A 50,509-nucleotide genomic window follows, 5' to 3' on the forward strand; every position below is an offset into this window, starting at 1 on the left:
TCCTCCAAACAGGGTTTCGGTTTGGCATGACAATAGTCTTGCGAAAATGAGGATAAAAGGGGAAGTAACTCAAAAGCGTTTTGCAATTTTGCAAAGGTGAGTGATGCTCGATTGGGATGATCTGCGTATATTTCTGGCCGTGGCGCGCGCGGAAAGCCTGTCACGGGCGGGGCGGGCGTTAAAGCTGGATGCCGCCACAGTCGGTCGGCGCATTGCGCGGCTGGAAGAGGAGATGTCGGCCAAGCTGTTCGTGAAATCGCCCCAAGGCTATGCGCTATCCGAGGCCGGAGATCGCTTGTTGCCCCATGCCGAGGCCGCCGAGCAGGCTTTCGCGGGCGCGCAAGAGGAACTGTCGGGCGCGGCAGGTCAGTTGACGGGACAATTGCGCATCGGCGCGCCTGACGGCTGTGCGAATTACCTGCTGCCACAGGTCTGCGCGCGGATTTCCGACGCCAATCCGGGGCTGGAAGTTCAGATCGTCGCGCTGCCCCGCGTGTTCAACCTGTCCAAGCGCGAGGCCGACATGGCGATCACCGTGTCGCGCCCGACGGCAGGGCGGCTGACCGTGCAAAAGCTGACCGATTATCACCTGCATCTGGCCGCGCATCGCGAGTATCTGGCAAATTCCGCGCCGCTGACCTGCAAGGCCGATCTGCGCGGCCATCGCATGATCGGCTATATTCCCGACATGATTTTCGACAAAGAGCTTGATTACTTTGCCGAAACCGAGGCGCAGGTGGTCGGGCTTGCCTCGAATTCGGCCTCGGTGCAGACCCGGATGGTGCAAAGCGGCGCAGGGGTCGGGATCGTGCATGATTTCGCCATTCCCTTTGCGCCGGGCGTGGTGCGGGTGCTGGCCGATGAGGTCTCGCTCAAGCGCGCGTTTTGGCTGATCCGTCACGCCGATGATCGCCGATCCGAGCGACTGACCCGCTTTGCCGAGGCGTTGGGGCAGGGCTTGCGCGATGAGGTCACGCGCCTTGAACGTCTCGCGGCGGACACAACTCTGGCGGGCCTGTGATCGCCTTTCCGTTGACAAAGGCCCGCTTGCAGTGAGACGCTTGAAAAAATGGGATGTTTCAGGGAGGCCGCTATGCAAGTGATGCAGATTCTTAAGGACAAGGGCGACTTGCCCGTCATTACGGTCACGCCAGAGACCAGCTTGGCCGATGTTGCTAACCTCTTGGCATCAAAGCGTATTGGTGCAGTGGTTGTCACCTCGGACGGGCATAAAGTTGTTGGTATTCTGTCCGAGCGCGACATCGTGCGCGAAGTCGCAAGAAGCGGCAGCGCCTGTCTGACGCTCACCGCATCCGAGGTGATGACATGCGATATCAAATGCTGTGAACCGACCGATAGCACCGATGGCGTGATGGAGCGCATGACCGAAGGCCGGTTCCGCCACATGCCGGTGCGTCAAAACGGCGAAATGATCGGCGTGATCTCGATCGGGGACGTGGTCAAGGCGCGTCTGCGCGATCTTCACATGGAAAAAGAGGCCCTGACCGGCATGATCATGGGCAACTGATGACGGGTTGGCGCGACATCGCTCTTGCAATCGGTCGCGCAATATAGTTGCGTGCGCCAACCCGAACGGGGTGCAAAAGGGAGGACGCCATGCGCATTGGACTATATCCGGGAACGTTCGATCCGGTCACGCTGGGTCATCTCGACATCATTGAGCGCGCGTTGGCGCTGGTGGATCGGCTGGTGATCGGCGTGGCGATCAACCGCGACAAGGGGCCGTTGTTTTCGCTTGAAGAGCGGGTTTCGATGATCAAGGCCGAATGTGCCGCGATCACAGCGCGCTGTGGCGGTGAAATCGTTGTGCATCCGTTTGAAAACCTGCTGATTGATTGCGCCCGCGACGTAGGGGCCAATGTCATCGTCCGCGGTCTGCGCGCTGTGGCCGATTTTGAATATGAATTCCAGATGGTTGGCATGAACCGTGCGCTGGATCCGCAGATTGAAACGGTGTTTCTGATGGCAGATGCGCGCCGTCAGGCGATTGCGTCCAAGCTGGTCAAAGAGATCGCGCGGCTCGACGGGGATGTGTCGAAATTCGTCACCCCCGCCGTGCGCGAAGCGATTACCCGGGCCTATTCAAAGGGCTAGCAGTTAGCCATTCGTTTTGGGCGTCGCCGCGGAATTGTGCGACGAAGATGCATTTCCGGCCTGCTGAGGCAGGTCATTCAGACCCCATTGGTCGATCACAACGCCGTCTTCGACGCCTTTGAGCGCAAGATTGGCCTCATAGTAGTTGCCTTTCTTGATCAGGTTCGCCGCGTCCTGCAGATGCGTCAGCGACAGTTTCGCAGGCACCAAAGCGGCGCTGATCGAGACGTCGATATCGTTGGATTTCAGCGTGTCTGCCGCGCCTTTCGCATCGCCTTTGGCCATCTGGTCGTTGGCTTTTCCGACCGCTTTGGCGTTGTCAGGTGTCACGGTGAAATCTTCACCCAATGCGATCGAGCTATCAAACGGCACGTAGGTGACGCCTTTTTTGCCCGATTTCGTGCGAACGCCCCATTTCGCCTCTGCGCCCTCTGCCGCCTTCATCTTGGTGATGGCGTCATTGGTCATCTTGCCGGCCATATCGGTATTGCCGTCAAACAGCGCCAGCCGAGCCGCGCGCACTTCGCGCATCGCGGTGAACGCATCGTCCACGGTGGTCAGCAGTTGTTTGTTGGTCGAATTGGCGGTGGTCTTGGCGACCGCGTCATTGCTTTGCGTGGTGGCGGCGGGTGCCGTGTCGGCGAAAGCGGGCATTGTCGTATAAGCGATAGGCCCTGCGATCAGCGCCCCGGACATCACCAATGCGAGCATTTTATTGGTACGTTTCATGAATCAAATCCCTTATCTGAGATGACTTTTAAACCCTAAGCAGTCAGTCGCTGCCTTGGATATCGGGGTAACTCCGGGGTGGGGATCGGGTTCATTCAACCCGTTTCAAGGGACCGGTAGCGGGGGTGATTGCGCGTGTGCCTGACGTGAATTGGCTGTGAGCGCGCATAGAAAAAGGGGACCATTTCGGCCCCCTCTGTCGTCGTGTTTTAAGGCTTGGGGGCGCGTGCCCCCGCCGTTACTCAGATCAGCTTGCCCATCGCAACGGCGGTGTCGGCCATGCGGTTGGAAAAGCCCCATTCGTTGTCATACCAGCTCAGAATGCGCACCATGCGCCCCTCCATCACCTTGGTCTGATCCATGTGGAAGATCGAGGAATGGGGGTCGTGGTTGAAGTCGCTGGAGACGTTGGGCTTGTCGGTATAGCCCAGCACGCCTTTGAGCGGGCCATCAGCGGCGGCGCGGATGGCGGCGTTCACCTCATCGACACTGGTATCTTTGCCAGCTTCAAACACCAGATCGACAACCGAGACGTTGGGCGTGGGCACGCGGATCGCCACACCGTCCAGCTTGCCTGCGAGTTCGGGCAGCACCAGACCCACGGCCTTGGCAGCGCCCGTCGAGGTCGGGATCATGCTGAGCGCGGCAGCGCGCGCGCGATAGAGATCGCTGTGCATCGTGTCCAGCGTCGGTTGGTCGCCCGTGTAGCTGTGGATCGTGGTCATGAAGCCTTTGGAAATCCCGATGGCGTCATTGAGCACCTTGGCCACGGGGCTCAGGCAGTTCGTCGTGCAGCTTGCGTTGGACACAACCAGATCGTCGCCCGTCAGCACATCGTCATTCACGCCATAGACGATGGTCTTGTCGGCCCCCGCGCCGGGGGCCGAGATCAGCACGCGCTTGGAGCCGTTTTCCAGATGGAACGCTGCTTTTTCACGCGCGGTGAAAATGCCGGTGCATTCCATCGCGATATCGACATCACCCCAAGGCAATTCTTTGGGATCGCGCACCGCGGTCACTTTGATTTTGCCGCGCCCTGCATCGATCCAGCCATCTCCCGAGGTCACATTGACCGGAAAGCGGCCATGCACGCTATCAAATTGCAGCAGGTGGGCGTTGGTTTCCACCGGACCCAGATCGTTGATCGCGACGACTTCGATATCGGTGCGCCCCGATTCAATGATGGCGCGCAAAATATTGCGCCCGATGCGGCCAAAACCGTTAATGGCAACTTTGACAGTCATGTCTTTCTCCTCTGGCTGGCTGCCCGGCAGGGGTGCGTGGGCAGAGATCCCGTTGTCGCTAAGAAGCGTTTTTAGGGCAAGAGGTCAACCATTCGTACAGAAATGTTAGCGCCAGAAGGCGACATATTGCACGAGATCCGCGATTTCACGCCCCAAGAAGAGCAACGCATGCCCATGGTTGAGGAGGATATCGGCCAAGACCAGCACAATCACGACCACGGCCAGCCACAGTGCAATCTTATCGGTCATGTCTCTTCCTTTGCGCCCCGTGCCTAAGAGCGTCCCCTATAGCGCGCCCCGCCTTGCCAGCGGAGCAAGGGGCTCAGGGGCCGCTGCGCGTTTCAAGGAGACGCAGATGCGCCGAATAGTCAAGCAAATCAATCTGCTCCGATGCGGTGATAGGGCAATGTGATGACAGAGAGAAGGGGGCGTGGGCGCTTTGCCCTAGGCTTCGTCCTCGGCGACGAGGAAAATTTCGCCAGCCGCCTCCATCTCGCGGATCGCGGCAACAATTTCGCCCATCGCGTCCTCGGAATCCTTTTCTTTGACCTTGCCAAGGTTGGCCATTTCATCGCGCAAGGATTGCGCCATGCGTTGCGACATATTGGTCAGGATGAATTCACCCGAGGCTTCAAGCGGGCCGATCGCGCCTGCCAATGCGGTGACCAAACGGGCCTGATCGACATTGCGCAGGATCTTGGGCACATCGCGCGGGTCGATCCGGGCGGGGATATTGGCGAAGGTGAAGATCGCTTTGCGCACCTGATCGGCAAAAACCTGATCTTCCTCTTCCAGGCCCTTCAGCACCGCGTCGCGCGTGATCGAGGCCGAATAGTTCAGGATCGCGCCGACACGTTCCACCGGGCCGGTGTCAAAGGCTTTGGCGGGTTGCGCATCCAGTTGCGCTGCCAAGGCTTGGCCGATGCGATGCACGGTGTCGGGCGCGACATTGCCCGTCAGCGAGACCGCATAGGCCACGCGGCGCGCCTTGTCACCGGGCAGCAGGCCCAGCAACTCCGCAGCTTTCGCCACGGAGAGTTTCGACAGCATAACTGCGCCCACCTCAACGCTTTCTTCTTCAAGGACGGGATGCAACAGCTCGGCAGACAGGCCAGTAATGCGCTCCCACGGGTCGGCGCGCGATGACCCAGACGCAAGCCTGCGCAACCGGGTTGAGGCAGATGGCGATAGCTGCCCGTCCAGCAGGCTTAACGCCCCATCCAGCCCGCCGGGAAAGGCCAGGCCAACCGAATCCAGCTCGGCGCAGAATTCTTCGACGACGGCGCTAAGGGTGTCGCGATCTACAAGACGAAGTCGTCCAACCGCCTCTGTCAATTCGGTTTGATGATCGTCGCTAAGCTCGCTGAGCGGCAGTTTCAGCCCCTCAGACGCCAACAGGCGCACCACGATCGCCGCCTTTTGCTTGCGCGTCAAAACGGTGGGGGCGGCGGGGGGCGCAAGGCCCGGCACCGCATCGCCAAGCCCGGCCAACTGGCCGAGTGGCTGCATTTTTGCGACTGCGTTCACCGATAACCTCCGATTCCCTGAAACCGAGGTCACAGGATGGCATAGGCTCGGTTAAGACTTGCTTAGCGCCGCCAAGATTAGCTGGCTTGCAACACGCAGGATTTGGCGTCTTTATCCCAGACATGGCCTTGCGGGCAGGACATCGAAGCCTGATGTTCGCGCATGCAATCGGCGCTGGCAGCAAGCGGTGCAAGGACAAGCACGGCGACGGCGAGGATCGTTCTGGTCATCACGGTTCTCCATTAGCTGATGACCCAGCGTAAGCCGAATCACCCCCGTGAGACCAGTGTCAGATCACATAGCTGCGATTATTCCCCGAAAACGCGCTTGAAAACCGTGTCCACATGCTTGGTGTGATAGCCAAGATCGAATTTTTCGTTGATCTCGTCTTCACTAAGTGCAGCACGCACATCGGCATCGGCCAGCAATTCCTCGCGGAAATCGGCACCTTTTTCCCAGACTTTCATCGCGTTGCGCTGCACCAGTTTATAGCTGTCTTCGCGCGACACGCCCGCCTGCGTCAATGCAAGCAAAACCCGCTGGCTCATGACCAAGCCTTTGAACTTGTTCATGTTCGCCAGCATGTTGTCGGGGTAGATCACGAGATTCTCGATTACTCCCGCCAGACGGTTGAGCGCGAAATCAAGCGTCACGGTGGCATCGGGACCAATCGCGCGCTCGACCGAGGAATGCGAGATATCGCGTTCATGCCAAAGCGCCACGTTTTCCATCGCGGGCACGACGGCCATACGCACAAGGCGCGCGAGGCCGGTGAGGTTCTCCGTCAGCACCGGGTTACGTTTATGGGGCATCGCCGAGCTGCCCTTTTGGCCCTTGGAGAAGAACTCCTCGGCCTCAAGCACCTCGGTGCGCTGCATGTGGCGGATTTCAATCGCGACGTTTTCGATACTAGAGGCCACAACGCCCAGCGTGGCAAAGAACATCGCGTGACGGTCGCGCGGGATCACTTGGGTGCTGATCGGCTCAACACGCAGACCGAGTTTCTCGCAGACATGTTCCTCGACCGCCGGGTCGATATTGGCAAACGTGCCGACCGCGCCGGAAATCGCGCCGGTGGCCACTTCCCAACGCGCTTTTTCCAGACGGTTTTTATTGCGATCCATCTCGGCATAGAAGCGCGCGAAGGTCAGCCCCATCGTCGTCGGTTCGGCGTGAATGCCGTGGCTGCGCCCGATGCGCACGGTGTCTTTATGCTCAAACGCGCGCTTTTTCAGTGCGGCGAGCAGGCGGTCCATATCGGCCAGCAGAATATCGGCCGCGCGCACGAGTTGGACGTTAAAGGTGGTGTCCAGAACGTCCGAGCTGGTCATGCCCTGATGCACGAACCGTGCCTCGGTCGATCCGATATGCTCGGCCAGATGGGTCAGAAAGGCGATCACGTCATGCTTGGTCACGGCCTCGATCTCGTCGATGCGCGCGACGTCGAATTCCACGTCTTTCGCCTTCCACACAGCTTGCGCGGACTCGCGCGGGATCACGCCCAGATCGGCCTGAGCGTCGCAGGCATGAGCCTCGATCTCATACCAGATCTTGAACTTGCTGGCAGGTTCCCAGATATCGACCATCTCTTTGCGGGAATAACGCGGGATCATGGGCGCGGCCTTTCGATTGCAGGTGGTTTAGGCGGCTTGTTAGACTGTGCCTGCCTTTGGGGCAAGGGAGCGGTGATGATCAGGCTGTGCGATTTTGTGGGAGACTGGCGTTTGACGCGTCGGATTTCTCATAGCGATGGCAGCGTCGCGCGCTTTGAGGGCAGGGCGGTGTTTGCCCCTGATCCTGCCGGGCTTCGCTATCATGAGAGCGGCGATCTGGTTTTGCCGGGCGGGCAGCGCATGACGGGCGAGCGCAGCTATCTATGGCGCGAGGCGGGCGCGCAGATCGCGGTGGCATTCGCCGATGGCCGCCCGTTCCACGCCTTTGATCCCGCGGATCCCCGCGCGCATCACTCTTGTGCGCCCGACAGCTATGATGTGCGCTATGCATTTTGCGACTGGCCGCGTTGGCATTGCGTGTGGCGTGTGACAGGGCCGCGCAAGGACTACGTGATGGAATCGCATTATACGCGCCTGTGATCGCTGGCTTTGATCTGCGAATGAGACGGCGCAGTCAAATCTGATCACCTTCGTGCCACATTTGCGTGAAGTATTCCAACGCTTTGATTTTGCGACTTTTAATCCTTTGCAAAACGCAAAAATCAACACTTCCTTAACCATCTCTGCCGCGAAAGGAGCGCAACATCACTCCGCTTTGGACACAGATTTGAACGAATCCTTAACCATAACCGACCGTTGAAGGGTGCCATGAAAGGCCCCCGACGAAGGTAAGGGTTAGGGCACAAGCCATGAGCGAATTCACCACCAATATCGCGCTGAAACGCCAAGCGGTTGCACAGTCAAGTTTTGCAGGCGTTGCGCCTTACCGCGCTGCTGGCAAGCGGGTGTTTGATATCGTGATGGTGCTGGCGGTGATGCCGGTGCTGTTGCCGCTGGTGCTGCTGTTGGCCGTTTTGGTGTCGCTGGATGGCGGGCCTGCGTTCTTTGCCCAAAGCCGCATTGGCCGTGACGGTAAGACCTTCAAAATGTGGAAGCTGCGCACAATGGTGGTCAATGCCGAGGCCAAGTTGAGCGCGCTGTGCGCCGCCGATCCCGCAATTGCGCAGGAATGGGCCGTGAATCAAAAGCTCGCCCATGATCCGCGCATCACCCGTATCGGGGCGTTCTTGCGCCGCACCAGTCTTGATGAGCTGCCGCAGTTCTTCAACGTGCTGTTTGGTTCAATGAGCCTTGTTGGCCCGCGTCCCTTCCTTGCCTCGCAAGAAGAGACCTATCAGGATGCGATGGGCCGCGCTTATTACCGGATGCGTCCGGGCATCACCGGGCTGTGGCAAGTGGTGGGCCGCTCTTCTAGCGCGTTCGTGGATCGTGTCCGCTTTGACGAGCGCTACTATGCAAAAATGTCGCTGATGAGTGATGTGATGTTGTGCCTGATGACCGTCGCCGTGGTGTTCAAACAAACCGGCAAGTGATCGCGTGCCTCCCAAGCGATCTGCAAGCGACCCATGTTCGGGGCGTTTTGCCATTCAGCCTCGAACGGTGAGGAATTTCAGCCCGTTGCGGTCAAACCAAGCGGCACTCAAGCGCCCCGATTGGCTGGCACCGGTATCGAGCGCCACACGACCCCGATCCACAAACGGCTCGGCGACAACCCAGTGACCATGCGCAATCCACAGCCCGTCACGGCGCGGCGCGCTGCCAAACCGCGCATGCCCCCACAACAGCGCATCGGCGTTTTGACGTTCCAGCGGGTAGTAAGGATCGGCCCCGGCATGGGTCACCGCCAGATTGCTCTCGCGCCAATAGAGCGGACAGGCATCAAGCCAGGCCAGCGTCTCGGCCCCGATCGCGCGCGCCAGATCCATGCGCAGTGTGTCCAGTGCCTCCGTGTCCGGCTGGCTCGGGTTGGGCGGGGTCAGACCGTAACTGCGCAGGGTCGCAGCGCCCCCCAGCTTGAACCAGCGCACGGAATGCGCATCTGGCGAGATCAGGAAATCCAGCATCATGCGTTCATGATTGCCCATCAGGCAGATCACCCGCTCGGGCGCGGCCTGTTGTGCGGCGTGCAACATCGCCAGCACCCGCGCGCTGTCAGGGCCGCGGTCAATCATGTCGCCCACGGTGATGACACGCGCGCGCTCGGCCTCGGGCTGCTGGCCGATCTGGTCAAACATCGCGCCCAGCAAATCGGCACGCCCATGCAGATCGCCGATCACGCAGACCGGGTCTTGTGGCCGGGGCAGGCCGTGGTGTGGCGCGGCGCTTTTGGCGGGGCGCGCAAATTTATTAAGCAATGAGGTGAGCATGTTTGAAAGGGGTACTCGCGCAGGGCTGGAATCCCGTGTGTTTTGGCGACATAAGCATGTTCAGGACAAAGCGGAAGGGGGTCACACAAAGGTGGGCAACAAACCGCTGCACGCAAGGGGCGAGTGATGGCAGTTTCAAGCGCAGACAGGCGTATTTTGATCGTGGTGGAAAACCTGCCTGTGCCGCTGGATCGTCGCGTTTGGCTAGAGGCCACGACGCTGGCCGGGGCGGGCTATCAGGTGTCGGTGATCTGCCCGATGGGGCGGGGCTGGGATGCGCCTTATGAGGTGATCGAGGGCATCCATATCTATCGCCATCCTGCCCCGCCCGAGGCCCATTCCGGCGCGGTGGCCTACACCAAAGAGTATTGGCACGCGATCAAGGCATGGGGTCGTCTGGCCCGTGTGGTGCGGCGCGAGCGGGGTTTTGACGTCATTCAAGGCTGCAACCCGCCCGATCTGATCTGGCTGCTTGCGCTGCGCTATCGGCTGTCGGGCGTGCGCTATATGTTTGATCATCATGATGTCTGCCCCGAATTGTTTGAGGCCAAATTCAATAAAAAGGGCCTGCTGTGGGGTGTCATGCGAGTGTGGGAGCGTATCACCTTTGCCTGCGCGTCTGTGTCGATGGCCACCAACGAAAGCTTTCGCCAGATCGCTATCAAGCGTGGCAAGATGGCACCCGAGGATGTGTTCGTCGTGCGCTCGGCTCCGCGTGTTGAAACCTTTCTGCCCGGCCCCGGCGACGCGCGTTATCGCCACGGCGCGAAAACGGTGCTCGGCTATATCGGGGTGATCGGGCAGCAAGAAGGGATGGATCTGCTGATCGAGGCGCTGCACATCCTGATCCGCGATCTGGGTCATGACGATGTGCATCTGGTGATCGTGGGCTTTGGTCCCGAAGTGCCGATGGTGCAGGCCGATGTCGCCGCGCGTGGGTTGGCTGATCACGTCACCTTCACCGGCCCGCTGTATGGTGATGAGATGCTGGCGGCGATGAACGCGATTGATATCGGCGTCGCGCCCGATCCGAAAAACGCGATGAATGACATTTCGACGATGAACAAGGTCATGGAATATATGACGTTGGAAAAACCCTTGGTGCAGTTTGATCTGACCGAGGGTCGGGCCTCGGCGGGGGAGGCTGCGCGCTATGCCAAGGCCAATGATCCGCGCGATTTCGCCGCCCAGATCGCGGCGCTGATCGACGCACCCGAAGCCGCGCGCGCCATGGGGCAGGCGGGGCGTAAACGGGTGCTGGACTCGCTGGCCTGGGATTTCTCGGCCAAGCAGCTTCTGGCGGCCTATGATCGGTTATTCTTCAAGATCGGGAAATAATGTGCGTTGGTGTGGGGTAACTGTTTCGCCCTGCGCATGAAATTAGCCAAATGTTGACGCATTCGTGCTTGATTAGCGCCGCAATCTCGACACAAATACCCCCGACGCGCCCCGAATTAGCGGGGCAGATATCCGCTGGGGGGCTGATATGACGCGACATTCGAAAACCGGTTTCGGGGCTGCCGCCCTGATCTTGGGACTGATGCTGGCAGGCACAGCCGGGGCGGGCGATTTGCGCCAGATTGCCCCTGTTGAGGTCGTAGATACGGCCACGAAGCAAGGTGAATATGATCCGGTGGCCCATGCGCTGGCGACTGGCCTGACGCCCGAACGCGCCGATGCGATGCTTGATAGCGCGATGCAGACCGCACAAAGCTGCCCGATGGTGTTTGATACCCGCAAGCCGATTGCGCATTGCTGGGAAGGGCTTGAGCAGACCGGATCGTGATCTAGTCGGGAACGTAGGCGCGCATCTGGGGCAGGCTGCGCGCGATGAACTTCACCAAGCGCGCATCGGCCACCGAGATATCCTCATTCGCGCCAATCGGCGTGACATAGCGGATCAACGCGCCATCGGTGCGCCCGCGCGTGACGCCATCGACAATCACCGACAGCTTGGCGCGCCAGTCATTGATCATCGCCACGCCGCGCTCGTCAAACCAATAGTAAACCAACTGACGGTTCAGCCCCTTGGTGATCACCGCGCGGTTGACCTCGAACGGCGCGCGTCCCGGCAGCGTCAGGGTGTGGGGGGCAAAATCGCTGACCTCCCAGCCGCCCACGGGTAGACAGACCTCGGGGGAATGGATGCCCGCGCCGCCGGTCTGATCGCCATACCACGCCACGAACAGATTGACCGCCGCGCTGCGATCGGGGCTGGCGTAGATGGCGTTCAGATAATCACTCGCGCCCAGCACTTTCACGGTTTCGGGTTCCAGCGCGCGTGTCTCGCCGCGCCAGCCGTCAATGGTGCGCGGGAAGGTGGCAAAATCGCTGCGCTGGGGCGTGATTGCCTCGGGGCGGGGCAGGGCGATAAGGGCGGTGGTTGCCAATGCGGCCAACCCCAGTGCCACCATCAACGCGCGAGAGGGGGCGATATTGGCAAGCCTGCGCATTTCCGGCGCAAAGCGGCGATAATCCAGATCGAGCGCCTCTGACAGCGGGCGCGGATGGGGCGTCAGGCGTTGCAAGCCAACCGCTGTCAGGCTGAGGATCGCAATCGCTGCGCCGAAAATCACCCAGCCCTCAAAGACGTGCAAAAACCCTTCGGCCTGCCCGATCCCGTAGCTGTTGACCAAAATTGCCACAACGCCGATGCGCAAGCTGTTGAGCGCAATGGTCAGCGGTGCCGCCATCAGGAACAACACCGCCTTATGCCAGAACGGGCCGCGATAGAGGATGCCGAACAGGTAGGAAAAACTGAGGATCGGGAACAGGTAGCGCAGCCCCGAACAGGCCTCGGCGACTTGCAGCTTGTAGACGCCCAGATCAATCACATTGCCCGACAGAAACACCGGAATGTCAAACGCGCGCACCAACATCACGCCCAGCTGCGACGAGATCAGTTGCAGCACAATTGTCAGCTTCCAATAGAGGATCTGGGGCAGGGGCAGCATGAAAATCAGATGCAAGACGGGCTTCCAATGGCGGCGCCCCGCCTGCCAGCCCATGACCAACAGCACGACGCCCATCAGCCAGCCAATCAGCGCGTAGGTGACGATATCGGGGATCTGCGCAAGGGTGCCAAACGTCGCCACGCCAAGCGCAGCCATGATCGCGACAATGCCTTGCCAGCGGCTTTGATGCGCCAACGCAGGCGGGGCATGACGCAGCTCGCGCGCAAAAAGATAAAGCGAAATCAGCGGGATCAGCGGGCCGTGGCTGTATTCCGGCGTGGACCAGGCCGCGCCCAGACTGTGCAGGCCCAGCGTAAAAAACGGAGCGCAGGCCAAAGCGAGAGCGGCCGCCCCAAGGGCGCCCCACGGCAGGCTGCGCGCGGCGCGCAGATTGGTGCTGGCAATGCTCATGTCTGCTCTCGTTGGCGAGGCGTCTGATGCGCCCCTTTCGCCAAAGCTTACGGTGCAAATAGGCCCCGCCAAAGGCAAAACCGTGATCAAGCTGTGCGAAATGCAAGGGTCTGTGTCTTAATTCCCGCTTTTTGCACCCGCTTGCAGCGCCTTTAGCTTGGCGGGCGCATCTTTCATCTGCGCAGGCAAGTTAGCCCCGGCCAGATCCAGCGCTTTTTGCATCTGCTCGGCGGCCTTGGCATCCTGGCCATTGGCCGCCAGCACCATCGCATAATGATACTGCGCCAGCGCACTCTCGGGCAGACCAGCAGCGGCGGCGGCCAGCAACGGCTCGGCCTGCGCGAAGTTGCCAAGGCGGTATTCGGCCCAGCCATAGGTGTCTTTGAACGCAGGCTCGGGGCTTTCACGAAAACGCTGCGCGATGCGGGCGGCGCGGGTAAGACTGGGCTTGTCGTCGCGATGCTGGCTCAGCAGGCTGGCAAGGTTGTTGGCCAGCACCGCATTGTCGGAACTGCGCTGATAAAGCGCGTCATAGGTGGCGATTGCGGCCTCATACTGGCCCGCTTTTTGCTGTGAGCGAGCGCGATAGAGCAACAACAGCGGATCGGGCGAGGCGCCTTGCGCGGCCAGCGTCGTGTCGATGATCTGTGCGGCATCCCCGTCGCGCCCGGCGGCAGCCAGCAAGCGATACAACTGGCGCGCGGGCTGGCTGTCGGCGGGGCGTTCAGACAGCAGTGCACGCAAGCCCGCCTCGGCCGCTTTGCCCTGACCTGTCAGCGCGTCAAGATTGGCGCTGAGCAGGCGCAAGCCGCGATCGTCGGGGTTGGCGGCAAGCTGATCGGCCAAGTAGCTATGGGCGGCATCGGCGCGCCCGGCGGCAAGCTGGGCCTGAATTACGGCGGCAATCGCGCCGTTGTTGCTGGTGCTGTCGGCCAGCGATTTCAGCGTATCAATCGCCGCATCGCTTTGCCCGCGCCCCAGCAAAATCGCCGCGCGGATGGATTGCGCCAGCGCCGCACCCTCGGGACGTTTGAGCGCATCAAGATGCTCGGCGATGCGCTGAGCCTGCGCCCAATCAGTCTGGCTAAGCGCCAGATCGGCTTGGCGATGCAGCAGGCCCGGATCATCGGGATTGCGCTGGATCGCCTCGGATAGCAGAGCGGCTGCGGCGGTGATGCGTTTCTGATCAAGCAGAAAATCGGTGTAGTTGCGCGCCTCGGTGGCGCCGTGATCGGTGGCCTCATAGGCTTGCGCCAGACGTGCGCCCGCCAGATCGGGCGCGCCCTCGCGCAAGTTCGCCTGCGCCATCAGTGTCAGGGTCGGGGCGTTTTGCGGGGCCTGTTGCAGCGCGCGACGCAGCGCGACCAGCGCGTCTTCGGGATTGTCATCCTCAATCAGCCACTGCGCGCGCAGCCGCAGCGCCGCCACCAGATCGGGCGCGGCTTTGAGCGCTGCATCAAGTTCCGCCTGCGCTGCCTCGCGCTGTCCGGCACGGTCCAGCATCTGCGCATAGCTCACACGCAGCCGGTCGGTTTGCTCGCCCTCGGGCGCGTCCTGCAACAGGGTTTTCATCCGCGCGAGGGCTGAGTCCTGTCGCCCTGCGGTGAAATCGAGATCGGCCCGCATCGCGCCAAACAGCCGCGCATTGGGCGTGCCTTTGGATTGGGCGATCAGGCTGTCGAGTTCCTTCGCCGCCGCATCAACCCCCCGGCTTTGCGCCAGAAACTGCACAAGCTGCACATAGCCTTCGGTTTCCGAGGCCGGATCGCCCGCCAGTTTGCGCAGGAAATCGGCCGCGCCATCGGGATTATCGCGCAGCACATACCACGCAATCAGCGCGGTGCGGGTCTTGGGATCATCGGGAAACAGCTTTTGCATCTGCTTGAGCTGCGGGCCGATCTGATCATTGCGCTTGAGCTTTGCCAGCAGTTCCAGCCGCATCACTTGCAAGCGGTATTGTGCAGGTTTTTGCGCCAGCGCCGAGTCAACCGCCGCAAGCGTGCCTGCCTGATCGCCTTGCGCATTCAGCGTGTCGATCAGCACATGCCACGCGGTCGCAACATCGGGGGCGCGTTGGGCCAGCGCGCGCGCCTGCGTCGCTATGCCAGCATAGGCCGAGGTCTCATTGCGCGCCATCGCCGCGCGCAGTTGCAGCGCCAGCCCCACCGCCAGCGCACCCGGATCATCGGGGGCCAGATCAAGCGTGGCGTTCATCTGGCGGCGCGCCTCGTCAGGGTTGCCCGAGCGCAGCGATAGCTCGGCCAGAACACGATGCGCGTCGGCCAGATCGGGATATTGCTCGGCGAGACGCAGATATTGCCCATAGGCTTCTTGCACGCGACCGCTTGCCAATAGCAAATCGCCATATTCGCGCCGCGCCGCCTGATGCGAATTGTCGTATTCAAAGACGTTGCGCAGCTCGATCATGGCGCGGGGGATGTCGCCTTTTGCAACAAGTGCCATCGCGGAGTCGTAATAGTCGTCCGCTTTTTCCTGTTTGCTTTTGCAGCCCGCCAACGCGAGTGCCGCGCATAGCAAAATCAAGGCGGGTTTTGCCCCGTTCTGTCGCACCATCTGCCCTTGCCCCGATCATTGTTTCTGCGCTCTGAGTGGCGCTTTGCGACAGATTAGCCACAAATGCGTAATCAATAAAGACTTTCTCGCGGCGCAGTGCTGTCAGCTTCGCGTTCAAACGCCCCTTTGGAACAAAAACTGCGACCAATGCGCCGCAAATCGCACGCCTCACGCAGGGATTTGTTGCGAATTGCACAGATTTACGTTTCATTGAACGCGAACGAAAACGAGGCCAAAGGCCCGGATACAGGCATGGATGAGATTTACACCGATTTCTTCGGGCTGAAGGAGCGTCCCTTTTCGCTGCTGCCAGATCCCGAGTTCCTCTACTGGTCGCCCGAGCATAAGCACGCGGCGACGATGCTCGAATACGGGCTGTTTTCGCGCGCGCCGATCACGCTGATCACGGGCGAAGTGGGGGCGGGCAAGACCACCTTGCTGCGCCATCTGATGGCGACGATCACCGAGAACGTCACGATTGCGCTGGTGTCCAATGCGCGTGGCTCTCGTGAGGATCTGATCCGCTGGATCATGCTGGCCTTGGGCGAGCGGGTCGCTGCGGGCGAAGATTACGTGCTGATCTATGACCGTTTTCAGCAATTCCTGATCTCGGAATACGCGGCAGGCCGCCGCGTGGTGGTGGTGATCGACGAGGCGCAAAACCTTGATGCGGGGGTTTTGGAAGAGCTGCGCATGATCACCAATATCAACGCCGATAAGGACGAGCTGGTGCAGTTGATTTTGATGGGCCAGCCCGAGTTGCGCGATCTGATCGCGCAGCCGCAGTTGCGCCAGTTTGCGCAGCGCGTCGGGGCGGGGTTCCATCTGGGACCGATCGGGGCCGATTGCGCCCAACCTTATGTCACGCATCGCCTTGAGGTGGCCGGGGCCAAGCACGCGATTTTCACCCCCGAGGCCGCGCAAAAGGTGCATGCCTATACCGGGGGCATCCCGCGGCTGATGAACCAGCTTTGCGATCTGGGGATGGTCTATGCCTATTCGGCGCGCTCCGATCAGGTCACGGGCGAGATCATCGACAAGGTGATTGAGGATAACGTCTTTTATCTGCCCGTCGAGGTACAGGGCAAACCCCGCGTTGTCGCGCCTGCCAGCGGGTTTCGCTCGGGGCGCGCTGCTGCTGCTGCGGCTGTGCAAGGGGGCGCGTGATGCAAAGCGCGCGGTTCTATGCCAGCCTGTTGTTGCGCCGTATTCACTGGGTCATCCTGCTCACGCTTTTGGGCACGGCGGCGGGGCTGCTGGTCGCGCGCTCGATCACCCCGATCTATGAGGCCGACGCGCTATTGGTGGTTGAGGGCGACAGCATCCCCGACAAGCTGGCCACCAGCACGGTGCAGACCGACACCAACGCCAAGCTGCAGGTGATCCGCAAACGCGTGTTGTCGCGTGAAAGCCTGCTGGATATCGCCAAGCGGATGAACCTGTATCCCGCTCTGCGGCTAGACTCTGGCGCGCGCGATGCGGATGGCGTGTTTGCGGCAATGTCCAATTCGATCAAGATCGAGATCACCGGCGAGACCAATAACCGCCGCGTCCCCGAGCAGGCTACCTTTTTGACGGTTTCTTACGTGGCGGGCCGGCCCGCGCAGGCGGCGCAAGTTGCCAACGAGTTGGTGACGCGTATCCTGAAGGAAGACAGCGACATACGCACCAAATCGGCGCGCGACACGCTGGATTTCTTTACGCGCGAGGCAGATCGTCTTTCGGGGGAATTGTCGAAATCTTCTGCCGCAATCTTGAAGTTCAAGCAAGAAAACGGCGCGGCTTTGCCCGAGCGGCTGAATATCCTGCGCGATCAGGCCACCGAATTGCAAAGCGCACAAGGTAAACTTGCAGCGCAAAAAGCCGTGCTTGAGGATCAGTATGACAAGCTGGTGCGGCGTCATGAACTCTCGGGCGATAAGGTGGATCTGGATGCGATCTACCCGCCCCAATTGCGTGAGATGGCGCAGTTAAGCGCGCAGCAATCGGCCTTGCAGGCAGTCTTGCGCGAAGACGACCCGAAACTGGCGGCGCTGGGCGCGCAAATCGCCAGCCTGCGCGCCAAAGGCCTGCCCGCAATGCCCCAAGGTGATGCGTTTGATGAACGCTTGCGCCAGTTGGAAGACGAAATATTTGCCGCCGATGCGCAGGTGCAGGCCAATCGCGCAAGCTATGACCGCGTGCAGACCGATATCGCGCGCGTGCCGGCCAATGCGGCGACCCTTGATGCGCTGCAACTCGATCATGCCAATCTGCGCGATCAATATGACAAAGCGATCAGCGCGCGGGCGATGGCCACGACGGGCGACACGATTGAATCGCTATCCAAGGGCGAGCGGCTGACGGTGATTGACCAGGCGGTCGCGCCAAACTCTCCGATCAAGCCCAATCGCAAGACGATTGCGTTGGCGGGTTTTGGTGGGGGCTTGATGGTGGGGCTGTTGCTGGTTGCGGCATTGGCGCTGCTCAGCCCCGGTATTCGTCGCCCCGAAGATCTGACGACAAAGCTGGGGATCACCGCCTTTGCCACGCTGCCCTATGTCAGCACGGCGGCGGATCACGCGCAAACGCGGCGGCGTTTGGTGATCTCGTCGGGGGCGGTTGCGGTGGCGCTGATCGCGGTGGTGGTGCTGGTGGGTGTGCTCTACAAGCCGCTCGATCTGGTGTTTTGAGACAGGAGGGCTGAGCCATGGTTGAACGTCTGCGCGATGCGATCGCCCAAGCCCGCGCGAGCCGCGAGAACCGCGCGCTTGACGATGTGCGCCCGCGCGCGGGAGATCGCGCCACGATGACCTTGCGCCCCGGTATCGCGGGGGCGGCGTGGCAGGCGCTGGACCCGTGGTCGCCCGCGCCGCGTCTGTTGGAGGCCGCGCGTGTCGTCACGACCGAACCGCGCGCCGAGGCGGCCCCGTTCGATCTGATGCGCACCAAGATTTTGCAGCAGATGCGCGCCAAGGGCTGGAAACGGCTTGCGATCACCTCGCCCACGGCAGGGTGCGGAAAATCGACGATTGCGCTTAATCTGGCGTTCTCGCTGGCGCGTCAGGACGAGCTGTTCAGCATGCTGATCGAGGCTGATCTGCGCCGCCCCTCGCTGGCGCGGATGTTGCAGATTGAAAGCGGCGCGCAGGTGTCGCAGGTGCTGGACGGGCGCGCCGAGCTGCGCGAACACGCCTGTCGTTATGGCAGCAATCTGGCGATTGCCACCAATGCGCGCGCGGCTGAAAACCCTTCTGAGTTGATCCAGTCGCAGACCTGCGCGCAGGGGCTCGACCGGATCGAGGCGCTGTATCAGCCCGATCTGATGGTGTTTGACACGGCTCCTGTGCTGGTCAGCGATGATACGCTGGCGCTGGCGGCGCATGTGGATTGCGTGCTCATCATTGCGGCCACCGAAGAGACGACGATCAAAGAGATCGACATTTGCGAACGCGAGCTGGCCGAGCGCACCAATGTGATGGGCGTTGTGGTCAACAAATTCCGCTACTCGGGGCCGGAATATGGCTATGGCTACGGGGCCGAGGTCAGCCAGTAAGATTGGCTGGACCTTAGCCGTCCGCGCCGCAACGCTGCGCTTGGTTCAAAAATCCCATTTCTGTCAGGGCTTTGGACATATCTTCAGCGGTATAAGGTTTGCGCAGCATCGCCCCGCGGGGGAAATCGGCAATCGCGCCCTCGACCTCATCATAGCCAGTGGAATAGAGGATCGGAACTTGCAGCCTGGCCAGCGCCAGCGCCGCATCCAACGATGTCTCACCGCCCAAATTGACATCCAACAGCGCCAGCGTGGGCACAAGACCGCCCTCAATCAGGCTTAACGCCTCGCGCAATGTGCCGCAGGTCTGCACCTGAGACACACCCAGCTCATCGAGCATCGCCGCAGTGTCATAGGCCACGATCAACGCATCTTCCAGCACCAGTGCAGTGCCATCCAGACGTAGCGCAGCCTCGTGAATTTTATCGGGTTTGCAGTCGATCATGTCAGCCTCCACACCGGGCGAATGGCCCTGCTGTCGGCTGACCGGAGGAACCCTGCCCCCCGGCATATGAATACATCATAGTACTTCCCCAAGCAGCAGAGCGCGCCCATGATGAGCACCGCTTTGGCGAGAATGGCCGTGTTCGCGCTTCATGTCGTTAAACTATGACATAGCGCGGCGCGAAATACGATTATCTGGCGCGGGCGGCGCGATTTGCGCGCCTTTCCGCCGAACGCGCCGATCTGCCGCCGGTTTCTTGCGCAAAACTTTAGGAAAACGCGCCGCCAGAGCGGGGACGGGAACCGTTATTAACGATGTGGCGTTTAGCTTTTGACATAGGAAAGGACGAAACATGACCAAGAATTGTGAAATTTGTCCGTTCTCGAATAACCCCGCATTTGTGGCGCCAAGCAAGCAGGAGTGCGAGACCGTCAATCTGCATCGCATCGGCGAGATGCAGGTTGAGGCGGGGTGCGAAATTCTTGCAGAGGGCAGCGATCCGCGTCGCTTCTTTACCCTGCTTGAAGGTCAGGCGATGCGCTATCACACGTTGGAAGATGGCCGCCGTCAGGTGCTCAATTTCCTGTTTCCGGGCGATTTGATCGGGCTGGAGCCGATCATGCTGGGTGAGACGAGCCACGCGGTAGAGGCGCTTAGCCCGGTTTCGCTATGCGTGTTTGATCGCACGCAGATCTGGCAGATGTTTGCCAAAATGCCCGAGCGCGCCTTTATGCTGACATGGCAGGTCGCGCGCGAAGAGCATTTTCTGGGGCAGGCGCTGATCTCGGTCGGGCAGCGCTCGGCGCGGGAATCCTTGGCTTGGGCGTTCGTGTCGCTTTGGGATCGCGGTCAGCAATCGGGCATGGTCGAGGATGGCAAGATGCCGTTCCCGGTGCGCCAACAGGATCTGGCAGATGCGCTGGGGCTGTCGCTGGTGCATACGAACAAAACGCTGTCGCGGCTGCGCAGCGAAGACTTGGTCGTTTGGCGCGATGGGGTGTTGCAACTGCCCGATCGCGACGCTTTGGCGCGTGTGGGGCTAGTGGATTCCACGGTTATCAAAAAGCGCTTCTACCTGTGATCGCAACAGCACGACTCAGCGCACCGCGCTGAGGGTCGGGGCAGGGCGCGCCCCGCCCCACGCCCCCATTTCAAACCCTGAAATGTTCACGCGATGATCACGGCGCGATCACATCACAGAGAGATCACGCCGCGCGGCCTGTATTCGGGCCCAAAATTACAACCCTCGCACCCTGAATTTATTGAGTAAAAATAAGGTGTCGCAGGCGTGAGTTGTAAATTGTTTAATAAATCCAATTGGTTCCTCTTGGGGGGTGCGACATTTTGTCAAGTTGGATTGATCTGCGACATCCTGCCCTAGGTGACAAATCAGCGCGCATCAGAGGCCGGATTCCGGCGTGTCTCAAGCGCGAAAGAATAGGGAATAGAAAGGTATTCCAGGGTGTTTCAAAACTTGTACCAGCGCTCGCGCCACCTGACCCTTCCCGCCCTGTTGGCGGGTTCGGCTGTGTGGCTGTCAGGGTGCGCAGATAACGGGGTCATGTCACCGCTTGGCCCTGTCGCCGCGGCCGAAAAAACGCATATGATCGTGTTCTTCCTGTGGATGCTTCCGGTCTGTTTGCCGATCCTGATCGGCCTGCCGTGGATCTTGATCAAATACCGCCGTCAGGGTGGCTCGGGCACCTATCGCCCGAACTGGTCGCACTCGACCTTGGCCGAGTCGGTGATCTGGGGCGGCTCGACCATCTCGGTCATCATTTTGGGTGTTCTGGTCTGGATGAACACGATCAACGAAGATCCCTACAAACATACGGGCGTGAACCCGATCCATGTTCAGGTCGTGGGATCCGAGTGGAAATGGATGTTCATCTATCCCGGCAAGATGGCGAGCGTGAACAAGGTCGTTCTGCCGCAAAACACGCCGGTCGAGTTTGACATCACCGCCACGGGCGCGATGCAAAGCTTCTGGATTCCGCGTCTGGCGGGGCAGATCTATGCGATGCCGGGCATGCAGACCAAGATGAACATGACCACGGGCGACCTTGCGCAGCTTGAGGGCTTTAACAGCCAGTTCAACGGTGCGGCCTTCCCGCTGGATAAGTTCGACGTCGATGTCGTGACCAAGGCGCAATATGACGCCTTCCTGCAGCAGCCGCGCAAGCCGTGGAACGAACTGCTGACCCAGTTCAAAAAGGTCGCGACCTGGAACGGCCCGCAGATCTTTGACGCACCGCCCAAAGGCTGGTGGGACAAGGCCTCGATGAACCCGGATATGGCGACCGAAGGCGGGGCTGCGATCCTGCCCGACAACGCCCCCGAGCAGAAAAAGATCGATGAAGCGATCCATAACGAGCTTCATCTGACGCAAAATCAATCCCAAGGGGGCGCGCAATGAGTATTCTTGGTAGCCTGAACTGGGACGATATTTTTATCGTTCCCTTCTTCAAAGAGCCGTCCACCTCGACGGCGATCGCGGCTGCGGCCGGAGGGATCGTCGTTCTGGGCGCGCTCGCCGTGCTGGTGTTGCTGACCGTCAAGGGCTGGTGGAAACCGCTTTGGACGAACTGGATCACCACGCTCGATCACAAGAAAATCGGTGTGATCTATATCGTTTTGGCCGCGATCATGCTGATCCGGGGCGTGCTGGAGGCGGTCGTGATGCGCGCCCAGCAGGTGTCTCCGGCGCCGGGGTTCCTCTCGGTCGAGCACCATGCCGAGCTGTTCTCGACCCATGGCACGATCATGATCTTCTTTGTCGCGATGCCGCTGTTGATCGGCTTGATCAACGTGGTGATGCCGCTGCAAATCGGCGCGCGCGACATGGAGTTCCCGTTCATGAACGCGGTCTCGCTGTGGCTGTCGGTGGGTGGCGCGGCGCTGGTGATGGCTTCGCTGGTGATCGGTCGCTTTGAGACCGGTGGCTGGACGGCCTATCCGCCCTATACCGGCATCAAGCTGTCGCCCGATGAGGGTGTGGATTACTGGATCTGGTCGCTGATGCTGACCGGTATCGGCACGACGCTGTCGGGCATCAACTTTGCCGTCACGATCTACAAGCAACGTGCGCCGGGCATGACGCTGATGAAGATGCCGATCTTTGCCTGGACCACGCTTTGCACCGCGATCCTGATGATCTATGCAATGGTGCCGCTTGCGGTGGCCTCGGCCATGCTGGCGCTGGATCGCCATGCGGGGTTCCACTTCTTTACCGCTGATGCGGGTGGCAACATGATGAACTTTGCCAACCTGTTCTGGCTGTTCGGTCACCCCGAAGTGTACATCCTGATCCTGCCGGCCTTTGGCGTGTTCTCGCATGTGATCCCGACCTTCTCGGGCAAGAAGCTGTATGGCTACACCTCGCTGGTTTGGGCGACGGTCGCGATTGCGGTGCTGTCCTTTACCGTTTGGGTGCACCACTTCTTCACGATGGGGCAAACCGCGCACCTGAACGCGATCTTCGGCATCGCGACGATGACGATTGGCGTGCCCACGGGCGTGAAAGTCTATAACTGGATGCTCACGATGTGGCGCGGCAAGCTGCGTTTCTCCACCGCGATGCTGTTCTCGGCGGGCTTCATGTTCACCTTCGTGATCGGCGGGATTACCGGCGTTATGCTGGCCAACCCGGTGATCTCGTTTGCCGCGCATAACTCGCTGTTCCTGGTGGCACACTTCCACAACATGCTTATTCCGGGCCTGCTGTTTGGGATGTTTGCAGGTATCAACTACTGGTTCCCGCTCGCCTTCGGCTTCCGTCTGGATGAGAAATGGGGCCGTCGCAGCTTCTGGCTGTGGATGGTTGGCTTCTACCTCACCTTCATGCCGCTTTACGCAATCGGCCTGATGGGTGCGCCGCGCCGCATGGCCTTCTTGACCGATCCGGCCTATCTGCCGTGGCTGATGATTTCGATGGTTGGTGCACTTGCGGTGCTGGCCGGTCTGACCTCTCAGGTCATTCAGGTCTGGGTGTCGGTGAAAAACCGCGAAAGCCTGATGGTGCCCGCAGGCGATCCGTGGGATGGCCGGGGTCTGGAATGGTCGCTGGGTTGCCCGGTGCCCGAACATGACTTCACCACGATCCCCAACATCACCTCGCGTGAGCCCTGGGTCGAGGCGAAAGAGCGCGGTCTGCGCGTGATGGAGCCGACCGAGTTCGTCGACATCCACCTGCCCAAAAACACCTCCATGGGGTTCGTGGTCGCGATGGTGGCAACCGTCGGCGCGTTTGGCCTGATCTTTCAGATGTGGTGGCTTGGGGCGCTGTGCTGGATCGCGATGTTCGTGCTGGTGCTGATCCGCTCTTATGACACGGATTGGGAAAAGACCGTCACCGCCGAGGAGCTGCGCGCCGATTACGAGCGTCACAAGCATGTCGTCGAGACGACCCCCAAGGTCAGCCTTGATGACGAGTTTACCTCGAAAAACCGTGGCTTGGTTATCGATATGGAGACAGCGCAATGAGTGCGACAACAACCAATCTGGGGGCACATGCCCCCAGCGACCACGGGCACGCCCATGGTCACGACAAATCGGGGACGGTGATCTTCGGCTTCTGGATTTTCCTGATGTCCGACCTCATCGCGTTCTCGCTGTTCATCGCAACCTATGCCGATGCGGAATGGCACGGCGTCGCCAACGGCCCCAGCCCGCATGAGCTGTTCAGCCTTGGCCTGCCGTCGCTGGAAACGCTGGCGCTGTTGATCTCGACCTTCACCTTCGGGATCTGCACGCTGGGCATGAAATACAACGCCACCATGCGCCGCACGATCGGCTGGCTTGTGGTGACGCTGGCGTTTGGTGCGATCTTCCTTGGGATCGAGCTGTATGAATTCCACGAATTCTGGACCGAGGGCAACACGCCGCAAGTCTCGGGCTTCTTGAGCGCCTATTACGCGCTGGTCGGGATGCACGGGCTGCACGTTACTTCAGGCATCATCTGGGGTCTGCTGCTGATCGTTCAGATGAAAACGATGGGCATGACCGAGCTGGTCAAAACCCGCCTGATGCGTTTGGGCCTGTTCTGGCACATGCTCGATATCGTGTGGATCGCACTGTTCACGAAAATCTATCTGATGGGGGTGCTGTCATGAGTGCGGTTTCTTCTGATCTCGGCATGGATAGCGCCGAGTACAAACACGATATCGCGCGCTACGGCTGGGGCTTTGGCCTGTCGGTTGTGCTGACGGCGGCCTCTCTGGTCATCGTCGCGGGCGGGCTGTTTCCGGGCATCGCTTGGGGCACAGTTGGCATTTTGGGCATCGCCCAGCTTGTCATTCAGTTCTGGGCGTTCATGCACCTCGACTTCTCGATGGAATCGCGCCGCGATCTGTATCTGGTGCTGTTCTCGTTCTTGATCGTGATCATTTTGGCGGGGGGCACGGTCTGGGTGCTGGCCGATCTGGCAAGCCGGATGGGCATGGGCTCGGGCAATATGGCCAAGATGAGCGCGCCGATGACCGATGATATGGGCGATGCCATGGGCGGTATGACCGGCATGAAAGGCACGTCCGATACGAAGGGCATGAGCGACATGAAGGGGATGTCGGGGTCCAACTAAGGGCCTGCATCCGCAAAGCTTTAAGGGGCGGCCTTCGGGTCGCCCTTTTTCATGCGCGCTGCGTGATGTCTTACGATGCCAGCGACACCGCCTTGATCATCGCGTGACATTCCAGCCCCGCGCGCAAGCCAAGGGCGGCGACCGAGCGCGTGGTCAATCGCGCCAGCAGCCGTTCCTCCCCCAAAGCCAGTTTCACGAAAACCGAGGGGCCATCGGGTGCGCCGACCTCTAACACCGTGACGCGCAGGATATTGAGCGCCGAGACCTGCTCGGGCTGCACCAGCGCCAGCGTCACATCCGCGCCGTGAATTTGCAGTCGCAGATCGGTGCCCATGGCCATGCCGGGCGCTTCAAGATAAATCGCGCCGCCCGCCGTTTCGATCCGCGCCAGCCCGTCGTGTTCTTGCGCCGCGACCCGCCCCGAGATCAGCGCCCCCGCCGCGCGCCCGCCAAAGCCCCCCGCAGCGCCGGGATCGGCCAGCACATCGCGCGCCGGACCAAAGGCGCGCAGATGCCCGTCCTCAAGCAGCGCGACAGAGCTGGCCAGCCGCGCGACCTCGGCCGGCGCATGGCTGACATAAAGGATCGGCAGCTTGACCTCATCGCGCAGGGTTTCGAAATAGGGCAGGATCTCGGCCTTGCGCGCCCCGTCGAGCGCCGCCAGCGGTTCGTCCATCAACAACATGCGCGGCTTGGACAGCAGCGCGCGCCCCAAAGCCACCCGCGCGGCCTCACCCCCCGATAGGGCGCCAGGACGCCGGTCCAGCAGCGCGCCAAGGCCCAGCATCTCGACCGCGCGATCAAACCCGATCACGCCGGGGCCGGGCGGGGCAAAGCGCGCGCCGTAAGTCAGGTTCGCGCGCATGTCGAGATGGGGAAACAGCCGCGCCTCTTGAAACACATAGCCGATGCGGCGGCGATGGGGGGGCAGGGCGATGCCCGCTTGCGTGTCCAGTAAAACCTCGCCGTCCACCGCGATGCGCCCGTGATCGGGGCGCAGCAGGCCCGAAACCGCGTTGACGACCGTGCTTTTGCCCGCGCCCGAATGACCAAACAGCGCGGTGATCCCGCCCGGCGCATTCAGCGCAAGATCCAGCGCAAAGCCCGCGAACTGGTGTTTCAGCGCAATCTCAAGCATCGCGCCCCGCAATCCGCGCAGCAATGCGTTTCGCCAAAGCTTCGGATACCAACAGCGCACCAAGGGCCAGCGTAATCGAGATCACCACCAGCTTGGCCGCCGAACCCTCGCCACCAGGCACCTGCAACTGCGAATAGATCGCAAGGGGTAGGGTCTGGGTCTGGCCGGGAATGTTGGACACAAAGGTAATCGTGGCGCCAAATTCGCCCATCGCCTTGGCGAATGCGGTGATTGCGCCTGCGATGATGCCAGGCACGATCAGGGGTAGGGTGACGGTTGCAAACACCCACACGCGCGAAGCCCCGAGTGTCGAGGCCGCCGCCTCAAGCCTCGGGTCCACCGCCTCGATCGCCAACCGGATCGCGCGCACCATCAGCGGAAAGGCCATCACCCCCGCCGCGAGTGCCGCCCCCTTCCAGTTGAACGCCAGCGCAATGCCGATCCGCGCCAGCGCTGCCCCCAGCGGACCATTGGGCGCAAAGCCCAGCAGCAGCAAATACCCCGTTACAACCGGGGGCAGGATCAGCGGCAGATGCACCAACCCGTTCAGCAACCCATGCCCCACGAACCGCCCCCGCGCGAGCAAATAGGCAACGCCAATCCCCGGCGGCAGCGCGCAAGCCGTGGCGAGCCCCGCCACCTTGAGCGACAGCACGACTGCCTGCCATTCCGGGGGCGAGAGCCAACTCATTTCAGAACCTGAAACCCTTGAGCGGTGAAGACCCGTGCGGCCTCGGGGCTGCGCAGCGCGGCGTAAAAACTGCGCGCGGCGTCGCTGTCACTTAGGCGTGCGGCAGGGTAGCGGATCGGCGGGTGGCTGTCATCGGGGAAGGTCGCAACCACATGCACGCGCGGCTCGGCCACCGCATCGCTGTCATAGGTGATGCCATAAGGCGCAGCCCCCAGCGCCACCATCATCAGCGTCGCGCGCACGTTATCGGCCTGCGCCACATCACCTTTGATGCCGTCCCAAAGCCCGAAATGCTCCAGCGCCGCCTTGCCATATTGCCCCGCAGGCACGGCATCCACCAGTGCCATCGCCAGCTTGCCGCCCTTCAAAAGCGCTTTCAAATCAAGCCCTTCCGAAAGGGTGACAGGTGCCGCCTCGGGGTCATGCGCAATCAACACCAGATGATTGGCCAGCAGATCCTCGCGCGCTTTGACCTTGCCCGTCTTGGTCACGCTCTCCATCCAGCCGGGATTGGCAGAGATAAAGATATCGACCGGTGCGCCCGCAGTGATCTGGCGCGCCAAAGCCCCCGATCCGGCATAGGAAATATGCGCGAGATTGCCGGTCTGCGCCTCCCAGCCTCGCGCCACCTCATCCAGCGCGGTCTTCATCGACGCGGCGGCAAATACCGTCACCTCGCCCGCGCGCGCGGGCAAAGCGAAACCGAGGGAGAGCAATATCAGGGCAAAAATCCGGATCATGGGCGTAAACCTTTTGCGGGGTCGATATGTCCGGTTGAACATATTGCAAGCCAAGCACCGCTGACAAGCCGCTTTTCGCGCGCTTCCAAGTGTTGGAAATATCCCGGGGGAATTGGCCGCAGGCCAAGGGGGCAGCGCCCCCTCATTAGTCGTTACGTGTCGCCATCCGGCGACGGAGGGGCAGCGCCCCCTCCTTAGCCGTTACGTGTCGCCATCCGGCGACGGAGGGGCCGCGCCCCGTCGCCCAGTCTTACGACTCGCCGGTCAATCCTGCCGCCGCGATCCCGGCCAACGCCGCCTCGGCGTCATTCTCTGACGTGTCGCCCGTCACGCCCATTGCCCCGATCACCAAGCCATCGTTATCGCGGATCAGCACGCCGCCGGGCACCGGGCAGGTCTGCCCGCCATAAATCCCGTTCACGGCGGCCATGAAATAACCCTGCGCCTCGGCGCGTGCCATCTGCGCCTTGCCGCCCATGCCGAGCATCACCGCGCCATAAGCTTTGGCGCGCGCGATCTCGAACCGCCCCGGTGCCGCGCCATCGGCGCGCGCAAAGGCCAGCACATGTCCGCCGCCATCCAAGACCACCGCCGAAAGCGGCTTCCAGCCAGCGCTTGCGCCAGTTTCCAAGGCCACATCAATCATCTTTTGAGCCTGCTCAAGGGCAATCATGCCTGTTCTTCCTTCTTCTGCGCGCGGCGCTGATGCAGCACCGGCTCGGTATAGCCCGAAGGCTGCACGGTACCCAGAAAACACAAATCGCACGCCGCCTGAAACGCGAACCCGTCATAGCCCGGGGCCATCGGCGTATAGCTTGGATCGCCTGCATTCTGGCCATCCACAATCGCGGCCATCTTGCGCAACGCCTCCATCACCTGAGGCTGATCGACCACGCCATGTTCCAGCCAGTTCGCAATCGCCTGACTGGAAATCCGGCAGGTCGCGCGGTCTTCCATGAGGCCGACATCGTGAATGTCGGGCACTTTGGAGCAGCCCACGCCCTGATCGACCCAGCGCACGACATAGCCCAGAATGCCTTGGGCGTTGTTCTCGATCTCGGCGGTAATTTCGGCCTCGGAATAGTTCTTGCCAGCCGCCAGCGGGATCGTCAGCAGATCGTCAAGACGGGCGGGGCGGTTCATCGCCACGATCTCGGCCTGACGCTTGGGCACGTCTACCTTGTGGTAATGCGTGGCGTGCAGCGTAGCGGCGGTGGGGCTTGGCACCCAAGCGCAATTTGCGCCCGCCAGCGGATGGGCGATCTTTTGCGCCAGCATATCGGCCATCCGGTCGGGCATCGCCCACATGCCCTTGCCGATCTGCGCACGCCCCGCAAGCCCGCAGGCCAGACCGATATCGACGTTGCGATCCTCGTAAGCCTCGATCCACGGCTGGTTTTTCATCTCGCCCTTGCGCAGCATCGGGCCGGCCTGCATCGAGGTGTGAATTTCATCTCCCGTGCGGTCCAGAAAACCGGTGTTGATAAAGGCCACCCGATGGCGCGCCGCGCGGATACATTCCTTGAGGTTGACCGAGGTGCGACGCTCTTCGTCCATGATGCCAAGTTTGACAGTATGGGCGGGCAGCCCTAGCACTTTTTCAACATTGTCGAAAATTTCGCAGGCGAATTCGACTTCTTTTGGTCCGTGCATTTTTGGTTTTACAACATAAACCGAATTTGTCACCGAATTGCGCGGGCCTTCGGTTTTCTTGAGATCATGCATCGCGCAAAGCGTGGTGATCATCGCATCCATCATCCCTTCGGGGGCCTCCGCGCCGTCGCGGGTCAGGATGGCCGGCGTGGTCATCAGATGCCCGACATTGCGCACCAACATCAGCGCACGCCCCTTAAGCGTGACCGGCTCTCCGCCTGCGCCCGTAAAGTGCAAATCGCCCTCAAGGCGGCGGGTAAAGACCTCGTCGCCCTTACGGACCTGCTCGCGCAGATCGCCCTTCATCAGGCCTAGCCAGTTGGAATAAGCCAACACCTTATCCTCGGCGTCGACACAGGCCACCGAGTCTTCGCAATCCATGATTGAACTGATCGCCGCCTCAAGGATCACATCGGCAATATCGGCCGGATCGGACTGCCCAACATCGGTGTCAGGGTCCAGCACGATGCAGATGTGCAAGCCGTTATGGGCCAGCAAAACCTGCGACAGCGCGCCCTCGGCATCGGAGTTGAAGCCGGCGAACTGGCCCGGATCGGCCAGCCCGGTCTCACCCACAGCGTTCTCGACGAAAAACACGCCGTTCTCGACGCGCAGCGCCGTCACATCCGCCCAAGAGCCGCCCGCAAGTGGCGCAGCCTCGTTCAAAAACGCCTTTGCGCGCTCTACCACGCGGGCGCCGCGCTTGGGGTCATAGCCCGGACCTACGGGCAGATCGCCCAACGCATCCGTGCCATAAAGCGCATCATAAAGGCTGCCCCAACGCGCGTTGGCAGCGTTAAGCGCATAGCGTGCATTGGTGATCGGCACGACAAGCTGGGGGCCGCAAACGCTGGCAAACTCGGGGTCCGTCACCGGGGTTTCGATAGTGAAATCAGGGCCTTCGGGAAGAAGATAGCCGATTTCGGTCAGAAAGGTCTTATAGGTCTCGAAATCAAATCCGGCGGCGCGGTGATGGGCGTGCCAATCATCCAGACTGGCCTGAATTTCATCGCGCGTTTTCAAAAGAGCTTGGTTTTTCGGGGCCAGATCGTGCAACAGCGCCCCAAACCCGTCCCAAAACGCCTTTGGCTCAATACCGGTGCCCGGCAGCGCCTGATCCTCAATAAAGGACGCCAATTCGACCGCGACTTTCAGTCCGGCACGTTCTACTCGTTGCGCCATGCGCTCCTCCTGATGTGTCTGAGCCATAAATGTGGCGGGATCGGGCGAGAGTCCAGAAATTTTCCACGACATAGGCGAAAATTGGTAACTAAAAATAACCAATTTTGCGTGATCGGTGGCGTAGAGGCGGTCTGCCCGCGAGATTTCGCCCTACTTTGCGGGCTGGATGGCGATTGCATGCCAGCGCGCGAGGGCTATAACCTTTTCTTGTTCTAAGCACTGGTTGCGTAACTTAAAATGGCCTTCTACCTGAGGCTCTATGCTGACGAATATCGGTTTCAATCCAGAGGAAATCATGACCCAGAACACCCTCACAAAGCGGCTGTCGGATTATCAACCCTATCCGTTCGAACTCGAGATGGTGCGGCTTGATTTCCGCCTTGATCCTGATGCGACGCAGGTGCGCGCGCGCATGGCGATGCGCCCGCTGCGTGCGGCTTCGGCACTGGAACTGGATGGCGAGGGGCTGGTGCTGCGCAAGATCGCGGTGGATGGCCGAGTGCTGGCGGCCAGTGAGTATACCCAAAGCGATACGGGGCTTGTGATCCACGCTGCGGCCTTGCCTGCGCAGACCTTTACGCTGGAAACCGAGGTCGAGATTGCGCCTGCCGCCAATACCGCGCTTGAGGGGCTGTATATGTCAAACGGCATGTATTGCACGCAATGCGAGGCGGAGGGCTTTCGCAAGATCACTTATTATCCCGACCGCCCCGATGTGATGGCGCGCTTTCATGTGACGGTTGCGGGAGATGCGCCGGTATTGTTGTCCAACGGCAATCCGGTCGCGCAGGAAACCGGCCGCGCCGAATGGGTCGATCCCTGGCCCAAGCCCGCCTATCTGTTCGCGTTGGTGGCGGGCGATCTGGTGGCCCATTCGGGATCGTTCACCACGATGTCGGGGCGCGAGGTTGCGCTCAATATCTGGGTGCGCAAGGGCGATGAGACCCGCTGCGCCTTTGCGCTAGAGGCGTTGAAACGCTCGATGACATGGGACGAGCAGGTTTACGGTCGCGAATACGACTTGGACATTTTCAACATTGTGGCCGTCGATGACTTCAATATGGGCGCGATGGAGAACAAAGGGTTGAACATTTTCAACTCTAAATGGGTTCTGGCCTCGCCCGAGACGGCGACCGATAGCGATTACGAGCGTATTGAGGGCATCATCGCGCATGAGTATTTTCACAACTGGACGGGCAACCGCATTACCTGTCGCGACTGGTTCCAGCTTTGCCTGAAAGAGGGGCTTACGGTTTATCGCGACCAAAGCTTTACCGCCGATATGCGGCTGGGACCGGTCAAGCGGATCGAGGATGTGAGCGCCCTGCGCGCGCGCCAGTTCCGTGAGGATCGTGGCCCGCTGTCGCATCCGCCGCGCCCCGATCACTATAAGGAAATCAACAACTTCTACACCGCGACCGTCTACGAAAAAGGTGCCGAGATCGTGGGCATGTTGCGCCAGCTTGTCGGGCCGCAGGGCTATCGCGATGCGCTGGATCTGTATTTTGAACGCCATGACGGGCAGGCTTGCACAATCGAGGATTGGCTGAAGGTGTTCGAGGACAGTTCCGGGCGTGACTTGCGCCAGTTCAAGCATTGGTACACGGATGCCGGAACGCCACGCCTGCAGGTGTCGGACGACTTTAAGGACGGCACATACACGCTTGAATTCACGCAAAAGACTGACCAAACGCCGGGGCAGGGCGACAAACCCGCACGCCATATCCCGATTGCGGTGGGGCTGTTGTCAGATACGGGCGCGGACCTGATCGAAACCAAGATCTTGGAGATGACCGAGCCGCGCCAAAGCTTTGTCTTTGAAGGGCTATCCCAGCGCCCCGTGCCCTCGATCCTGCGCGGGTTTTCCGCACCTGTCGTACTGGAGTTTGACACAGGCCATCCGCCCGATTCCGCGTTTTTGCTGGCCCATGACAGCGACCCGTTCAACCGCTGGGAAGCAGGGCGGCGTTTGGCGCTGCAAACCGTGGTGGCAATGGCGCAGGGCGGCGCGGCTGATCCGTCCTATGTTGCAGCGATTGGCGCGCTGATAAAGGATGGCGCGGCTGATCCGGCGTTTTGCGCGCTGTGTCTGGCTTTGCCCTCCGAAGATCAGATCGCGCAGGCGCTGCATGAGGCGGGAAAATCGCCCGATCCGGTCGCGATTCATCGTGCGCGTGAGGCGCTCGCGACGGCTTTGGCAAATGCACATGAAGACGCGTTGAGCGCGCTGTATGACGCGATGGCCGTATCTGGCCCTTATCGCCCTGATCCCGAACCGGCGGGGCAGCGCAGTTTGCGTCTGGCGGCGCTGGCGCTGCTGCGTCGCATTGATGGCGGTGCACGCGCGCAGGCGCTGTTTGATGCGGCCGACAATATGACAGAAAGCCTTGCAGCTTTGGGGCAGGTCGTGGCCGCGGGCGTGGGCGAGGCGGCCTTGGCGACGTTCCGGGATCGCTGGCAAGGCGACCGCTTGGTGATGGACAAATGGTTCGCGATCCAGTTGACCGCCAGCGCGCCCGATCAGGCGCTGTCACGCGCTGAAAAGCTTGTGCAAGATCCGCTGTTTGATTGGAAAAATCCCAACCGGTTCCGCTCTTTGATGTCAGGCTTTGCGGCCAATCATGCGGGTTTCCATCGCGTTGACGGGGCGGGCTATCGGTTTTACGCTGACTGGCTGCTGCGCCTTGATCCGCTGAACCCGCAGGTGGCGGCACGGATGTCGACCGCGTTTGAAACCTGGGCGCGCTATGATCTGACGCGGCAATCGCTGATGCGCGCCGAGTTGGCCCGGATCGCGCAGACCGAAGGGCTGAGCCGCGATCTTTCGGAAATGAGTGCGCGAATGCTGGGCTAGGCCTGCGACCTCCGAGACATTAAAAAACGCGCCCGAGGGATTCCACGGGCGCGTTTTTTATATCTTTCGCAATGCGTTAGTTGCTTTGCGAGGCCCCGGCATCTTTCGGGTAGCCGGTGCCCAGAACCACGCCGTCCACCGTCTCTCCGTAGAAATCTGCACTGCTTTTGTGCCATTTCTTATCGGCCTCTTGCAGCGAGATCCCGTCGGTCTGACGCGGGTCTTTCGGGCGGGGTTTGCTGTCGATAAAGGCGGCCACATCCCATGCGTCCTGCACGCTCAGCTTGCCGGGTTGCGAGAGCGGCATGTTGTGCTGAATAAACGCGGCGGCAGAGCTGACCTTGTGCATCCCGGCCCCCCAGTTGAAGCTGTGCGGCCCCCAAAGCGGCGGGAAGATCTGCTTGCCGTTCGCATCGGTCTGCCCCATGCCGTCATCGCCATGACAGACCGCGCAATTGGCGGCAAAGACCTCTGCGCCCCGCTCGCGCGAGGGGTCTTTGGCGGGCTTGTCGATCTTGCCAAAGCCTGCGCCTTCGGGTTGAACTCCGATTGGCAAGCCTTTGGACATCCAGAAGAAATACGCTTGCAAATCGCGATACACGTCCGAGCCATAGGGCGGCGGACCACCCGAGGGCGAGCCTTGCGCGTTCATCGAATAGGTGAAGCAGCCGTGGATGCGATCCTCCATGGTGTTCACCATTTTATTCTTGCCGCGATACTTCGGATAGACCGGATAGGCCGCCCACATCGGCGCGGAATAGGCCTGCCGCCCGGCATCAAGGTGGCAGTTCGAGCAGCTCAGATCATTGCCGACAAACTCATGCGCATTGGTGCCGGTTTGATTGAAAATCGCCATGCCGCGCCGCACCGAGGCACCGAAGTCATCATTGGGAATGGTGCGTTCATCGGGCGGGGTGAACAGGTCGGTTTTCTCGCCTTTCACCTGCGCCACGGGGGCGGATTTTTGCCCCGTTAACCAGCTTGGGGCCCAGCCGAAATCTACCACGAGCGAGCCCAGAACCACCAGCGCCAGCCCGCCGCTGATCGCATAGATGGCGCGCAGCGCGGTTTGGCCGCGCTCGGCATTATCGGGGCCGGGGGGCGGAATGTCAGAGGGGTGCTTATTGGCCATTCGAGGTCTCCTTGGTGGTGGCGCTCACGGCCAGCGCGAGTTTGGCATTTGCCGCCGCCGGGGGCAGCGAGGCGAGGTAGTCTGCGACCGCGCGCCGGTCGGCATCGCTTAGTGATTTGCCGATCCCCGCCATCAGGCCAAGCGGCGAGTTGTGGCGCGAGCCGCCCTGCCACATCGCCAGTTGATGCGCGATATAGGCGGGTTGCTGGGCGGCCAGACCGGGGAACTTGTCGCCCACGCCAATGCCCGAGGGGCCGTGGCAGGTAAAGCAGGCGGGGACATTTTTGGTCCAGTCTCCTTCAAGCGCGATTTTCTCGCCGCGCGCCAGATCGCCTTCCAGGGAGGGGCGGGCGCCTGAAGGGCTGCTCATTGCGCCGTAGTAGTTCGCCAACTCGATGATTTGTTTGTCGCTCAGGGATTTGACGACGTAATCCATCGAGTCGTTGATGCGCGTGCCTTCTTTGAAGTCATGCAACTGCTTGGCAAGATAGGCGGGGGCCAGCCCGGCCAGACGCGGAATGGTTTGCGTGCCTTCGCCCTTGTCGCCGTGACAGCTTGCGCAGGACCAGATTTCGTTCGTGCCGTGCATTGCCAGCGCGGCTGTCGCAGCGGCATCGGGGCTTGGTGCGGGGGCGGTTTCGCTAGCGGGTTGCGCGGGCAGGCCATTGATCAGACCCGCCAGACCCGAGCCGCCATCCCACGGGTTTAGATCCGCGCTGGCGGTGCGAATTTCAGCCACCTGAGCGGGGGTAACCGTGCTTTTGAGACCGTTCAGATCGCTTGCGACGAAATTGGCAATCGAGGCGATATCCTTGTCATCAAGCACCGAAGCGAAGCTGGGCATCTCGCCGTCGTAATTCGCCTTGTCCACGATCAGCGGCCCGCCAATGCCGCGCATCACGATATGGGTGATGGCACTGGCTCCGCCTGCTTTGACCACGTCCGAGGCATGCAGCGGCGGGATCGCATCGGCCACCCCTTCGCCCGCATCGCCATGACAGCTTGCGCAATTATCGGCAAACAGCGCCTTGCCGGCATCGGGTTTCGGCTCGGCTTTAACCGGAGTGGTGGCGGCGACCTCTTGATCGCTCATCGACGCGCGTTCCTTGTCGCCGATCTTGGTGGAATAGCTCATTTGCACCAGCATCACGACGCCCCAGATCGCCAGAGCAATCGCGATCCAGTAGACCGGCATCGGAATGCGGCGGGGTTCTTCGTAAGGCTCGAATGTTTCATCCGGGAGCCTTGGGTCTTGCTTGTTTTTATCGGTCATCACTCGTCTCCCTTGGCTCACTTACTGGCCTTGGCGGCGTCGTTATTGTGCTGCTGCGCGGCCATCAGCTCATAGCCGTCATCGCGCAAACCATCTGTTGGCGGGGCGTAGTCATGCTTCATGCCTTGCAGATAGCTCACCAGATCCAGCGCATCCTGCTTGGCCACGATCACACCCGTTTTCGGGGCATAAGCCGGGGGCAGTTTGACCACGACATCGCCGGGATCGGCCTTGGCTTTATGGGCGAACAGGTAGGGGTAGGCGGGCATGATCGACCAGCTTGCGATGGCGCGCGGCTGATAGAGATGGGTCAACTGCCAGCCCTGCGAGGGCAGGCGGTCGCCGATATTCATCAGGTCCGGCCCGGTGCGCATCGTGCCCAGTTGGTGGGGCGTGTCATAGGCGTAATCGCCCGAAACCGAGGCCCGACCCCAGCCGCGTTCGCCGTCCGGTGCTTGCGCCTCGTCACGAGGTTGCTGGCTGTGGCAGTAAAGACAGCCCATCGACACATAAACCGCCCGCCCGCGCGCCTCGGCTACGGTGTAGGGTTTGAGGCCGGGAGATGCCCCGCTCTTGGCAATCTGCATACCCGGGATGATCACCAGCAACAGCGTGGCGAAAGACAGGATGGCCAGCGATACGATGACTAATGGAAGATAGCGGTTCATTGGGCAGCCACCATTTTTTCGGTTTCAAGGTCACGCGTGCGCTTGGAGAAAGCGAGCGCGATCAGGTTCACAGCCAGCAGGATATGGCCCAGCGTCATCAACCCGCCGCCCAGCGAGCGCCCCTCAAGATAGGGTTTCAAAAGCGTCACGCTATCGGCAAAGGGTTTGGACGCATCCAGCATCGCCAGCCCTTGCAGCACGCCGCCAATGGTGAGCGAGAAGAAGTAGACCGCAAAGCCCACCACCACGAGCCAGAAATGCCACGCAATCAAACGCGGGAAGGGGAAATACTTGCCCGTCGCGCGCGGCACGATCTGATAGATTGCGCCAAACAGCACGAGGCTGACAAAGGCGTAGGCCCCCAGATGCGCGTGCCCGATCGTGTATTGCGTGAAGTGGGTGATCGTGTTGACCGAGCGCAGCGCCTCGATCGAACCTTGGAACGAGGCCAGCGTATACATCACCGCGCCAAAGCTGATGAAGCGCAGCGGCATCGACGCCTTGAGCGCCCACAGGTTGCGCGCCACCGTGACGTGCTGGTTGATCGCCACCGCGATCACGGGCACGAACATCATGATCGAATGCACCACCGACAGCGTCACCAACCATGTCGGGATCGGCCCGCCGATCAGGTGGTGGATGCCGACTTGGGAATAAAACAGCGCCAGGGCCCAGAACCCCACCAGCGAAACCGCGTAGGAATAGATCGGTTTGCCGATAATCTTCGGGATGAAGTAGTAAGCCGTGCCCACGCCCAGCGGCGTCAGCCACAGGCCCAGCACGTTATGGGCAAACCACCAGTTCATCGTGGCTTGCTCGACGCCCCAGTGCAGGCCGGGGATATTGGCGATGATGAACAGCATCGGGAACCACAGCACGGCGGCGAGGAAATACCAGCCCGAGACGTAGATGTGATGCACTTCGCGCGCGCGTGTCGTCGCGATGAGCGGGGCGACGAAACAGGCGGCCCCAATGGCCAGCGCAATGTCGATCTGCCACGGGATTTCCAGCCATTCCAGCCCGTCCGTCCAGCCATTTGCGATCGCCAGCACACCGGCAGCTACGCCGATATTCCAGATCAGCGTTCCTAGATTGACCAGCCAGCCCAGCCGCAGCGGCGTGTGAAAGATGCGCGGAATGATCCAGAAGATCGCCGCCAGCCCCGCTTGGCTTGACCAGCCATAGATGACCGAGTTCAGGTGCACCGTGCGCATCCGCCCAAAGGTCATATGCGCCGAGCCGCTCATCAGGTCGGGCAGGTGCAGTTCCAGCGAGGCCGCAAGCCCGTGAATCGAGCCATAGATCAGCCAGAACACCCCCATCCCGATCAGCCACATGACCGGACCCGAGGACGATTTGTCGATACCGCTGCGCGCCGTGTCGAAATGGTGCGGGCGCGCGGGACTGTCGATCTCGGCACCCTCACCGGGTTCAAAAATCGAACGGGCGTCGTCCTGATCGGGGGTGTGGACCTGCTTGTTGGCGATGGCCCAGATCAATGCCGTCAGCGCCAGAAGCGAGACGATAAAGCTGAGCGCAAGCAACAGGCCGAGCGTGGGGGTTATTTGCATGGGCTGGCTCCGGTGTCAGACGTGGCTCGGGCGCGGTCGGCTGGAAAATATTTTCGCGTCATTGTCCTGCTCTCCTTGGCCCGGTTGGCGGTTCAAATTTTTCCGAGCTGCACAAGCAATCATGATCCTCGTCCCTATGGTAACATTCAGATATTTGCAGATGTCGGGGAGTTTCCCACCCTGCGATGGGCTTGGATCAAGATATTGCGGCGGCTGAGCGCAACTCAATAACAGGTATTGTGACGCGTTCACGGTGATGCGACTACTCCCCCTCACGCATTGATGATCGTTGTTGATCGGCGCCTTTGTTGAAATTGACTGTGCGAATATGAACGGCGAGCGCAGCGCGTTGTTTTACGAACTGAAACCATGGCTTGGCGGCTTGGCGCAGGCATGCCACTTCTAACGAAAACGCAACATTCACGTGAGAATGCGCTCACTTTACGCGTGAGGAAACTTGATGCCATGTCATATGACATGCGCCGAAGCGGCGTTTGTTGTGTAGGCGCGCCTTGGCATTGCGAACGCCGCGCAGTGAACGCCCCGATTTCGGAAATGATTCGGCGATTTCACCAATAGCGGAGCTTGCACCTTGGCCCTTGCCAAGCGGAACGCAAAGCGCCATCGCAATGCCGCGACCCCTGCGAAAAAATGCGGTTATATTATAGATACGCGATGTGCGAGTGAGGATTTTATGACGCAAGAGATCGAGAACGCTCCGCTTGAGACGCCTGCCACCGTGGCGCCTCCCTTTGCCCGGCTGCAACGCTGGGCCGAGCATCCGGTCATCAAGCTGGGTCTGCCCTTGCTGGTGCTGGGCGTAGCGATTTTCGTGCTGCATAAGCTGGCGGGCGATGTCAGCCCGAAAAGGGTCGTGGCCGATATTTCCGCGGCCAGTCCCAAGGCGCTGCTGCTGGCACTGGGCGCGACCACGCTGAGTTATCTGGCGATTGCGTTTTACGATGTGATCTCGCTGGGCGCGGTTGCGCCGGGGATCGTGGCCCCGCGCGTGGCCTATCTGGTGGGCGGCGCGGGCTATGCGATCTCGAACCTGCTGGGCGTGTCTTATCTGACGGGGGGCGCGGTGCGCCTGCGCACCTATGTGGCTGCGGGCGTACCGTTTCATCGCGCCGCCCTCGCGCTTGGCACCTCGTGGAGCGGGTTCTGGACCGGGCTTGTCGCGCTGCTTGGCCTGTTGATGATGTTTCACCCCAAGGGCCTGTCGGCGGTGCTGCCGATTGCGCCGGGGCTTGAGACGGCCACGGGCGTTGCGCTGATCGTGGGGCTGGGCGCGGTGATGGCGTTCTTGGGGCGGCGCGCGCGTCATGTGCGTTGGCGCGGGATCGAGGCCGATCTGCCGCGCGCCTCCACCGCCAGCTTGTTGATGCTGGCGGGCATGGCCGATCTGCTGTTTGCCTCGCTCACGCTTTGGGTGCTGCTACCGCCCGATCTGGGGGGCAATTACGCCTATTTCTTTGTGATCTTCATGGCCGCAATCGGGCTTGGTATTGCCAGCCATTCCCCCGGCGGCCTTGGCGTGTTCGAGGCCACGGTGATCGCGGGGCTTGGGACGGGCGCACGCCCTGACCTGCTGGCCGCACTGGTGCTGTATCGCGTGGTTTACACGCTTTATCCCTTTGCAATTGCCACGCTGGGCTTGGCGGCGGGCTGGCTTTGGGCGCAGCGTCACCGTCTTGATCACGCCGCCGATCTGGCGCTGGCGATCATGGGGCCGCTGGTCCCGCCCTTGGCGGCGGGTGTGGCGTTGGTGTCGGGCGTTTTGCTGATGCTGTCGGGCTCGGTCCCGGCCGAAGGCTCGCGGCTTGATCTGCTGCGTGATGTGTTGCCGCTGCCGGTGGTCGAGTTCTCGCATCTCACCGCCAGCGTGACGGGGGTGATGCTGATCGTGCTGGCGCGGGGGCTGTATCAACGTCTGACGCGGGCTTGGGTGATGGCGCTGATCTTGCTGAGCGTCGGGATCGTGGCCTCGCTCGTGAAGGGGCTGGAATGGGAGCAGGCGCTGACCATCGCGATCTCGGGTGGGCTGCTGATCCTGTTTCGCCAAGCCTTCTACCGGGTGCAGGATGCCTCGGTGTTTCGCCTTGATCTGCGCTGGTTCGTGTCGGTCACAGCCCTTGTCGCAGCGATCACATGGATCGGGTTTTTCGCCTATAAACATGTCGAATATCGCGACACACTGTGGTGGCAATTTGCGTGGAAAGGCGATGCTTCGCGGTTCTTGCGTGCCACGGTGGGCGCGTCGGTCGTGCTGGCGATCATCGCGCTCGGCTCAATCCTGAGCGCGCGCAAACGCCTGCGTCCGCGTCAGGAAATCCCCCAAGCCGTCCGCGATATTCTGGCGCAATCGGATGACGCCGAGGCGCAACTGACCCTGATGGGCGACAAAGAGGTGCTGCTGGATCCTGAAAACCGCGCCTTTATCGCCTATGCCGATACGGGGCGGGCGCTGATTGCGCGCGCTGATCCGGTGGGCGAGGAGGAGGCCGCGATCTCGTTGATCTGGGCCTTGCGTGAAAAGGCTGATCGCAGCGGGCGGCTCTGTGCGTTTTACGGGGTTTCGCCACGCTTTTTGCCCACCTTCCTTGATATGGGCCTGTCGATTGTGAAAATCGGAGAGACCGCGCGCATTGACCTTGAGACGTTCTCGCTTGACGGCCCGAAAAAGAAAAATTTCCGCTATGCGTTAAGCAAAGGCCCGCGTGACGGGTTCAAGTTTGAGGTCATCCCCGCCGCGCAGGTGCCCGCGCATCTGCCCGAGCTGCGCGCAATTTCCGATGCGTGGCTCGCGCAAAAACAAGGCGAGGAGAAAAGCTTTGCGCTGGGCGCGTTCACCGATGATTACATCGTCAATTTCGACTGCGCGGTGCTGCGCGATCCGGACGGAAAAATCGTGGCCTTTGCCAACCTCTTAAAGGGCAACGGGCGTGAGTTATGCGTCGATTTGATGCGCTATGATGCGGGCTGTCCGGGCTATGGCATGAACCAGCTTTTCAGCGAGATGATCCTTTGGGCGCAGGCGGGCGGCTTCAAATGGTTCCGCCTTGGCAATGCGCCGTTTTCGGGGATTGAACGTCACCGCCTGGCCTCGGTCTGGAACCGGCTGGGCGGGTTCTTGTATGAACATGGCGAGCGGCTTTACAGCTTTGAGGGGCTGCGCAGTTTCAAGGAAAGATGGGACCCGGTCTGGTCGCCTCATTACCTTGCCAGCCCCGGCGGCTTGGCCGTTCCGCGTGTCCTTTACGAGGTAAACGTGCTGATCTCGGGCGGGGTGCGCGGGTTGGTGCGCCGCGAAGGCAAGGAGAAGGGCTGATGATCCCCAATTTCAAAGACCACGCCGCCAATGAGCGCACCTTTCTGGCGTGGCTGCGCACGGCCATTGCGATTGTGGGCGTCGGGCTGACGGCGGCCAAGCTGACGGGAACAAGCGTGCCGCTCTGGTCTGATCTGGCGATGATCGGGACGGGCGGCGTGGTTGTGGTGCTGGCCTTCATCCGCATGCATCTTTTGCGCCGCCGCATTGACGCTGATGAAGAGCTGGATCAGCTCAGTCGCAACTGGCCCGATGTGGTGTTGGTGGCGCTGGTCATTTCGATGATCGTGCTCACGGGAATATTCGTGATCCATGTTCTGTGAGGTCTTGAACTTGTGTGCCCGCGCTGCCTTGATGGCGCCAAATCACGGAGGATAGGCGATGAAACTGCTACGTTTTGGCCCTAAGGGTGACGAGAAACCGGGACTGCTGGATGATCAGGGCGTGATGCGCGACCTGTCGGGGCAGGTGGCGGATATCGGCGGCGCGGTGCTAAGCGATGACGGGCTGGCAGCGATTGGCTCGCTTGATCCGGTTGAGCTGCCAGTCGTGCCCGCAGGCACACGTCTGGGCACCCCGATTGCAGGCACGGGCAAGATGATTTGCATCGGCCTGAACTACGCCGATCACGCCGCCGAGTCGGGGTCAAAAGTGCCAGACGAGCCGCTGATTTTCATGAAAGCCACCTCGGCGATCCAAGGCCCGAACGACCCTATCGTGCTTCCGCGCGGGGCGGAAAAGCTGGATTGGGAAATCGAGCTGGGCATCGTCATCGGCACGGCGGCGAAATATGTCAGCGAGGCGGACGCGCTGAAGCACGTTGCAGGCTTTGTGCTGGCCAATGATGTCTCTGAGCGCAGCTATCAAAAAGACCGTACCGGTCAATGGACCAAGGGCAAAAGCTGTGACAGCTTTGGCCCGCTTGGACCGTGGCTTGTGACGCGCGATCAGGTGGCTGATCCGCAAAACCTGTCGATGAAACTCAGCGTTAATGGCGAGGTGATGCAGGACGGCTCCACTGCGACAATGGTGTTTGGCGTGGCCAAGCTGGTGAGCTATCTGTCGCAGTTCATGACGCTGCATCCGGGCGATGTGATCTCAACAGGCACCCCGCCAGGCGTCGCAATGGGCATGCCTACCCCGCGCTTCCTGCGCCCCGGTGATGTGGTCGAGTTGGAGATTGAGGGTTTGGGCCAGCAACGCGCCGAGGTTGTGGCTGATACCTGAGAAAGCGGGGGGCGCTGCCCCCAACGGTCAAAGCCCGACGGCTTTGACCGTCTCCCCCGGGATATTTTGATCAAGAGGAAGGGCAGGGCGTGCAACTTGCGGCCCTGCCCACACCAATTCCTATCACTTCCGCGTAACGCTCCCTTGTGGCGCGCAGCCCAACACGATAGCTTCAAGGTAACTTGAAATCGGAGGGCGTTACTATGGCGCCCAGGCGTCCCCGGTCGGCGGGCGCGCTCCCGAAAACGGCACGCTCCGGTAAATCCGGAAAGCCGCCATTGGTCGAGCAGTCCGCGGCCCAGACCGCCGAGGCGGGGGAGCTTTATGCTGCCCTTGATCTTGGCACCAACAGTTGCCGGATGCTGATCGCCCGACCCATGGGCGCGCAGTTTCAGGTCGTGGACAGCTTTTCAAAGGCGGTCCAGCTAGGCCAAGGTCTTGAAACTTATGGCCGTTTGTCGCGCAACTCGATGGCGCGCACGGTGCAAGCTTTGCAAATTTGTCGCCGCAAGATCGACTCGCATGGTGTCAAACGGATGCGGCTTGTCGCGACCGAGGCCTGTCGGCGTGCCAAGAATGCGCGCGATTTCATGCGCTATGTGCGCCGCGAAACCGGTCTGCCGCTGGAAATCATCGCCGCCGAGGAAGAGGCGCAACTGGCCGTCATTTCCTGCGCCTCGCTGGTCAGTCCGAAATCCGAACAGGTGCTGGTCGTCGATATTGGCGGTGGCTCGACCGAGCTGGTCTGGATCGACCTTGAAGATGTGCCGCCGGGCGATCGCGCGCGCGCGATTATGCGGTTGGGGCAGGGGTTTAACCAACCTGACGGACCCATTCCGGCCGCGCGCGTGGTCGATTGGATCTCGGTGCCGCTGGGGGTGGCGACGTTGAAAGATCAGTTCGCGGACGTTGAAGATGACGCCGCGCGCTTTGCGCTAATGAGCTGGTTCTTTGAAGAAAAGCTGGCCGATTTCACGCCTTACGCCTCAGGCAGTCCGCAAGAGGGCTTTCAGATCATCGGCACAAGCGGCACGGTGACGACGGTTGCGGCCTGTCATCTTGGGCTCAAGCGCTATGATCGCAATCGCGTTGATGGTTTGATGATGAACTCGGCGCAGATTGATGCGGTGATCCGCTCGTTCCTGACGCTGGGACCGGCGGGGCGGCGCGCTGATCCGCGAATCGGGCGTGACCGTCATACGCTGATCATGTCGGGGGCGGCTATCTTGCAGGCCTTGATGCGGGTCTGGCCGACCGATCAGTTGAGTGTTGCGGATCGCGGTCTGCGTGAAGGTCTGTTATACGCGCAGATGGCCGGGGACGGCGTGTTGGAAGAGATGGAATAATGGCAAAGACTCCGAGTGGCAAAAATACCTCCGGGCGCGGCGAGCGCGATCTGCGCGTGCGCGTGAAAACCGCCAAGGGGCGCAAGCTGTCCTCGACGCTGTGGCTGGAACGCCAGCTAAACGACCCTTATGTCGTGCGTGCCAAGAAAGAGGGCTATCGCGGTCGCGCCGCCTATAAGATCTTGGAACTGGACGAGAAATATCGCTTCCTCGTGCCCGGCGCGCGGGTGGTCGATCTGGGCTGTGCGCCCGGTGGCTGGCTGCAGGTCGCGGTCAAGCGGGTCAATGCGTTGGGCGAGAAATCGGGCAAGCGCGTGGGCACGGTGCTGGGCGTCGATCTGCAAGAGGTCGATCATGTGCCGGGCGCGGAATTCCACCAGCTTGATTTCCTCGACGAGGGTGCGGATGACAAGGTCAAGGGCTGGCTTGGTGGCAAGGCCGATGTGGTGATGTCGGATATGGCGGCCTCCAGTTCGGGCCATCAAAACACCGACCACTTGCGCATTATCATCCTGTGTGAGGCGGCGGCCGAGTTTGCCTTTGACGTTTTGGAACCGGGCGGCACTTTTGTTGCAAAAGTGCTAGCCGGAGGGGCCGAACAGGGGCTTTTGACCACGCTAAAGAAGAATTTTGACAAGGTTGCAAATGTGAAGCCGCCTGCGTCGCGCTCTAACAGTTCCGAGAAATTTGTCGTCGCTCAAGGCTTTCGCGGGCGTCGTCATGAGGGTGCGCAAGCAGGGGACGCTGACGAATAAACCCGTCAGCGAAGATCCGCGCGCAATCCCGTCTGTCTCGGTTCTGAGACAGGTGCGCCCCTTAATCAAGCTGAATTCGCATTGTGAAAGGTCCGAATCGGGCTAACCTTACCGCTTGTACTTGCGCAAGAGGGGAGGCTTTCGCATGTCGCGACATCATGTATCGCAACGTCATCACGCCGACATCGTGCGTGAAGTCGTCTCCTCGCCCAAATCGGCGGGGCGCGCGGGCTTTGCCGCCAGTTGGCGCCGCTCGCTGATCCATCACAAAATCGACCCGGCGGCGATGCCCCATGACGCGCGCCTGACCGACGCCGAGATGCGTGCGCGCCGCGAAGCCTCGGGGCTGTTGCTGCAAATCGCGGCTCCGGTGTTGGACCGTCTGGCGCGCGCGGCCTGCGATGCGGGTTGCACGGTTTTGCTGTCGGACGCGGGTGGTCTGATCTTGGATGAGCGCGTGCATGCCGGTGATGTGGGTGCGTTTCATTCCTCGAACCTTGCGCCCGGTCTGGATTGGTCCGAGGGCGCGCAGGGCACCAATGGGATCGGCACCTGTCTGGCCGAGGGGCGCGCGGTCACGGTCTGGCGTGATCAGCATTTTCTGTCGGGTAATACCGGGCTGACCTGCATGGGCGCGCCGGTTTTTGGCGCGCAGGGCGATCTGGCTGGGGTGATTGACGTCAGCTCCGCGCGTGAGGATATGACCGAGGGCTATGCGAGCCTTGTCGCGCTGACCGCCCAAGACGCCGCGCAACGCATCGAGGGCGATCTGTTCCGCGCCGCTTTCCAAGGCGCGCGGATCCTGTCGGCGGGGCCGGGCGAGAACGCGGCGCAAGGGGTGATGCTGCTGGCGCTGGATCGCGATGATCTGGTGGTGGGTGCCACGCGGGCTGCGCGCAAATATCTGGGCATTTCGCCCGAGCAGATCGGCGCGACGCCTGCCAATGACCTGATCGGGCAGGGCGTGCGCGGTGGTCTGCAAGAGGCCCAGCGTGCCGCGATGGCGCGGGCTTTGGCGCGCAACGGTGGCAACGTATCAGCAGCGGCGCGCGATCTGGGGATTGGACGGGCGACATTTTATCGCAAGGCCAAGGCGCTGGAACTGGGCGTGTAGCGCCGCCCGGGGTTTCCCGGACGGCATTGGGCGTCAGCCAAGGCTGACCAGCGCGTGGCGTTTCTTGCCCGCAGACAGTTTCACCGGGCTTGCCAGATCGGCGGCGGTGAACATCCGGCCCGCGTCATTGCAGCTCTCGTCATTCACCTTCAACGCGCCTTCTGCGATCAGCCGCTTGCCATCCTTGCCCGTTTTCGCAAGGCCCGAGCGCACCACCAGTTGCGCCAGCGAAATGCCTTCGCCCAACTCGTCCGCGCTGAGCGTCAGGGTGGGCAGGTCATCGCCCACGCCGCCCTTTTCAAACACTTCACGCGCGGTGGCCTCGGCAGCCGTGGCAGCAGCGCGGCCGTGGCACAGGGCAGTGACCTCATTGGCGAGGATAATCTTGGCGTCGTTGATTTCAGACCCTTCCAGCGCGCCAAGGCGATCGCATTCCGCAACAGGCAATTCAGTATACAGTTTCAGGAATCGCCCGACATCGGCATCGGTCGTGTTGCGCCAGAATTGCCAGAATTCGTAAGGGCTTAGCATGTCCTCATTGAGCCAGATCGCACCCGACTGGCTTTTGCCCATTTTCTTGCCATCCGAGGTGGTCAGCAGCGGCGAGGTCAGGCCGAAAATCTCATGGTCCAGCACCCGACGCGTCAGGTCGATCCCGTTGACGATATTGCCCCATTGATCGGACCCGCCCATCTGCAACAGACAGCCGTAGCGGCGGTTGAGTTCAAGAAAATCATAGGCTTGCAGGATCATGTAGTTGAATTCAAGGAAGCTGAGCGATTGCTCGCGATCCAGCCGCGATTTCACCGACTCAAAAGATAGCATCCGGTTGACCGAGAAATGCCGCCCGATATCGCGCAGGAAATCGAGGTAGTTCAGCCCGTCCAGCCATTCCGCATTATTCAGCATCAGCGCGTCGCTCGGCCCGTCGCCATAGCTGAGATATTTCGCGAAAACCTGCTTCATCCCCGCGATATTGGCGTCAATCTGCGCAGGCGTCAGCAGCGGGCGCTCATCGGCACGGAAAGAGGGATCGCCCACCTTGGTGGTGCCCCCGCCCATCAGCGTGATCGGCTTGTGTCCGGATTTTTGCAACCAGCGCAGCATCATGACGTTGAGCAGATGCCCGACATGCAGCGAGCTCGCCGTTGCGTCATAGCCGATATAGGTCGGCACGACCCCTTTGACCATAGCCTCGTCAAGCCCCTGATAATCGGTGCAATCGGCGAGAAAGCCGCGCTCCATCATCACACGCATGAAGTCTGATTTGGGATGGTAGGTCATCGTGCTTGTTCCTTTCCTGACAGCGTGCGTATATCGGGGAGGGCGGCGAGAGGGAAGCCATGTTGAAACCGGGTCCGGTCTGGGCGGCAGGTACGATGTCGGGAACGTCACTGGACGGCGTGGATGCCGCGCTGGTGTTAAGTGATGGCGAGCAGATTTTTGACTTTGGCCGATCCGAGTATCGCCCATATTCCGACAGCGAACGTCACGTTTTGCATGCCGCTTTGGGGTGTTGGCCGGATGATGAGGGCGTTGATGCGGCCGCAGAAGTGGTCGAAACCGCCCATGCCGAAATTCTGTCAGGCTTCAGCGAAGCAAGCCTGATCGGCTTTCACGGCCAGACCTTGGCGCATGACCCCGATGGTCGCCACGGCCTGCGCCGCACGCATCAGGCGGGCGATGGCTCGGTTCTGGCCGAGGTGCTGGGGCGTCCGGTGGTTTGGGATTTCCGCTCAACCGATGTCGAGATGGGCGGGCAGGGCGCGCCGCTTGCGCCATTCTTCCATTTCGCCTGCGCGAAATATGCGGGTCTGACGGGGCCTGTGGTGTTTCTCAATCTGGGCGGGGTGGGCAATGTGACGTGGGTCGATCCGCGCCAACCGGGGCCGGAAGTGCCCGGCGCGGTGCTGGCCTTTGACACCGGCCCCGCTAATGCACCGATCAATGATCTGATGCGGATGCGGCGCAAGCTGGATCAGGATGAGGGCGGCGCGCTGGCGCTGGAAGGGCGCGTGGATGAGGCGGTCTTGCAAGGCTTTCTCAACCACCCCTATTTCCTGCGCATGCCGCCCAAGTCACTGGATCGCAATGATTTTCACGACATGCTTTCGCGCGTTTCCGAGTTGAGTGATGCAGATGCCGCCGCCACCCTGACCGCCTGCGCCGCTGCCTCAGTTGTGCGGGGCGGTGAGCATTATCCGGTCCCGCCCGAGGCGATCTATGTCACCGGCGGCGGGCGGCTGAACGCGGCGCTGATGGTGGCGTTGCAATCGCGCATGAATATCCCCGTGCAGCCGATTGAGGATATCGGCTTGGATGGCGATATGCTGGAAGCGCAGGCGTTTGCCTATCTGGCGGTGCGCGTGGCGCGGGGCTTGCCGACCTCGGGGCCATCGACCACCGGGGTCGGGGCGTTGATCGGGGGCGGCAAGATTTCCCGACCGGGGTAAAAAAGAAACCCGCCAGAGGCGGGTGCCTCCGGCGGGAGTATTTTCGGGCTAGATGAAATCCTTATTTCAGGATCGAACGGCCCGCGTATTCTGCGGTCTCGCCCAGCATTTCCTCGATGCGGATCAGCTGGTTGTATTTCGCCAACCGGTCCGAGCGCGCCAGCGAGCCGGTCTTGATCTGCCCGCAATTGGTGGCCACGGCCAGATCGGCGATGGTGCTATCTTCGGTCTCGCCCGAGCGATGGCTCATGACGTTGGTGAAGCCCGCGCGGTGGGCCATATCGACGGCTTGCAGCGTTTCGGTCAGAGTGCCGATCTGGTTCACTTTGACCAGCAGCGAGTTGGCGATGCCGTCCTCGATGCCGCGTGCAAGGCGCGCCGGGTTGGTCACGAAAATATCGTCGCCTACCAGTTGCACCTTGTCGCCCAGACGCTCGGTCAGCAACTTCCAACCTTCCCAGTCATCCTCTGCCATTCCGTCTTCGATCGAGATGATCGGATAAGCGTTCAGAAGTTTTTCGAGATAGTCGACATTCTCGGCGGCGCTGAGGCTCAGGCCTTCGCCCTTCATCTCGTATTTGCCGTTCTTGTAATACTCGGTCGAGGCACAATCCATCGCAAGATAGATATCCTCGCCCGGTTTATAGCCCGCTTTCTCGATGGATTTCAGGATCAGATCGAGCGCCGCCGTGGTCGAGCTAAGCTCGGGCGCAAAGCCGCCCTCATCGCCAAGCCCGGTGTTCAGGCCAGCCGCGCTGAGTTCTTTTTTAAGCGTGTGGAACACTTCCGAGCCCATGCGCACTGCGTCGCGGATATTGCCCGCGCCGACCGGCATAATCATGAATTCCTGCACGTCGATCGGGTTGTCGGCATGTTCGCCGCCATTGATGATGTTCATCATCGGAACCGGCAAGACGCGCGCCGAGGTGCCGCCCACATAGCGGTAAAGCGGCAGGGTCGAATAATCTGCCGCAGCCTTGGCAACCGCCAGCGAGACGCCGAGGATCGCGTTTGCACCCAGACGGCCCTTGTTGTCGGTGCCGTCAAGTTCGATCATCGCACGGTCGATTTCGACCTGCTCGGTGGCATCTTCGCCCACCAGCGCCTCGGCGATCTCGCCATTGACGGCCATCACCGCCTCAAGAACGCCCTTGCCGAAATAGCGGTCCTTGTCGCCGTCGCGGCGCTCATGCGCCTCATGCGCGCCCGTCGAGGCCCCCGAGGGCACAGCGGCGCGCCCCATTGTGCCATCTTCGAGGATCACATCGACCTCGATCGTGGGATTGCCCCGGCTGTCCAGAATTTCGCGGGCGTGAATGTCGATGATGGTGCTCATATCGCTCCCCTTATGGGTAAATTAAGGCTGAGAAACCTATAGACCGCTGCGGGGCGGGCGAAAAGGGCAGGCGGTATGAAATTTGCGTGGCGCCTATCTGCGGCGCAACCGGGCTTGGCGCCACAGCGTATAAAGCCCCGATCCCACGATCACCGCTCCGCCGATCAGGGTCCAGCGATCTGGCGGCTCGGAGAACACGCTCCAGCCGATGATCACCGCGAAAATCAGGCGCGAATAGCGAAACGGGGTGATCACCGAGACCTCACCGATCCGCATCGCGAGGATCAGCGCGTAATAGCCAAGCGGCCCGACGATCAGCGCGCCTGCGATCATCGCCCATTCGGCCGTGCTTGGCATCAGCATCGGCGCGGGGCTGAACATCTGAATCACCGCGCCTGCGGGCACCACCACGCCAAAACCATAGGTCGCAAGCTGCATCGAGGTGATCGCGCGGGGCACTTTGCGCGTCGCCAGATCGCGCGCGGCCAATCCCACCACCGCCACAACGGGCAACAGGGAAAGCAGCGAGAACCCCTCGGTGCCGGGGCGGATCACGATCATCACGCCTAGAAAGCCAACCCAGATCGCCGACCAGCGTCGCCAGCCTACCGCCTCGCCAAAGAACAGCGCAGCCCCCAAGGTGACGGCCAGCGGCGTGGCCTGCAAAATCGCCGACGCCTGCGCGAGGGGGGTGAAAATCACCGCCGCGACGAAACACACCGTGCCAAGGATCTCGCCGCCATTGCGCAGTAGGACCGACCCCGCCAGCAGATCGCGCGATATCAGTCGGTCGCGCCGCGACAGCGCGATCGCGCCAAACAGGGACGCGCCGCCAAAGCCGAGCAGCATGAGCACCTCGCCCACAGGCAGACGCTCGCCCATTGCCTTGACGAACATGTCTTCCAGCGCAAAGCCCGCCATTGCGGCGACCATCAGCAAACTGCCTTGGAAATTTTCGCGGCTCAGGTCCATGCGGCTCTCGGAAAACGGGAATGTATCGCAGCCTTATCGGGGCGCGCGATGCGGGGCAAGGGGCGGCTAGATTGGCTGGGC

45 protein-coding genes are annotated in these 50,509 nt (G+C 61.2%); 23 read left to right on the top strand and 22 right to left on the bottom strand.

Annotated elements, in window-relative coordinates:
- Window positions 1-103 precede the first annotated feature (103 nt).
- From DT23_RS07185 to coaD, 3 genes are all read left to right on the top strand, one after another.
- Entirely contained in the window at window positions 104-1,021 is a 918-nt protein-coding gene (locus tag DT23_RS07185) for a LysR family transcriptional regulator (RefSeq protein ID WP_081846976.1), read from the top strand.
- Window positions 1,022-1,093: 72 nt separating this feature from the next.
- A complete protein-coding gene (locus DT23_RS07190; RefSeq protein WP_038129847.1) occupies window positions 1,094-1,528 on the top strand; it encodes a CBS domain-containing protein in 435 nt (144 codons plus the stop codon).
- An 89-nt stretch (window positions 1,529-1,617) separates the two neighbouring features.
- Window positions 1,618-2,115 carry a pantetheine-phosphate adenylyltransferase gene (gene coaD / locus DT23_RS07195; protein ID WP_038129849.1) on the top strand — a complete coding sequence of 166 codons (498 nt, stop codon included), beginning with the start codon at window positions 1,618-1,620 and terminating at the stop codon, window positions 2,113-2,115.
- A gap of 3 nt (window positions 2,116-2,118) precedes the next feature.
- On the opposite strand, the gene DT23_RS18465 is transcribed toward coaD, so the two are convergent.
- From DT23_RS18465 to purB, 6 genes are all read right to left on the bottom strand, one after another.
- Complete coding sequence (locus DT23_RS18465) at window positions 2,119-2,844, bottom strand: YfdX family protein (RefSeq protein ID WP_081846977.1); 726 nt, start codon at window positions 2,842-2,844, stop codon at window positions 2,119-2,121.
- A gap of 242 nt (window positions 2,845-3,086) precedes the next feature.
- Window positions 3,087-4,088, bottom strand: a complete 1,002-nt coding sequence (gene gap / locus DT23_RS07205) for a type I glyceraldehyde-3-phosphate dehydrogenase (RefSeq protein WP_038129852.1) — start codon at window positions 4,086-4,088, stop codon at window positions 3,087-3,089.
- Between the two features lie 105 nt (window positions 4,089-4,193).
- Window positions 4,194-4,337: a hypothetical protein gene (locus DT23_RS19800; protein WP_038129853.1), complete on the bottom strand. Its 144-nt coding sequence runs from the start codon at window positions 4,335-4,337 to the stop codon at window positions 4,194-4,196.
- A 195-nt stretch (window positions 4,338-4,532) separates the two neighbouring features.
- Entirely contained in the window at window positions 4,533-5,597 is a 1,065-nt protein-coding gene (locus tag DT23_RS07215) for a flagellar motor switch protein FliG (protein WP_081846979.1), read from the bottom strand.
- A 95-nt stretch (window positions 5,598-5,692) separates the two neighbouring features.
- Window positions 5,693-5,845, bottom strand: coding sequence for a hypothetical protein (locus tag DT23_RS19400; protein ID WP_156023878.1), 153 nt, complete (start codon window positions 5,843-5,845; stop codon window positions 5,693-5,695).
- 78 nt (window positions 5,846-5,923) lie between these two features.
- Window positions 5,924-7,228 carry an adenylosuccinate lyase gene (purB, locus tag DT23_RS07220; RefSeq protein ID WP_038129858.1) on the bottom strand — a complete coding sequence of 435 codons (1,305 nt, stop codon included), beginning with the start codon at window positions 7,226-7,228 and terminating at the stop codon, window positions 5,924-5,926.
- A gap of 75 nt (window positions 7,229-7,303) precedes the next feature.
- On the opposite strand from purB, the gene DT23_RS07225 reads away from it, so the two are divergent.
- Window positions 7,304-7,708, top strand: a complete 405-nt coding sequence (locus DT23_RS07225) for a DUF6314 family protein (protein ID WP_038129860.1) — start codon at window positions 7,304-7,306, stop codon at window positions 7,706-7,708.
- Window positions 7,709-7,977: 269 nt separating this feature from the next.
- Window positions 7,978-8,661: a sugar transferase gene (locus DT23_RS07230; RefSeq protein ID WP_038129862.1), complete on the top strand. Its 684-nt coding sequence runs from the start codon at window positions 7,978-7,980 to the stop codon at window positions 8,659-8,661.
- Between the two features lie 54 nt (window positions 8,662-8,715).
- On the opposite strand, the gene DT23_RS07235 is transcribed toward DT23_RS07230, so the two are convergent.
- A complete protein-coding gene (locus DT23_RS07235) occupies window positions 8,716-9,483 on the bottom strand; it encodes a metallophosphoesterase family protein (protein WP_240473561.1) in 768 nt (255 codons plus the stop codon).
- A 138-nt stretch (window positions 9,484-9,621) separates the two neighbouring features.
- Here DT23_RS07235 and DT23_RS07240 point away from each other — a divergent pair, with 138 nt between their 5' ends.
- Together DT23_RS07240 and DT23_RS07245 are read left to right on the top strand one after the other, a co-directional pair.
- Window positions 9,622-10,833 (top strand): glycosyltransferase family 4 protein, encoded by a 1,212-nt coding sequence (locus DT23_RS07240; RefSeq protein ID WP_038129864.1) that lies wholly within the window; start codon window positions 9,622-9,624, stop codon window positions 10,831-10,833.
- 148 nt (window positions 10,834-10,981) lie between these two features.
- A complete protein-coding gene (locus tag DT23_RS07245; RefSeq protein ID WP_038129867.1) occupies window positions 10,982-11,281 on the top strand; it encodes a hypothetical protein in 300 nt (99 codons plus the stop codon).
- 1 nt (window position 11,282) lies between these two features.
- Here the strand turns inward: DT23_RS07245 and xrtD are convergent, their stop codons facing one another.
- Together xrtD and DT23_RS07255 are read right to left on the bottom strand one after the other, a co-directional pair.
- Window positions 11,283-12,860, bottom strand: coding sequence for a VPLPA-CTERM-specific exosortase XrtD (gene xrtD, locus DT23_RS07250; RefSeq protein WP_038129869.1), 1,578 nt, complete (start codon window positions 12,858-12,860; stop codon window positions 11,283-11,285).
- A 117-nt stretch (window positions 12,861-12,977) separates the two neighbouring features.
- Window positions 12,978-15,434, bottom strand: a complete 2,457-nt coding sequence (locus DT23_RS07255; RefSeq protein WP_038129872.1) for a tetratricopeptide repeat protein — start codon at window positions 15,432-15,434, stop codon at window positions 12,978-12,980.
- Window positions 15,435-15,686: 252 nt separating this feature from the next.
- Between DT23_RS07255 and DT23_RS07260 the strand changes: the two genes are divergently transcribed.
- Genes DT23_RS07260 through DT23_RS07270 form a run of 3 tightly spaced genes read left to right on the top strand, consistent with a single transcriptional unit; the run spans window position 15,687 to window position 18,969 of the window.
- Entirely contained in the window at window positions 15,687-16,601 is a 915-nt protein-coding gene (locus DT23_RS07260; RefSeq protein WP_051697113.1) for an ExeA family protein, read from the top strand.
- Window positions 16,601-18,106, top strand: coding sequence for a GumC family protein (locus DT23_RS07265; protein ID WP_038129876.1), 1,506 nt, complete (start codon window positions 16,601-16,603; stop codon window positions 18,104-18,106). The genes DT23_RS07260 and DT23_RS07265 overlap by 1 nt, the downstream gene beginning before the upstream one ends.
- Before the next feature lie 17 nt (window positions 18,107-18,123).
- On the top strand, window positions 18,124-18,969 hold the full coding sequence (locus DT23_RS07270) for a CpsD/CapB family tyrosine-protein kinase (protein WP_051697104.1): 846 nt from the start codon (window positions 18,124-18,126) through the stop codon (window positions 18,967-18,969).
- Between the two features lie 13 nt (window positions 18,970-18,982).
- On the opposite strand, the gene DT23_RS07275 is transcribed toward DT23_RS07270, so the two are convergent.
- Entirely contained in the window at window positions 18,983-19,414 is a 432-nt protein-coding gene (locus DT23_RS07275; protein ID WP_038129879.1) for a response regulator, read from the bottom strand.
- Window positions 19,415-19,766: 352 nt separating this feature from the next.
- Between DT23_RS07275 and DT23_RS07280 the strand changes: the two genes are divergently transcribed.
- The 5 genes from DT23_RS07280 (at window position 19,767) to DT23_RS18470 (ending at window position 24,992) form a co-directional block, all read left to right on the top strand.
- Window positions 19,767-20,495 carry a Crp/Fnr family transcriptional regulator gene (locus DT23_RS07280; RefSeq protein WP_038129881.1) on the top strand — a complete coding sequence of 243 codons (729 nt, stop codon included), beginning with the start codon at window positions 19,767-19,769 and terminating at the stop codon, window positions 20,493-20,495.
- 480 nt (window positions 20,496-20,975) lie between these two features.
- Entirely contained in the window at window positions 20,976-21,830 is an 855-nt protein-coding gene (locus DT23_RS07285) for a cytochrome ubiquinol oxidase subunit II family protein (protein ID WP_051697105.1), read from the top strand.
- The gene (locus DT23_RS07290; protein ID WP_081846980.1) at window positions 21,827-23,896 is read left to right on the top strand and encodes a cbb3-type cytochrome c oxidase subunit I; all 2,070 of its coding nucleotides are present in this window, start codon (window positions 21,827-21,829) and stop codon (window positions 23,894-23,896) included. The genes DT23_RS07285 and DT23_RS07290 overlap by 4 nt, the downstream gene beginning before the upstream one ends.
- Window positions 23,893-24,525, top strand: coding sequence for a cytochrome c oxidase subunit 3 (locus DT23_RS07295; RefSeq protein WP_038129884.1), 633 nt, complete (start codon window positions 23,893-23,895; stop codon window positions 24,523-24,525). Before DT23_RS07290 ends, DT23_RS07295 begins: the two co-directional genes overlap by 4 nt.
- Entirely contained in the window at window positions 24,522-24,992 is a 471-nt protein-coding gene (locus DT23_RS18470; RefSeq protein ID WP_051697106.1) for a cytochrome o ubiquinol oxidase subunit IV, read from the top strand. Before DT23_RS07295 ends, DT23_RS18470 begins: the two co-directional genes overlap by 4 nt.
- Window positions 24,993-25,062: 70 nt before the next feature.
- On the opposite strand, the gene modC is transcribed toward DT23_RS18470, so the two are convergent.
- The 5 genes from modC to DT23_RS07325 form a co-directional block, all read right to left on the bottom strand.
- The gene (gene modC, locus DT23_RS07305; protein WP_038130015.1) at window positions 25,063-26,130 is read right to left on the bottom strand and encodes a molybdenum ABC transporter ATP-binding protein; all 1,068 of its coding nucleotides are present in this window, start codon (window positions 26,128-26,130) and stop codon (window positions 25,063-25,065) included.
- Window positions 26,123-26,821: a molybdate ABC transporter permease subunit gene (gene modB, locus DT23_RS07310; RefSeq protein ID WP_038129886.1), complete on the bottom strand. Its 699-nt coding sequence runs from the start codon at window positions 26,819-26,821 to the stop codon at window positions 26,123-26,125. The genes modC and modB overlap by 8 nt, the downstream gene beginning before the upstream one ends.
- Window positions 26,818-27,561: a molybdate ABC transporter substrate-binding protein gene (modA, locus tag DT23_RS07315; RefSeq protein ID WP_038129889.1), complete on the bottom strand. Its 744-nt coding sequence runs from the start codon at window positions 27,559-27,561 to the stop codon at window positions 26,818-26,820. Before modA ends, modB begins: the two co-directional genes overlap by 4 nt.
- Window positions 27,562-27,811: 250 nt before the next feature.
- Window positions 27,812-28,234 (bottom strand): GlcG/HbpS family heme-binding protein, encoded by a 423-nt coding sequence (locus DT23_RS07320; RefSeq protein ID WP_038129891.1) that lies wholly within the window; start codon window positions 28,232-28,234, stop codon window positions 27,812-27,814.
- Window positions 28,231-30,396, bottom strand: a complete 2,166-nt coding sequence (locus DT23_RS07325) for a malate synthase G (RefSeq protein WP_038129895.1) — start codon at window positions 30,394-30,396, stop codon at window positions 28,231-28,233. Before DT23_RS07325 ends, DT23_RS07320 begins: the two co-directional genes overlap by 4 nt.
- 295 nt (window positions 30,397-30,691) lie before the next feature.
- Between DT23_RS07325 and pepN the strand changes: the two genes are divergently transcribed.
- The gene (gene pepN / locus DT23_RS07330; protein WP_038130018.1) at window positions 30,692-33,250 is read left to right on the top strand and encodes an aminopeptidase N; all 2,559 of its coding nucleotides are present in this window, start codon (window positions 30,692-30,694) and stop codon (window positions 33,248-33,250) included.
- A gap of 76 nt (window positions 33,251-33,326) precedes the next feature.
- On the opposite strand, the gene DT23_RS07335 is transcribed toward pepN, so the two are convergent.
- The 4 genes from DT23_RS07335 to DT23_RS07350 are packed head-to-tail and all read right to left on the bottom strand — an operon-like array spanning window position 33,327 to window position 37,894.
- Window positions 33,327-34,382 carry a c-type cytochrome gene (locus tag DT23_RS07335; protein ID WP_051697107.1) on the bottom strand — a complete coding sequence of 352 codons (1,056 nt, stop codon included), beginning with the start codon at window positions 34,380-34,382 and terminating at the stop codon, window positions 33,327-33,329.
- Window positions 34,372-35,655: a c-type cytochrome gene (locus tag DT23_RS18475; RefSeq protein ID WP_051697108.1), complete on the bottom strand. Its 1,284-nt coding sequence runs from the start codon at window positions 35,653-35,655 to the stop codon at window positions 34,372-34,374. Before DT23_RS18475 ends, DT23_RS07335 begins: the two co-directional genes overlap by 11 nt.
- 17 nt (window positions 35,656-35,672) lie before the next feature.
- On the bottom strand, window positions 35,673-36,323 hold the full coding sequence (locus DT23_RS07345) for a cbb3-type cytochrome c oxidase subunit II (RefSeq protein ID WP_051697109.1): 651 nt from the start codon (window positions 36,321-36,323) through the stop codon (window positions 35,673-35,675).
- Entirely contained in the window at window positions 36,320-37,894 is a 1,575-nt protein-coding gene (locus DT23_RS07350) for a cbb3-type cytochrome c oxidase subunit I (protein WP_051697110.1), read from the bottom strand. The genes DT23_RS07345 and DT23_RS07350 overlap by 4 nt, the downstream gene beginning before the upstream one ends.
- Before the next feature lie 694 nt (window positions 37,895-38,588).
- Between DT23_RS07350 and mprF the strand changes: the two genes are divergently transcribed.
- From mprF to DT23_RS07385, 6 genes are all read left to right on the top strand, one after another.
- Window positions 38,589-41,225: a bifunctional lysylphosphatidylglycerol flippase/synthetase MprF gene (gene mprF, locus DT23_RS07360; RefSeq protein ID WP_081846982.1), complete on the top strand. Its 2,637-nt coding sequence runs from the start codon at window positions 38,589-38,591 to the stop codon at window positions 41,223-41,225.
- Entirely contained in the window at window positions 41,225-41,548 is a 324-nt protein-coding gene (locus tag DT23_RS07365; protein WP_038129902.1) for a YidH family protein, read from the top strand. Before mprF ends, DT23_RS07365 begins: the two co-directional genes overlap by 1 nt.
- 58 nt (window positions 41,549-41,606) lie before the next feature.
- A complete protein-coding gene (locus tag DT23_RS07370) occupies window positions 41,607-42,452 on the top strand; it encodes a fumarylacetoacetate hydrolase family protein (RefSeq protein WP_038129905.1) in 846 nt (281 codons plus the stop codon).
- 203 nt (window positions 42,453-42,655) lie between these two features.
- On the top strand, window positions 42,656-43,798 hold the full coding sequence (locus tag DT23_RS07375) for a Ppx/GppA phosphatase family protein (RefSeq protein WP_038129906.1): 1,143 nt from the start codon (window positions 42,656-42,658) through the stop codon (window positions 43,796-43,798).
- The gene (locus tag DT23_RS07380; RefSeq protein ID WP_038129910.1) at window positions 43,798-44,553 is read left to right on the top strand and encodes an RlmE family RNA methyltransferase; all 756 of its coding nucleotides are present in this window, start codon (window positions 43,798-43,800) and stop codon (window positions 44,551-44,553) included. The genes DT23_RS07375 and DT23_RS07380 overlap by 1 nt, the downstream gene beginning before the upstream one ends.
- Window positions 44,554-44,698: 145 nt before the next feature.
- Window positions 44,699-45,667 carry a GAF domain-containing protein gene (locus tag DT23_RS07385; RefSeq protein WP_038129912.1) on the top strand — a complete coding sequence of 323 codons (969 nt, stop codon included), beginning with the start codon at window positions 44,699-44,701 and terminating at the stop codon, window positions 45,665-45,667.
- Window positions 45,668-45,700: 33 nt separating this feature from the next.
- Here the strand turns inward: DT23_RS07385 and tyrS are convergent, their stop codons facing one another.
- Window positions 45,701-46,951: a tyrosine--tRNA ligase gene (gene tyrS / locus DT23_RS07390; RefSeq protein WP_038129914.1), complete on the bottom strand. Its 1,251-nt coding sequence runs from the start codon at window positions 46,949-46,951 to the stop codon at window positions 45,701-45,703.
- Window positions 46,952-47,010: 59 nt separating this feature from the next.
- Here tyrS and DT23_RS07395 point away from each other — a divergent pair, with 59 nt between their 5' ends.
- Window positions 47,011-48,120, top strand: coding sequence for an anhydro-N-acetylmuramic acid kinase (locus DT23_RS07395; RefSeq protein WP_038129917.1), 1,110 nt, complete (start codon window positions 47,011-47,013; stop codon window positions 48,118-48,120).
- 61 nt (window positions 48,121-48,181) lie between these two features.
- On the opposite strand, the gene eno is transcribed toward DT23_RS07395, so the two are convergent.
- Both eno and DT23_RS07405 read right to left on the bottom strand, forming a co-directional pair.
- Window positions 48,182-49,456 carry a phosphopyruvate hydratase gene (gene eno, locus DT23_RS07400; RefSeq protein WP_038129921.1) on the bottom strand — a complete coding sequence of 425 codons (1,275 nt, stop codon included), beginning with the start codon at window positions 49,454-49,456 and terminating at the stop codon, window positions 48,182-48,184.
- Window positions 49,457-49,549: 93 nt separating this feature from the next.
- On the bottom strand, window positions 49,550-50,428 hold the full coding sequence (locus DT23_RS07405; RefSeq protein WP_038129923.1) for a DMT family transporter: 879 nt from the start codon (window positions 50,426-50,428) through the stop codon (window positions 49,550-49,552).
- Window positions 50,429-50,509: the final 81 nt, after the last annotated feature.

Origin of the sequence: Thioclava indica (assembly GCF_000714545.1) — a bacterium.
In the GTDB taxonomy this organism is placed as follows: Bacteria; Pseudomonadota; Alphaproteobacteria; order Rhodobacterales; family Rhodobacteraceae; genus Thioclava; species Thioclava indica.

Excerpts from the sequence above, each read along its gene's own strand:
- pepN (WP_038130018.1), top strand. The coding sequence starts at position 30,692 with ATGACCCAGAACACCCTCACAAAGCGGCTGTCGGATTATCAACCCTAT.
- DT23_RS07325 (WP_038129895.1), bottom strand. The coding sequence starts at position 30,396 with ATGGCGCAACGAGTAGAACGTGCCGGACTGAAAGTCGCGGTCGAATTG.
- DT23_RS07320 (WP_038129891.1), bottom strand. The coding sequence starts at position 28,234 with ATGATTGCCCTTGAGCAGGCTCAAAAGATGATTGATGTGGCCTTGGAA.
- DT23_RS07375 (WP_038129906.1), top strand. The coding sequence starts at position 42,656 with ATGGCGCCCAGGCGTCCCCGGTCGGCGGGCGCGCTCCCGAAAACGGCA.
- DT23_RS07260 (WP_051697113.1), top strand. The coding sequence starts at position 15,687 with ATGGATGAGATTTACACCGATTTCTTCGGGCTGAAGGAGCGTCCCTTT.
- coaD (WP_038129849.1), top strand. The coding sequence starts at position 1,618 with ATGCGCATTGGACTATATCCGGGAACGTTCGATCCGGTCACGCTGGGT.
- DT23_RS07365 (WP_038129902.1), top strand. The coding sequence starts at position 41,225 with ATGATCCCCAATTTCAAAGACCACGCCGCCAATGAGCGCACCTTTCTG.
- DT23_RS18470 (WP_051697106.1), top strand. The coding sequence starts at position 24,522 with ATGAGTGCGGTTTCTTCTGATCTCGGCATGGATAGCGCCGAGTACAAA.
- DT23_RS19800 (WP_038129853.1), bottom strand. The coding sequence starts at position 4,337 with ATGACCGATAAGATTGCACTGTGGCTGGCCGTGGTCGTGATTGTGCTG.
- DT23_RS19400 (WP_156023878.1), bottom strand. The coding sequence starts at position 5,845 with ATGACCAGAACGATCCTCGCCGTCGCCGTGCTTGTCCTTGCACCGCTT.
- DT23_RS07285 (WP_051697105.1), top strand. The coding sequence starts at position 20,976 with ATGTCACCGCTTGGCCCTGTCGCCGCGGCCGAAAAAACGCATATGATC.
- DT23_RS07370 (WP_038129905.1), top strand. The coding sequence starts at position 41,607 with ATGAAACTGCTACGTTTTGGCCCTAAGGGTGACGAGAAACCGGGACTG.
- mprF (WP_081846982.1), top strand. The coding sequence starts at position 38,589 with ATGACGCAAGAGATCGAGAACGCTCCGCTTGAGACGCCTGCCACCGTG.
- DT23_RS07385 (WP_038129912.1), top strand. The coding sequence starts at position 44,699 with ATGTCGCGACATCATGTATCGCAACGTCATCACGCCGACATCGTGCGT.
- tyrS (WP_038129914.1), bottom strand. The coding sequence starts at position 46,951 with ATGACCTACCATCCCAAATCAGACTTCATGCGTGTGATGATGGAGCGC.
- DT23_RS07270 (WP_051697104.1), top strand. The coding sequence starts at position 18,124 with ATGGTTGAACGTCTGCGCGATGCGATCGCCCAAGCCCGCGCGAGCCGC.
- modC (WP_038130015.1), bottom strand. The coding sequence starts at position 26,130 with ATGCTTGAGATTGCGCTGAAACACCAGTTCGCGGGCTTTGCGCTGGAT.
- gap (WP_038129852.1), bottom strand. The coding sequence starts at position 4,088 with ATGACTGTCAAAGTTGCCATTAACGGTTTTGGCCGCATCGGGCGCAAT.
- DT23_RS07230 (WP_038129862.1), top strand. The coding sequence starts at position 7,978 with ATGAGCGAATTCACCACCAATATCGCGCTGAAACGCCAAGCGGTTGCA.
- DT23_RS07255 (WP_038129872.1), bottom strand. The coding sequence starts at position 15,434 with ATGGTGCGACAGAACGGGGCAAAACCCGCCTTGATTTTGCTATGCGCG.
- DT23_RS07335 (WP_051697107.1), bottom strand. The coding sequence starts at position 34,382 with ATGGCCAATAAGCACCCCTCTGACATTCCGCCCCCCGGCCCCGATAAT.
- DT23_RS07275 (WP_038129879.1), bottom strand. The coding sequence starts at position 19,414 with ATGATCGACTGCAAACCCGATAAAATTCACGAGGCTGCGCTACGTCTG.
- modB (WP_038129886.1), bottom strand. The coding sequence starts at position 26,821 with ATGAGTTGGCTCTCGCCCCCGGAATGGCAGGCAGTCGTGCTGTCGCTC.
- purB (WP_038129858.1), bottom strand. The coding sequence starts at position 7,228 with ATGATCCCGCGTTATTCCCGCAAAGAGATGGTCGATATCTGGGAACCT.
- DT23_RS07190 (WP_038129847.1), top strand. The coding sequence starts at position 1,094 with ATGCAAGTGATGCAGATTCTTAAGGACAAGGGCGACTTGCCCGTCATT.
- DT23_RS07225 (WP_038129860.1), top strand. The coding sequence starts at position 7,304 with ATGATCAGGCTGTGCGATTTTGTGGGAGACTGGCGTTTGACGCGTCGG.
- modA (WP_038129889.1), bottom strand. The coding sequence starts at position 27,561 with ATGATCCGGATTTTTGCCCTGATATTGCTCTCCCTCGGTTTCGCTTTG.
- xrtD (WP_038129869.1), bottom strand. The coding sequence starts at position 12,860 with ATGAGCATTGCCAGCACCAATCTGCGCGCCGCGCGCAGCCTGCCGTGG.
- DT23_RS07345 (WP_051697109.1), bottom strand. The coding sequence starts at position 36,323 with ATGAACCGCTATCTTCCATTAGTCATCGTATCGCTGGCCATCCTGTCT.
- DT23_RS07350 (WP_051697110.1), bottom strand. The coding sequence starts at position 37,894 with ATGCAAATAACCCCCACGCTCGGCCTGTTGCTTGCGCTCAGCTTTATC.
- DT23_RS07245 (WP_038129867.1), top strand. The coding sequence starts at position 10,982 with ATGACGCGACATTCGAAAACCGGTTTCGGGGCTGCCGCCCTGATCTTG.
- DT23_RS07380 (WP_038129910.1), top strand. The coding sequence starts at position 43,798 with ATGGCAAAGACTCCGAGTGGCAAAAATACCTCCGGGCGCGGCGAGCGC.
- DT23_RS07265 (WP_038129876.1), top strand. The coding sequence starts at position 16,601 with ATGCAAAGCGCGCGGTTCTATGCCAGCCTGTTGTTGCGCCGTATTCAC.
- DT23_RS07240 (WP_038129864.1), top strand. The coding sequence starts at position 9,622 with ATGGCAGTTTCAAGCGCAGACAGGCGTATTTTGATCGTGGTGGAAAAC.
- DT23_RS18465 (WP_081846977.1), bottom strand. The coding sequence starts at position 2,844 with ATGAAACGTACCAATAAAATGCTCGCATTGGTGATGTCCGGGGCGCTG.
- DT23_RS07185 (WP_081846976.1), top strand. The coding sequence starts at position 104 with ATGCTCGATTGGGATGATCTGCGTATATTTCTGGCCGTGGCGCGCGCG.
- DT23_RS07215 (WP_081846979.1), bottom strand. The coding sequence starts at position 5,597 with ATGCAGCCACTCGGCCAGTTGGCCGGGCTTGGCGATGCGGTGCCGGGC.
- eno (WP_038129921.1), bottom strand. The coding sequence starts at position 49,456 with ATGAGCACCATCATCGACATTCACGCCCGCGAAATTCTGGACAGCCGG.
- DT23_RS07405 (WP_038129923.1), bottom strand. The coding sequence starts at position 50,428 with ATGGACCTGAGCCGCGAAAATTTCCAAGGCAGTTTGCTGATGGTCGCC.
- DT23_RS07395 (WP_038129917.1), top strand. The coding sequence starts at position 47,011 with ATGTTGAAACCGGGTCCGGTCTGGGCGGCAGGTACGATGTCGGGAACG.
- DT23_RS07290 (WP_081846980.1), top strand. The coding sequence starts at position 21,827 with ATGAGTATTCTTGGTAGCCTGAACTGGGACGATATTTTTATCGTTCCC.
- DT23_RS07280 (WP_038129881.1), top strand. The coding sequence starts at position 19,767 with ATGACCAAGAATTGTGAAATTTGTCCGTTCTCGAATAACCCCGCATTT.
- DT23_RS07295 (WP_038129884.1), top strand. The coding sequence starts at position 23,893 with ATGAGTGCGACAACAACCAATCTGGGGGCACATGCCCCCAGCGACCAC.
- DT23_RS18475 (WP_051697108.1), bottom strand. The coding sequence starts at position 35,655 with ATGACCGATAAAAACAAGCAAGACCCAAGGCTCCCGGATGAAACATTC.